The organism is Bifidobacterium tibiigranuli, from assembly GCF_009371885.1.
In the GTDB taxonomy this organism is placed as follows: domain Bacteria; phylum Actinomycetota; class Actinomycetes; order Actinomycetales; family Bifidobacteriaceae; genus Bifidobacterium; species Bifidobacterium tibiigranuli.
Genome location: NZ_QLZA01000014.1, coordinates 1 through 57,671, shown reverse-complemented (window position 1 = coordinate 57,671; position 57,671 = coordinate 1). Strand labels below are relative to the sequence as shown.

The window sequence follows — 57,671 nt, the reverse complement described above, 5'->3', positions numbered from 1 at the left end:
AGCGCCTGCTCGGCCTCGCGCAGTCTTGCGGATTTCGTCACGCCGCCGGGCGATTGCGTCTCCTCAAGTAGCTCGTCCAGCGACGGCTGCGTGACCACCATGTGAATGCTTTCCAATCCGCTGGCGCTGACCCCGGCGAGCCGTACCTCGCGGGGAAGCGGTACTTCATCGCCTGCGTCGACGGGCAGTCCGGTCATCGCGGCGAGCAGTTCGCAGGCCTGCGGATACAGGGCGCTCGCAGTGTCCATAGGTCGCTGCAACGTACGCGCCTTGGTCGCATAGCTCAGATCGGCGAAACGCAGCTTGACTGTTACCGTGCGCGCGGTGAGGCCGCGTCGGCGCAATGTACTGGCCACCTCGTCGCAGCTGCGGCGCAGCAGCGACCGCACACGGCTGATGTCGCGCGTGTCGTCCAGAAACGTGCTTTCAGAGCCGATGGACTTCTCAGGTGCCCGCATGGTCACAGTGCGTGCGTCCTGCCCGCGAGCCGCAAGAAACAAGGTATGCGCCACGGCTGCGGAGCCGCAGGCCTGTGCCAGCGTGTGCTCGTCCGGCTTGGCCAGGTCGGCCACATTGTTGATGCCCCAGCCGTTGAGCCGCTTCTCAAGCGATGGCCCGATGCCAGGAATGCCGCGCAGGGGCATCATCTGCACGAATTCGGCCTGCCGTGCGCGCGGAATGAGCAGCATGCCGTCCGGCTTCGCATTGGTCGAAGCCATCTTCGCCACGAGCTTGTTTGTCGCAATGCCGACCGAGCAGGTGATGTGGAAGCGCTCGGCGACCTGGCTGCGGATCCACGCGCCGATAGTGCTTGGAGCGTGCCAGCGGATGAGCGCCGCTGAAACGTCCATATAGGCCTCATCGACCGAGACCTGCTCGATGCGGTCGGTCACCGCGCCGAACACCTCGCTCACAATGCGGTGCGACATTGAGCGGTAGTAGTGCATGTCGACCGGCAGAAACATGCCGTCCGGGCATAGCTGGCGGGCGCGGGCCGAGGCCATCGCCGAATTGATGCCATAGCGGCGCGCCTCGTAGCTCGCCGCAGAGACCACCGAGCGCGGCCCGGTGCCGATGATGACAGGCTTGCCGCGCAGCGCGGGATTGCGTGCGATTTCCAGCGACGCATAGAAGGCGTCCATGTCGATATGCAGCACCGTGCAGCCAGACTCGTCATGCCCCCAGTCGCGTTTGGCGGCTTGAATCCTCGGTGCGGTGCTCATGATTCCAATGGTAGTCAAAGGCATGCGGTTTCATCGTTCGGCGCATGCCAGCTAGCGTCGCAGTCAGTATGCCAGCCAGCGTTGCTGCCAGTATTGCAGTATTGCAAGATGCAGTATAAAAGCCAGCCAACATCAATCGCGCAACGCCGGTGGCTCGAGTCCGCCGCAGATGCTAGAGTAGATTGCTGTTGCGCCACGCACGTGTCGCAATGCCGGAGTCGTGCCTGAGTGGCCGATAGGGGCACCCTGCTAAGGTGTTAGTCGCTTCAAGCGGCTCGAGGGTTCGAATCCCTCCGACTCCGCAAAGTGAGCCCGGAATCGTTGACATTCCGGGCTTTTCCATATCTCTCAATATCGAAGATAGTGTCGATAATAGCTTTCTTCGGGTCTTAGCCTTGTTTGACGAGCTGTGAAACCCGTCCGCGTGAAACCCCAAGCATGGAGGCGGTGTCGGCGAGACTGATGCCTTGCCCACGCAGACGACGAGCGGCATGCCGGGCCAGTTCGGTCGCCCGATGACGTGACTGCTCGGCTTCCTTGGCGGCATTGCGCGCCTCGGAGGCATCGCGCCAGCCTGCAACTTCCGGTGTGACGTTGATGATCATATTGTCGTGGCTGATGCCCTCTTCGATGGTGTCAAGATAATCTACGACCTGCTGACGTGCCCGTGCGAGCGTATTCACCTGCGTCCACACCTCATCGCCGTCCCAAAGCTCCCAGCCGCCGTCCCACGGCTTGGCAGTGATTTCAATGGTCTTCATCGCTTGCTCCTTTCAATCGCCTGCAGCACCTTGCGCGTTAGCCCCGGTGAAATCTCGCGTGACTGCGTGATGGTAATAGAGATTGAGCCGTTGCTCCATACCTCGTGATCGCCTTTGCCTTGCCGCGAAGAGAAACCGGCCCTTTCGAGCAGCCGGATCAGATCGCGGTATTTCATCGGTTTCGTCATGTTAGGATTTTAGCCCACTAGCCATCTTATAGCAAGTATGCTAACCATGTAAAGTGGCCATGCTGTCTTTAATGCAGTCCCTATGCCGTCTTTCCGCCGTGCCCTCCACCGCCACCATCAGCAAGCGGACCGCTATCCGCCCTCGCTCTTGATACTCCTTCGCGCAGGCGGTACTATGTCGGACTTGGTACCGGCATGACGGCACCGACAAGATAAAGAAGGTCAACGATGCAACTCTTCAGAACCAAGTCGGTCGAGCAGACGCTCGCCGAGACTGGCGACAGCAAACGCAAGCTGGTGCGCAACCTCAATGCGTGGGATCTTGCGGTCATGGGCGTGGCGGTCGCCGTGGGCGCGGGCATCTTCTCGGTCGGCGCGCAGGCCGCCGCCTACCATGCCGGGCCTGCGGTCATCCTCAGCTTCATCATCGCCGGCGTGGTGTGTGGTGCGGCCGTGATGTGCTACGCGGAATTCGCCTCGATGATCCCCGTCGCCGGCTCCGCCTACACCTTCACCTACACGACCATAGGCGAGTTCGTCGCCTGGATCATAGGCTGGGATCTCATCCTCGAAATGCTCATGGCCGGGGCCGTGATCGCCAAGTACTGGGGCGTCTATCTCAACGATCTGTTCCATCTGATGGGGATCAACTTCAACACCGTATTCCATTTCGGATTCTTCACCTTTGATATCGCGCCGCTGATCATCGTCACCTTCTTCACCGTGCTGCTCGTGCTCGGCACACGCCTGTCCGCCCGCGTGGATGGCGCGCTCACCGTGCTGAAGATCGCCATCGTCGCCTTCGTCGTCATCGTCGGATTCTTCTACGTCAAGGCGTCCAACTACACCCCGTTCGTCCCGCCGTCGCAGCCTGCGGGCAGCGTGCCGGGCGCTGCGGCGAGCGGCATCATGGGCCAGCCGCTGTGGCAGTGGGCCACCGGCCTGCAGCCGTCGATCTATGGCGTGGGCGGCATACTCTCCGGCGCGGCGCTCGTGTTCTTCGCCTTCATCGGCTTCGACGTGGTGGCTACCGCCTCCGAGGAGACGAAGGACCCGCACAAGAACGTGCCGCGCGGCATCGGCCTCGGCATGGTGCTGGTGACGGTGCTCTACATTCTGGTCGCCATCGTGACCACCGGCATGGTGTCGTACAAGGACCTCGCCAAGGCCGCAAGCCCCTCGCTGGCCACCGGCTTCGAACTGGTCGGCGCCACCTGGGCCGCCAAGATCATCTCCTTCGGCATCGTCATCGGCCTCACCACCGTGGTCATGGTGCTGCTGCTCGGGCTCACCCGCGTCGTCTTCGCGATGAGCCGCGACGGCCTGCTACCGCAGCAGCTCTCCAAAGTCGGCAAGCACGGCACTCCGGCCAGGCTGCAGATCGTGCTGGGCGTCATCGTCGCGCTGGTCGCCTCGTGCTTCGACGTCGGCGTGCTCTCCGACATGGTGAACATCGGCACGCTCTCGGCCTTCACCCTGGTGGCAATTTCCGTGCCGATCATGCGCAGGAAGCGCCCTGAGCTGCCACGCGCATTCCGGATGCCGGGCAACCCGTGGGTGCCTATCCTCATCGCGCTCGCCAACCTGTGGCTGATGCTTAATCTCTCCGTGCTGACCTGGATCCGCTTCGTCGTCTGGCTGCTCGTTGGCTTCGCCGTCTACTTCGGCTACTCGTACCGCCATTCGCGCCTCGGCAATGAGGAGCTCGCCGCGGATATCTCCGATGAAACGAAGGCAAGCATCGGCTGAGGCGCTGCGCACGGCGCACAATCTGTGCAATCCGTGCAGTCTGCCTAATTGACAGTCCTAATATATATATGCAACGGGCCGTCCGAACTCAACAGTTCGGACGGCCCGTTGCATATCTCATGCCGTAACGCCAACACCGGAAGCGGTGGATAAAAGCTTGATAGGGTTATTTTAGGACCATTTCTATAGGAGAAAGTGTCGCGGCGGGCGTTGGGTCAAGCGGCGCGAATCCTTGTGCTGCTTGCGATTCGACGAGTTGACACCATCATTTGCCGCTTGGGATTCGCCTTACTTCGAGCGGAAACCATATTTCCTTTCTGATAATTTGCAGGCGATGCCAGATTGTCCCGATTGAGGGAAATCTTGCTTGTCGATAAAGAAAGAAAGGAACGATGCACTTGAGAAACTCATTACTCGCGCACCCATATCGTTCGCCTTCCGCCAACAGTCCGAATTTCTTGAAGAAGTTCAGCGCTGTTGTCGCCGCAGGCGCGATGACGTTGGGACTTACGGGAATGGCTACGGCCGCTTCCGCCTCAGCAGATGACGCTACCCCTACTTCAGCAAGCAGCCAAGGCTGCTCTTTCGGGCAAGGCGGCGATAAGGCCGGTTCGTTGTGCTGGATTGATATGAGCCAATTTGGTGATGTGACCGCAGCGGATTTGTCAAACGGCCCTGTCACGAAGCCGTTGGATATCACTGTGGGGCACTATGAGATCACTGCGAATGCAACAGTTTCGGCTGGCGCAGATGGTGCCAACGGTGTTTCGGCCAGCTCATTGCCGACATGGGGAGGCTCAGTTCTGGGCAATACCATTGACGGCAATGAGTATTACGCAGGCACGCAAGGTGACCCTGCACTATATCAGATGGATAGTGATTCGACATTGCTGGATCATGGCAATGCCCAGCGTGACACGGTTAAACTCGATGGCATCAAGCTCGTTGACAAGAGCACTGGCTTGCAGATCAGCGATCACTTCTCAATCATCATGGCCGATGCGGAATCCACAGGAACTGGCGAAGGCTTCACCTTCTCATCCGATAAACCGTTGAATGAACTGATGAAAGTCGTGCCTCAGGGCTGGGATCAGCCTTGCACGCAGACCTATGATGGATTGGGAACGAATCAGGTTACCTGTGTTTCCAAGGCGAATCAGACTACGGGTGGACGCGGCATCGCCATGGTCGGCGCGAATGCACCGTCTACCGCCCAGGCTTCGTTCGTCAATGATAAACAAGGCAGTCACTCTCGTGAAGGTGTCGCCTTCGCGGTTCTGTTCACCAACATAGCCGTTCCTGGCACTCAGGTGAATCAGGCGCAGGATGCGAACGGCAATTCTGTTACGGATGCCACCTTCACCACAAAGGCCGTGCGCGGCACTCCGGGCGAAGGCGCTGAACTTGGCGAAAGCAGCTCCAACGGAGCCGTGAACACCTCGTCCAATCCCTTCATGATTGGGACGGATTACGTGACGTACAGCGTCGCAAAATCAAGTGGCAATACTCCTGAGGGCGCGTACAGCGTGAAATGGGACTGCTCGCTCAATGGCGACCCTGTGAGCAACGCTGACTTGCAGCCGAGCACTGACGGTCGCACTGTTAAGCTGATGACGCCTCAGCCCACTGAGGATTTCGGCACCACGACTTCCGCCTGCACGGCTACGTTGACTGCCGAGCCGCCCACTACGGGTCCGGGGGAGAAGACGGTCAACCCGACCGATCAGCCGATTGATCTGGGCGATCTGCAGACCGCCAAGGGCAATGCTCCCGAGGCCGCTCCGGTTACGCAGGCTGCATTTGTTGAGAACGGCACGGACACACTGAAGACTGATTTGGGCGTGTGGAAGCTGCAAGTCGTGGACGGTAAGGCTGTTGCGACTTTCACGCCCAAGGACGATACGGTTACTGGCGAAATTCCACCTGTGAAATATACGGTCACTGATGGCAATGGCCTGCAGAGCGCCCAGGCACAATTGAAGGTGACGATCAACCAGCCGCCGACGACAGACAATGCGTCTCAGACCATCAACCCGAATGACACCGCGACGCTGAATCCTGCGTCTACGAAGGGTACTGGGGACATTGCCGATGTGAAGCTCGTTGCTCCTGCTGATCCTTCCAAGGGCTCGCTGTCTCCCGATGGCAAGACGTTGACGGTTCCCGGCGAGGGCGTGTGGACGATTGCGTTGCAGGATGGCAAGGTCGTCTCGACGTTCACTCCTGTCAAGGACTACACCGGCAAGGTCGATTCGCAGCAGTATGTGGTGACGGACTCGAACAACCTGCCCTCGAACAAGGGCAAGCTGAACGTGACCATCAATGTGCCGCCGAAGACGGGCGATGATTCGCAGACCATTAACCCGAACCAGACGGCGACGTTGAATCCTGAGTCCACCAAGGGCACTGGCGATATCACGGATGTGAAGTTCGCTGATGGCTCGACCACCAAGACGGTCGATGGTCAGGGTACCTGGACGATTGGGCTGCAGGATGGCAAGGTCGTCTCGACGTTCACTCCTGTCAAGGCCTACACCGGCAAGGTCGATTCGCAGCAGTACGCGGTGACCGACTCGAACAACCTGCCCTCGAACAAGGGCACGCTGAACGTGACGATCAACCAGCCGCCGACGACCGGTGATGCTGCGAAGACCATCAATCCGAACGAGACTGCTACGCTGACCCCGAAGACCACCTCTGGCTCTTCGCCGATCAAGTCGGTCGTGTTCGATAATGGCAAGACCACGAAGGATGTTCCCGGTCAGGGCACATGGTCGGTCAAGCTGGTCAAGGGCCAGCCGGTCGCCATGTTCACCCCAATCAAGGACTACGACGGCAAGGTCGATTCGCAGCCGTACACGGTGACTGATGGGAACGGCCTGCCTGCCACTGGCAAGCTGGACGTGACCATCAACACGCCTCCTACGACGGGTGATGACTCCAAGGTCATCAACCCGAACGAGACGGCCAAGCTGGCTCCGGTGACCAAGCCCGGATCGGGCGACATCACTTCGGTGGCGTTCGATAACGGCAAGGACACCAAGACGGTCGACGGTCAGGGCACTTGGACGGTCAAGTTGGTTGATGGACAGCCCGCCGCCGAGTTCGCTCCTGCCAAGGATTACACGGGCAAGGTCGATTCACAGCAGTACACGGTGACCGATGCGAACAAGCTGACCGCTACCGGTACGCTCAATGTGACCATCAACACGACTCCTACGACTGGTGATAAGTCGGCGACGACCAACCCGGAGACTCCGGTGACATTGAACCCGGTGACCGCTCCTGGCTCGGCTCCGATCAAGTCGGTTGCCTTCGACAACGGCCAGCCTTCCAAGGATGTGCCGAATGAGGGCACTTGGACGGTCACGCTGGACGGCAAGGGTCAGCCGGTTGTTGTCTTCACTCCTGTGAAGGGCTTCACTGGCAAGACGACCGAGCAGCCGTACACGGTGACTGACGGCAACGGCCTGACCGCTACCGGCAAGCTGGACGTGACGGTGAACACGCCGCCTACGACCGGCGACGGCACGAAGACAGTTGAGCCTGGTGCTACGGCTACTTTCGCGCCTGCTGATCTGAGCACGAAGTCCGGTTCCAACAAGGACCTGTCCTATACGCTGCTCGATCCCGCTACTGGCAAGCCTGTCGCTTCCTACACGGATGCGCATGGTGGCGTGTGGACCCTCAACCCGACTACGGGCGAGGCCACGTATGCTGCCAGCAAGGACTATCGCGGACCGGTCGATTCGGTTGCCTACCGCGTGACCGACGGCAACGGTTTGACCGCTGATGGCAAGCTGAACATCATTGTTCCACCTGCTGCCTCCGATCAGACGCTGTCCGGCGATCGTGGTGAAGCGGTGACCTTCGATCCGAAGGCCAATCTGGTGACGACCGGAAGCAATCCTGATGTGACGATTTCGTTGAAGACCCCTGACGCGAACGATCCGAACGCCAAGACCATCTTCGGCAAGGGCAAGTGGACGCTGGATCCGAAGACCGGCAAGATTACCTTCACTCCTGAGGGCGATTACGCAGGTCCGGTTCCGTCAGTCGACTACGTTGCGACCGATACCGCGAACAAGCTCTCGGCCACTGGGCAGCTCAATGTGATCTACCCGCCTGCTGCGGGCGACGCGCAGAAGGTCATCCAGCCTGGCGACACCGCTGCCTTCGGCCCGTCCGATCTGGGCGTCAAGCCCGGCTCCGGCGACATCACGTCCTACACGTTGATTGATCCGAAGACCGATAAGCCTGTCGCTTCCTACACGGATGCTCATGGCGGCGTGTGGACGATCGATCCGAAGTCCGGTGCGACCACGTACAAGTCGAATCCTGACTACCGTGGGCCTGTTGATCCGATCAAGTATCAGACGACCGATGCCAATGGCAAGACCGCTGAAGGCACACTGTCCATCCTGATTCCACCGGCTGCCGGCGACCAGAGCAAGACCGTGAACCCAGGCCAGTCCGCCAGCTTCGATCCGAAGGCCGATCTGGTCACTCCGGGCACCAACCCGAGCACGACCATTTCATTCACCGACCCCGACTCCAAGAGCCCGAACACGAAGACGGTTCCTGGTGAAGGCAAGTGGACGCTGGATCCGAAGACCGGCAAGATCACCTTCACGCCGGAGCCTGGCTTCATCAAGGATCCGACGCCGATCAACTACCGTGTGACCGATGAGAAGAACAACCTCACCGACACCGGCACGCTGACTGTCCACGTGAATCAGCCGCCGACCGCGGGTGATAAGACCGTGACTGTGAACCCCGGCAATCCTGCGACGCTTGACCCGGTGATCACGCCTGGCACCAGCAAGGACATGAATGTGTCCTTCAAAGATCACGATTCGAACGACCCAGCCAAGAAGACCGTTCCTGGCGAAGGCGTGTGGACCATCGATCCGAAGACCGGCAAGTCCACCTTCACGCCGGAGCCTGGCTTCACCAAGGATCCGACGCCGGTGCACTATGTAGTCACGGACGGCAACAAGCTGACTGGCGACGGCACGCTCACGGTTCATGTGAACCAGCCGCCGACTGCCAAGCCGCAGACCAAGGAGACGAAGCCTGGCAAATCCGTCGAGTTCGACCCGATCAAGAATCTGGTCAAGCCCGGCACGAGCACCGACCTCAAGATCACGCTGCTCGATCCGAAGACCGGCAAGCCGGTTGACGGCAACACGGTTTTGGTTCCCGGCGTGGGCACGTGGACGGTGAATCCGAACACGGGCAAGGTCACCTTCGCCCCTGCGCCCGGCTACCACGGCACGATTCAGATTGGCTACCGAGTAACGGATGGCAACGGTCTGTCCGCCGATTCCACGCTGTCGGTCAAGGTTCCGGCAGCTCCGGTGACCCCGACGACTCCGGCCAAGCCGGCTCCGTCGGCTCCGGCTAAGCCTGCTCCGGCTAAGCAGCCGCAGTCCGTCTTGGCTACCACTGGTGCCAGCGTGGGTATCGCGCTGGTTGCCATGCTGGCCTTGGCTGCCGCTGGTCTGGGTCTGCGCAAGCTCTCCCGCCGCAACGGTTCGGACTGATCAGGCCTGGCCTGATGTGATCCGGTCCCTACTAGTCTGCCGGCTGCATGGCCGGCCGGCCCGCAGGGGCCGGTGACCGAATCCCATAGCACAGAGGTGCTGTCGAAACCACGTAATCGTGGCTCTGGCAGCACCTCTTTTGCGTGCGTGGGACATATTCATGGCACAAAACGGCCGCTGACCGCAAGTCAGTGGCGTATTCCTGCCAGTAGCCGCGTCCGGCCGGGTTGTATGCATGGCTGCCCAAATCAAGGGCGGCGCTGATCGAATCACCCTAGAAGGGCTATTTTAGGGTGATAAGTCGCCATATCGTCTCTGATTGTTCGATGAACGCATGCTGGGGAAATATACTATCCCCATAGTTACATGCGTGACGAGGGGGAGGGCAGCCTCGGACATGCATTCGCATAATACGTCAGATATTTGGGAGGCCGGGCATGGTTTCACGATCGTCGCTGCATGCGCAGAGGCCGGGATTCGCTGAGTGGATACCCGGGGAGTGGAAAAGCCTGTTCGGCGGCTCGGCGGCTATGGTGACCATACCGAGGCGTCGGCTGCTTCGGTCGGTTATCGCTGCGAGGCATAGCTGGGTGAATATCAGCGGCGCGCCGGGGGTGGGCAAGACGACGCTGCTGCGGCAGCTCGGCGATGAATTGGAGTACCTGTTTCGGCCGCACGCGATGGTGGGCGATGGCGCCAATGACAGTCGCAGCCTTTCGCGGATTCTTGGCACATCACATACGGACAGCGAAGGCGGTGGTCTGGCCAAGGACAGTGAGGGTCATCCTGCTGGCGTTCTTCTTATCGATGATTTTGATTACTGGCTTGATGACGGCCGTGCCGAGGAGCTGAGGGACGTGTTCCGCCAGTCTGCTTCGCTGACGGTCGTCACGGTGACGCTTAATCCTTTGAGGCCAGGCGCATGGGTTGACGAGGAATCGTGCTTCGTGCCGGTCAGAGGCAGCGAGCTGGCCTTCACCCTCGATGAAATCGGGACGCTGGCACGCGCGATTGTCGAGGTCGCGCCGGGCCTTCCCGCGTTGCATGAGGATGAGATCGAGTTGATGAAGGCGACGACTGGCGGCTATCCGCTGGCTGTCGGCCTGGCCTTTGATCGCTGGTATTCGCCGGAATGCAGCAGATTGGACGGGTTCAATGTCGAGCTGGTGCTGCAGGCCATACGCCGGGCGTGCGCCACGAGATACTCCGACTCGCAGGTGGAAGTCGGCGCTATCCGTGTGTCCATGCTGCTGTCGTTCATGCCAAGGTTCGGCGAGCGGCATATCAGGATGATATGCGAGTCGATTCCCAATGTGCAGCAGGATTATTCCATCTTTAATGATTCGATGGTGATTGGCTTGCAGGATGCGTCTGGCCCGCCCGCGACGGGCTATGCGTGGAAGGATTCGGCGTGGCGTGTGTTCCTGGAATGGAATGAGTCGCAGTGTGACGCGCGCCGGGACCTGATGCGCATGCTGCTGGACATAGGGGATTATGCGCGGGCGTTCGATCAGCTGGTGCTGCTGCAGGATATAACGGCGGCCGAGCAATTGCTGGCTCGGCATTTCATGGAGGTGTACGAGGGCTTCGCGCTCGAAGTGCAGGAAATATTGTTCGGACTTGCGCCGAAGCAGCTGGATCGCGCGCCGTATCTGCGCCTCGCGTTGGCGTTGCTGAGCCTGGAGCGCGGCGATGCGTCGTCGTCTCGGCGTCCGGGAATCCTGGCTGGTTCTGCGCAGATCGTATCGAAGGGCAGGCACGGCAAGCAGGCGGCCATTGCCTCTGCGGCGATCGCCCTGCGCCAGGGCAGGATGCGCGACGTGTACAGCAGGGCCGAGCGCGCTCTGGTCGGCGCGGCGGATTCGAATGACGTGTTTCAGGCCGTGCAGCTTATGCTGCGCTGCGGCGCGCTGCCCGAGACGCCATTCCCGAGCTTGTCTGAGGGGCGCATGATGAGCGTGAACGAGGCGTTGACCGAGGCTCTTGTCGCAAAATTGCGGGGGAGGGGGGTAATTGCTGCTCATAAGGAGAGCATGCGCTTCCGCGCGCTCATCTGCTCCGACGAATGGCTGGGGCGCGAGATCGCCAAATGGGATCTGCTTGACACGATGTTCGGCTCACAGGATGCCGACGTATCCACCATACAGGAGCGTTTCGGCGAGAGCCCGATGTATTTGGGCAAGCTGTTCGCCTGCGCCAGGCTCCTCGCAGGCGGCAACCTGCCGAAGGCCATCGAGACGGCCGATTCTGGATTCGCCGCTGGCCCGGAGCGCGGTATCGCGCAGGCAGTAGTCCAGCTCGCCTCTGGGCAGGGCAAGCGGCTGCGTGATACGCTGTCCGGCATCCAATCGGATGGCGGGCAGCGAGTCAACGCGATTCTCGATGCGCTGCGCGTGGCGTCGCTCGACCGCCAGGAGCCGAACACGGCGATTAGGTCGCTGCTTGATGATCTGCTGGCCATGCCGCTTCCGTTCATGGCCTTTGCGCTGAGCCTTCTTCCTCCTGCATGCCTCGCGTCGTTGCTGGATTCGGAGCCGGGTTTGGCTCCGGCGGCGGCGATTGCCGCGCAGCGCGGGATTGCGGGACTGGGGGCCGTGCTGCCCGCGAATCTCGATGTCGTGGAATTGTCCGATCGCGAGACGGAGATACTGCATCTGCTGCAGCAGGGCCTTTCCGACCGGCAGATTTCGGATATGTGCTACATCTCGCTGAACACCACCAAGACGCATGTGGCTGCGTTCCGGAGGAAGCTCGGGGTGAATAGGCGTTGTGACATCGTCGTTCTCGCCCAAACGCTGCACCTGCTGTGATTACTGGACAGATTGCCCAGTTTAGGGCTATTTTAGGACCATTTTTACGGGTATAAGTGGCTGGCGGAATAGCTGCCGAGTCCCTGAGTTCCTTGATTATTGCACTGATTTTTGCATGGGAGACGCCTGAAAGCATGCTTTGCGTCGGCGTGTGCTTCGGTGCAGCAAACGAAGTCTGCAAGTTACCATGGCAGCAACGAAAAGACATCAATGCTGGTCTCTGGGAATCCTTGCAGATATGGGGATTCCCGAACGAGAGATGCATGACATGGGGAAGGTACACGTCGTATGAATGCTAAGAGTAAACGTGCGCGACTGCTGTCAAGCGTCATCGCCGCCGCGTTGAGCACCGGCATCCTTTTCTCCTTTGCTGCTGGCGCGAGCGCGGACGATAAAGACAATGCTGCGCAGCCCAGCAGCTCCGTGAGTCCTGCGGCAGAGGACAAGACTGCGACAGACAAGAATGCGGCTGCGGAGAGTGGTGGGCAACAGTCCAGCGCTGGCTCAGTGGAAGCGGCAGAATCGAATGCCGCAGCAAATCCTTCGCCCAATGTTTCGGTGAAGTCGCTCGTGCCTATGCCTGCTACGGCTAGTGCACAGCCAGAGAGCGTATCCGAGGCTGAGGGGGATGCCCCTGTGACTACCTTTGCTTCCCCTACAGGTGTGGATGAACCTTTCACTGGCAGCACAGTCGGCGATCCCACGTGGCGTGCGCTTGGGGACGCCTGTTTGACAGCAGCGAAAACAGTAAATCCTGATCCCGGAACGGGCAATCGGACTATCGGAGGCTGCTATTACAACGGGAATGACCCCAATAGTCACACCACCGATACCACTAACCTCAGTGGTGAATCGAATGGCTATCTGCAGTTAACTGACAATTCAGGAGGCCGTACTGGTTATGTGTTGTATAACGCAGCACAGAATTCGGCAGATGGTCTCGATATCAGCTTCTACCAGTACCAGTATTTTGGTGACAATGGCGCAGGGTGGAATCCATGGGATCCGAATCCGGCAACAGGTGGAGATGGTATCGGCTTCTTCCTCGTAGATGGTAATTCAAACCTGCTCACCCCTGGCCCAACTGGAGGCAGTGTCGGCGGCGCATTCGGCTATTCGTCAATCACGAACAGAGATGTTACGCCTAATGTGAATGTCAACGGCATCCCCAGCGGTGTCCTCGGCCTGGGTTTGGACCCCTTCGGTAATTTCGCCAATCAGCCATATGTCGGCGTAGGCTGCCCTGACCACAGTAGCGGTAAGCCTTTCGGATTATGGCCTAACACGGTTACGCTGCGTGATGGCGGGAGTGGCACGTCGGGATATTGCATACTGAAATCGCAAGGTCTGGATCAGATGCCGAAAGCCAATATCATGACCGGTGCCGCGGTGCCCAATCTCGCAGTCGGAGCGCAGAATGATCCGGGATCGTTGGTCCGTATCATGATTTCTCCTACCAATGATGACAACCCCTATGCCACGGTGACGGTGTACATCAATGGCATCCAGGTGCTGCAGGACACGTTGACCGAGGCGTTCCCTCCTACCATTAAATTTGGTTTCAGTTCCTCTACTGGTGCGGCTCACGCAGTGCATTTGATTCGTGGCTTCTCGCTGAAAAAGCCGTCTCTGACGTTGGAGAAGTCGGTGAACCGTGACACGGCGAACGGCGGGACAGCTCAGAGCGCGTTCACGGTGGGCGACACGGTTCCGTACAACTTCAAGGTGACCAACAACGGCAATGTCGATCTCAACACGGTGACCGTCACAGATCCAAAGATCACTGCGATATCCTGTCCTAAGACGACTCTAGTTGCGGGCGTGTCGATGACATGCAGCGGGAAGTACGGCCCCTTAAGCCCTGCTGAGGTAGCGGCGGGGGAGTTCGATAATACGGCCACGGCCGCGGGGAAGACTCCCACTGGCGCTGATGTTCCCTCCAATCCCTCCACGGCGAAGGTGCCGACGTACACCAACGGCGCACTTTCAATCATCAAGAAGCTGCAGGGTTCAGGCGCTTCGACGATCGACCCGGGCCGGCAGTATACGATCGGCTATTCCTATGATGCGGGAGATTACCACTACTGCTCGGCGGACGGCACATCTACGACGACGACCGACCCTTACGGCTCCGGCGATACCTACCAGTACCCGGCAGGGTCCGGGACAATCCTTGTGAAGGCCGACGGCAAGTCATATCCCAGCGGCTCGATTCCTACGGGCGCCGCAGTGACGCTTAGCGAGACGAAACCTTCGGATTCCAATGGCGTGACATGGCAGGATCCGGTGTTCAATCCGGCTTCACCGGTGACGATTGGCTGCTCGGACAATGGGACGAGCGTCACGGTGACGAATACCGCAGATCAGGTACCCGGCTCCGCAATATGGACCAAGGTCGATGATGCCAAGACGCCGAACCGGCTGGCTGGTTCATCATGGACGTTAACCGGCCCCGGCGTTCCTGCGAATACCGTGGTCACGGACTGCACGTCTTCCCCTTGCCCGGCCGGTCCATTCACCGACCAGGATTCGCGTCCTGGCGCGTTCCAGTTGAACGGTCTTGCCTGGAACTATGTCGCGAATCCCAAGAACCCCGATACCGAGCAATACACGCTGGTCGAGAAGGCGGCCCCTGCCGGCTATCAGCTTGACACGATCCCGCATACATTCGTGATTTCCAAAGACACCGTGGCGACGGGTCAGCCGGTGAACGTGGGCCAGTTTGTGAACAAGCATGCCATTCCTCCGACGTTGCCGCTGACCGGTGGCATGAGCACGGATGCGTTCATCTTCGGCGGTTCGGCGCTGATAGTGCTGTCCGCTGGCGTGGCGATCGCGCTGCGGCGCAGGAGTCTGGCTCGGGTGCAGGGCTAGGCCTTTGATTCCTGGCGCCGTCGGGCAGCTTGGCGTCGCCGCTCGTAAATGAACAATTACAGATTTTGGCAGATCCTCTGTCAGAGCAGGTGTGGTGGCCTTCCGGCGGCTGGCACCGTAGAGAAAGGAAATAACCAATGGGTATTGCAAGGAAAGGGTCGCTGGCACGTCGTGTCGCGGCTGCTGCTGGAGCTGTGGCTCTGGGCCTTGCCGGCCTGGCGGGCGCCGCGCTGACGGCGAACGCGACTGAGACGGGCGTGGGCAATATCGAAGCGGGCAAGGCGACGAGCCTGACGATCAACAAGTACGCAGGCCCGCAGGACACTACTCATGTCCCTGACGGCACGGTGCAGACCCCCGATCCTTCGACGCATACTGCGCTCAAGGGCGTCGAGTTCACGATCACCCCGGTGAGCGCGAAAGGCGATCAGAGCCTTACCACGGATGCGATCAACACTGATTCCAAGGCATGGGATCTCATCTCGCAGGGCGGTAATAACGGCGGTCCGCTGGCGGCTGACGATGTCGCATCGGTGGATCCTACTACAAATGCAGTCACGCCGAAGAACAGCTTCGTGCTCGATGCGGCCAATGCCAAGACGGTGACGACCGATGCCCAGGGCGTCGGCAGGCTGGCCGATGGCACGGTGCCGACGCTGCCCCATGGCTTGTATCTGGTGACCGAGACGGGACATGGCGACAATGACATCGTATCCCAGACGGCTCCGTTCCTGGTGACCCTGCCGTTGCCGCAAACCAAGGGCAGCTGGCTCTACGATGTGAACGCGTACCCGAAGAATCAGATCCTCACCGGCCCGGTCAAGACGATCAACACGACTGAGAAGCAGACGGGCGTGAAGGTCGGCGATACCGTCCAGTACACCATCGAGCAGGAGGTTCCTGCGCTCAATACCGGCGAGACGTACAACGATGCGGTCATCTACGATAACCTCGATCCCGCCGAGCTGGCGTTCGATTCCGAAGTCTCGGTGCATAACAGCGGCACGGACTTCGTCTCTGGCGACTACACGCGAACCACTGACGCAGCCACTGGCGTCGTGAAATGGACCTTGAATGATTCGGGCCTGAAGAAGATCAACAAGGGCGACAAGATCACCATTGTTTTCAACGCCAAGGTCCTCAAGGTCACCGTGACCGGCGGGATCGCCAACGGCCCGGGCAATGGCGAGGTCGGCAAGCCGGGCTACGGCTCGACCTTCAATGGCAAGACGGTTCCCGGCACTACGACCCCGTACACGTTCTGGGGCAATCTTGAGGTCACCAAGGTCGACGAGAGCAATAACAAGCTCGCGAACGCCGACTTCTCGGTCTACGAGGGCGGCTGCCCGGCGGATAATTCACAGCCCGCTGGCACGGCTGTCGCGACTGGTACCTCGGATGCCAATGGCCTTGTGCAGTGGAGCGTGAATGACCCGGCGACGGGCGCGGCTAGCACCGACGGCTCGCTGGGCCTGTTCGTGGCCAACATCAACAGCGCCACTGAACCGGATCCTGCTAGCTTCTCGAAGGATTACTGCGTGTATGAGACCAAGGCTCCGGCCGGTTTCATCAAGGGTGATCCTCAGACGGTGACGATCAAGCCGGGCACCACGGCCACGTCGCCCGCCAACGCTATCGACGTCACGAACGTGCAGCAGAAGCATCCGAACCTGCCGCTGACTGGTGCCGCGGGCACCGTCGTGATGGCGCTGGGCGGCATCGCGCTGGTGGCTGCCGGCGGCGCCGCCTACGCGATCTCGCGCAAGCGCTCGGCTCGCTGAGCTGCCAACTAGCAGATACAGGACCAGGCTAGTCGGGGGACTGCCGCTTTCCCTCTCTTCGCGTATCTACTAGCGCAAAGTCCTCCCGGCTCATCTTCAACAGGGGTCAAACGAGACCGTGCGGCGGCGCCGGAAGCTCTCGTTCACGGCGCTGTTCACCGTGCTGCTCGTCATTGCGGGAATGTCAGCCGCTTCATACCCGACCATCGCGAACTGGTTCTCCGAATATGCCTCATCCAAGGTGCTCAAGAACTACGTGGGTGAAGAGAAGCATGTAGTCCCCTCGTACGTAGAGCAGCTGGCGCAGGCGCATGCCTACAATGATGCACTCGACGCCGGGGCTATCGTGCTGGAGGCCGGGGATCGCAAGCCGAGCTCGAGTGGCGGCGAAAGCGGATCCGGCCTCGACTACGACAAAATGCTGTCCGCCGACGACGAGGGCACCATGGGATGGCTGACGATACCGAAGATCCATGTGAATCTGCCCATCTATCATGGCACATCCGACGAAGTGCTGGAAAAGGGCGTGGGGCACTTGTAGGGAACCTCGCTGCCGGTCGGCGGCCCGAGCACTCGCGCCGTGCTGTCGGCGCACCGCGGACTGGCTAAGGCCACCCTGTTCACGCATCTCGACAAGGTCGGCGTCGGCGACCGGTTCGCGGTCAACGTACTTGGCGAAACAATGACGTACCAGGTGATTACCACCCAAGTGGTCGATCCCGACGACACCGAGGCGCTGCGAATAGAACGTGGAAAGGATCTGGTCACGCTGGTAACCTGCACGCCCTTGGGCATCAATACATCCAGAATCATCGTGACGGGTCAGCGCGTGTATCCCACGCCCAAAGCCGACATCGCCGCTGCGAAACAAGCTCCTAGAATCCCGCCATTCCCGTGGTGGGCCGTGTGGATGTCCGCAACTGTTGCTGCCTCAGCCGTCTACGTATGGCGCATGGGATACGCGCCTTCGCCGGGTTTAGCGAAGAAGCACGAAGCCACTGGTCGAAACTGAAGCTGATTCGCGGCCAAGCCTCCAGCTGGGCGTGTATGTAACCATAATGTGGCCGTGATCTCGCGAAGCGATGGATTACCATTGCGAGGAGGGAGACCTCAAGCAACTTGATGCCGCATTCAGGAGGCTAAGGCACTGACCAGCTTGACTCTCGCCTGTAGTGCTCAAGCTTGGCTGTGTCTGGTCTCGACAAGGGTGCCGATAAGGATCATATGGCATCCCCCTATTTCTTGTAGGTAGTAGTGCCGCCCCGGCCTTTGACGACCGGGACGGCTGTGGAGTCGCTAGCTGCGCTCCTTGCTGTGGGCTCGCATCGTGTAGCCGGCTATCGCCAGTATCGCGATGTCGGCTTTGCTGAGCCGTTAAGCGGACAGCCTGGTGGGCTGTCCGTAGGCGAAGTGAGCAGCCGCCAAGGCTGCGAAGGACGGTGCGAAGCACCGTCGTCCACTTTGGTCGACAGGACGATCACGAGGACCGCCATGAGCCACAGCATTGCCGTGCCGCTGTGCGGCTCCTCTTCTAAGTTGCGCATGATCTGCGCCCTTCTGTTATGGCCGCGCCACGAGTGACGCGGCAGTAGCATCCGACGGTTGTCGGATGGTCGGGGCTTGTCCTTTCCGCGGGATTTCGCTCGACGTGTTCGAAGAGTATCGGTTATGATGGAAACGCTGGACACGGCACTTCCGCACGTTCCCTACACTCTCGGCAGGCGCTAGGACTTTCAGGGGACGTTGCCGAATCCGGTGGGATGGCTTCTAACTCCATCCCCTATTATTGCCGCAGGGCCCTCGAACTGTTAAGATTTGGGGGCCTTACGCTACGGCATCGCATTCGGCCACATCATCAGATCGATGCGCACCATGGCGGTCCGGCTTTGCATAGTGCGCGCAAAACGCACATTTCGTGTTATATCGTCATGAAAGCTAATCGTTGAGATTCCAACGTTCCCGTACCAGAAAGCTACCATGCACGGTGTGCGCTTCTGTCGCACTACTCCAAAGGGAATCGAAGTAGTGCGAGCCGCACCTCAGTATTCTTTGGACCACCGGACTCGACGCCGCTTTCGTGCATCTCCGGTGCCATGCGGAAACCCATGCAGCTATAGACGAGGGGCCTGTGCGCAACGTGAATCATGAATCACGTTGCGCACAGGCCCCTCGTCTATGATCAGGAGCAATCAGGCAGAAGCCTAAATGCCCGTCTCAGTCCTTCTTGTCGAGGTAGACCGGCGCAAGCACATAGCGGTGCACGAGCGCGCCCAGAGCAGCGCCGACGAGCGGGGCCACGATGAAGAGCCAGACCTGCGAGAGTGCCTCGCCGCCGGTGAGGAGCGCCGGAGCGAAGGAGCGGGCCGGGTTCACGCCGACGCCGGTGAAGGGCAGACCGATAAGGATAAGCCCAGAAAGCGTCAGACCGATGACCACGCCGGCGACCGAGGAGAACTCGGGCTTCGCAGTGACGCCGAGCACGACGAGCATGAAGAAGAAGGTCAGCACGGTTTCGATGAGGAACGCTGCGCCCACGCCGGTATTCAGTGCTGAGAGATCGCCGTAGCCGTTGGCGCCGAGCGACTTGTTGGAGCCAGCGAAGGCGACGAGCAGACCGGATCCGGCCAGCGCGCCGAGCACCTGCGCCACGATGTAGCCGACGAAATCGGTGACGGTCAGGCGGCCGTCGATGAGCATGCCGAGGGTGAGCGCGGGGTTGAGCACAGCGCCGGAGACGTTGCCGATGGAGTAGGCGGCGATGATGATTGAGATGCCGAACGCCAGAGCGATGACCAGGGTGCTCAGTGCCAGCGGCGAGCCTTTGAGGCCGGTCGCGCCGGTGAGGGTGGTGGAGCCGGCGACCGCGCCGGTGCCGATGAGCACGAGAATCGCCGTACCGATGAATTCAGCTACGTATTTACGCAGATTCATATGAATATTCCTTCTTCTTGACATTGCTGCAAGTGCATCCACTCGCAATTCGATTCAAGCTTACTTCACCACTGCCGAAAATCCACGGGGCGAAGTGCTTCGCGGACTGAAAAACCGAGAATTGAGAGGCAATTCACATAAGGTCCGTGATGTAGAGTGAAAGCACGATACACGATACCTTTGAAGGAGGTACATCATGGCTAACTTTGATTTCGGTGACGGCTTGCGCAAGGTGTTTCTTGCCGGCGTAGGCGCTCTGGCTACTACGGTCGAGAAGAGCCAGGAGATCGTCGATGACCTGGTCAAGAAGGGCGAGATCACCGTCGAACAAGGCAAGGCTCTCAATACTGAGCTCAAGCGCAAGGCCAGCGAGGCCAGGGAAGAGGCTAAGTCCAAAAGCGCTTCCGAGGATACGGCCGAGTAGCGTTAGACGGATAGCGGTGGCACCGGCGCAGATAGCGTCGGTTGCTTCATGATGCGTGCGCGCATGTGTATGCCATGTGTGTTCATATGTGTTCATATGCGTGCCGCTTGAGCCGGTGCGCCGCGAAGGGTGGGTGAATCAGTGAGTCAGCAAGGCAAGGGGCCCGCCGTCGAGCGTTCCGTAGGCGATGATGAGGACGCACAGCAGACCGCGCCTGCGTCCTCGCATGGCCCGAAGGCGTCGTCCGTCGATGACGAGGACGATACCATCGGCTTGTTCGGGCGGCGTAAGGATTCCTTCGCCCAGCGCTACCATCTCACCCGCCGCGGCAAGGTGAAGCGGCTCGGGCAGATCGCCGCCATCGCGCGCCAATTCGATGTGATGCATGGCTTGACTCCGGTCAGGCTGCGGCTCATGCTGGAGGCGCTCGGCCCTACCTTCGTCAAAGTCGGGCAGATGCTCTCGATGCGCTCCGAGATTCTGCCACAGCCCTTCTGCGACGAGCTGGCGAAGCTGCGCGCCAACGCCGACCCGATGCCGTATCTCACCGTCTTGGAGACGCTGACACGCGAATACGGACGACCGGTCGAGGAGATATTCGATCATATCGACACCACGCCGCTCGGCTCGGCTTCATTGGCGCAGGTCCATCGCGCCACGCTGGTCAGCGGCGAGGACATAGCCGTGAAGGTGCAGCGTCCCGGCGTGCGCGAGACGATGGCGCAGGACGTGTCCATCATGCGTTCGATCGCCCGGCTGGCGACCAGAGTGGTGCCCAGCGCGCAGGTTGTCGACTTGCGCGGGGTCGTCGAAGAGCTGTGGGACACCTTCGAATCGGAGACCGATTTCCTGCTTGAGGCCAGGAATCTCAGTGAATTCAACCGATTCTGCGCTCCGTATCGCTATATGGACTGCCCGAAACCGTATATGGATCTGTGCAGCGAGCACGTTGTCGTCATGGATTACGTGGAGGGCATCGCGCTGTCCCATCCGGATCAGCTGGTCGAGGCGGGCTACGATCTCAAGGAGATCGGCACCAAGCTCGTCGACAATTTCGCCGCACAGATGCTCGACGAAGGCTTCTTCCATGCGGATCCGCACCCGGGCAATATCCTCGTCTCGCAAGGAAGCATCGTGCTTATCGACCTCGGGATGGTCGGTCGGCTCAACCAGAAGACCCGCGTGGTGCTGCGCGATATGATCTTCGCCGTTGGCTCCCAGGATTCGCCGGCGCTGGCCGATGGCCTGCTGCGCTTCGCCGGGACGCAGGCCGACCCGGAGGATTACGCGGCGCTGCTGTCCGACCTCGATGTGATTGTCAAGGAATTCGGCACGGTGGATCTTGCCGACCTCAACATCGCGGATTTTCTTGGCGCGCTCACCCAGATGGCCCAGCGCCACGACATCGAGCTGCCCAGCTCGATTACCACGGTGGGCCGCGCGCTGGTCACGCTCGAAGGCATGCTTGACGAGTTCATCCCGGATGTGAATATGATTCAGATCATCTCGAACCATATTGCCTCAAGCAAAACGGTGTCCGTCGTAGGCAAGGACGAACTCAAAACCTTGGGGCTGGAAGGCCATCAGGCCCTACACGGCGTGCTCGGCGCGCTGGCGGAGAGCAAGGTCGCGATGCATATGCTCACGCGCGGCCAGCTGCGCGTCAACATGCAGCTCGTCGGTTCGCAGGAGCCCTTCGCCATGCTTTCCGACATGGTCAACCGCCTGACGATGGCCCTGATCGTGGTCGGTCTGTTCGTCGGCTCTTCGATTGTCTACTTCGCCGGCATGAAGCCAATCGTCTTCGGCATCCCCGTGGTCGGGTTCATGGGCTACGTGGTCGCCTTTGTCCTGTCCGTGTGGATCGTCTTCGATATCTACTTCAAGGGCCGGCGCAAGAAGAAACGGTAGGAGGCATTGTTTTTTGCAGCATCAGGTTGACGTAACGACTGCACGTTGCTTGGCGGCGATAATTGATTCGATACCAACGGATTCAACAACAACGGATTCAAATAACGAACTCAGGCAACAGACTCAACACCAATCGATTTGACTAACCAATTCGACCAACGGATTCAACCAATGAAAGGGACGCTCATGGCATCCAAAGGATTTCTTTCACGCGTGATGGTAGGCGGTGCGCTCGCCGCCGGGGGAGCGCTCTGGGCTTTGTCTCCGCGCTTGGCGCATGAGCGCAAAGGCCGCGGAGTTCGGGAGGTGCCCGATGTGCTCTACGCCCACCGGGGCCTGCACGATGCCGGTTCGGGGCTGACCGAGGACTATGTGGCGAGTAGCGGCGAATACGTTGCCTTGGCGCGGCGCATGGCCCTGCAGGCGGGGTATGGCACGGCTGATTTCCTCGGCCCCATTGCCCCGGAGAATTCGATGGCGGCTTTTGCGGCGGCCTGCGAGGCGGGGTATGGCATCGAGCTGGATATTCAGCTCACAGCGGACGGACAGGTTGTGGTCGTGCATGATGCCGATTTGCTGCGTGTCGCCGGAGACCCGCGCCGCGTCGAGAATCTGAGCTATGAGGAGCTTTCGCGCATCGCGCTGTTTCCCGCGCCTGCGAAGCCGGGGGACTCGAAGGCTTACGCGGGTCCGGATGAGGATGGTGATTCCAGTGCTGGTGATTCCGTTGCTGCTGACGGCGTGGAAAGCGCGGAAGACGTGGAAAGCGCGGAAACAGTGGCTCCGCAAGGCTACTACCAGCACGTTCCGTTGTTCGCCGATGTGCTCAGGTTGGTCGATGGCCGAGTGCCGCTGATTGTGGAATACAAGTTTGACATGATGACTTGGGACGCGCGCTGCACCGAGCTGATGGAGCAGGGCGACGCGCTGCTGCGGGACTACGAGGGGCCGTATGTGGTCGAGTCCTTCATGCCGCAGGCGATGGGCTGGTACAAGAAGAACCACCCTGAGATATGCCGTGGCCAATTGGCCGTGGAAGCTCAGTTCGACAGCGCGCAGCCGCAGCAGTGGGCAGCGGGCAAGCTGCTCGGGGACTGGATTTCGCGACCCGATTTCATCGCCTACGACTGGAACGGCGGCGAAGGGCTTCACGTCCAGACCGCGCGTGCGCTGGGCGCGACGGCCGTCTCGTGGACGGTGCGCAGCCAGGAGGAGCTGGAACGCAGCGGCGAATGGTTCGACAGGCACATCTTCGAGGCCTTCGTGCCAAGGCAGTGAGGCGATTCGGCGGGTCCGTGCATCGCTGGGTTCGGCGCTGCCGAGCCTGCTGTTGCGGCCGCAAGAACGGAGTATATGACCATATCAGTTACGGCCATATCAATTACGAAAATATGTAGGGAACAGCATGTCTGAAAGTTCTTCAGCAAACGAGGGGCGTACAACGCCTGAAACCGTCGAGATTCTGCAGCAGCGCAGAACCATTCGCAAGTTCGCCGACAAGCCGATCGAACCTAATGTCGTCGATGCCATCGAGCAGGCGGCCAGGCAGACAGCGACCAGCGAATCGTTAAGCGCATGGTCGGTTGTGCGCATCAAAGACCCGGAGACACGAGCGGAGATCGCACGCATCTGCGGCCATGCGCGCATCGCCCGCGCCCCGTTGCTGTACGTGTTTCTTGTCGATCAGCATCGCAATCTGCGTATCGCGCAGGAGCTTGGCGTGGACCCTGACGGCGCGAGTCTGCGGTCGTCCAACATTTTCCTTCAGGGCTATGCCGACGCCGTGCTGGCGGTGCATGCCACCGAAACGGCTGCGGAGGCGTTCGGTCTGGGAGCGGTGATTCTCGGGTCGGTGCATAACGACGTCCCGCGCATTGTCGAGCTGCTGCACCTGCCGAGCAACGTGTTCCCCGTGCTGGGCTTGGGGCTCGGCTACCCGGCGAAGGTTCCCGAGCTCAAACCTCGGCCGCCGAAGGAGTACCAGTACTTTGATGACGTGTACCCCGATGACGCGCAGACGCCGAGTATGGTCAAGGCGCTTTCGCAGTACGACGAGGACGTGCACGACTACTACGAGCGCCGCAATCCCGACAATCCTCTGCAGGGCTTCACAAGCTATGTCGCCGCGCTGGCGCAGTCCAAACTCGTGGAGCAGGGCCATATCTTCCAGTCGATCGAGGATCAGGGATTCAGGATTGACTGATATGAGCTGTTAGCTGGAATCAGCAGCCGTTAAAGGCAGCTCTGTCTTGTTTATGACAGTTATCGCCGATAACTGTCATAAACAAGACAGAGCTGTAATTCGTTCTGGCTCTTACACCGAAAGCGTGCTAGTCGATCAGCCCGTACAGCCGGTCGCCGGCATCGCCCAGACCGGGCACGATGTAGGCCTGCTCGTTGAGCTTCTCGTCGACCGCGCAGACGACGACTTTGAAGTCAATGCTCGGGTCGATGGCCTCTTTGAGCTTCTTGAGGCCTTCGGGCGCGGCGATGATGTTGATGGCGGTGATGTCCTTCGCGCCGCGTTCGGCCAGATAATGCGTGGCGGCGACGAGCGTGCCGCCGGTGGCGAGCATCGGGTCGAGCAGGAAGCACTGGCGGCCGGTGAGGTCTTCAGGCAGCCGGTTCGCATAGGTGATGATATCAAGCGTGCTCTCGTCGCGCTTCATGCCGAGGAAGCCCACTTCGGCGGTCGGCAGGAGCCTGGTCATGCCGTCGAGCATGCCCAGCCCGGCGCGCAGCACCGGCACCACCATCGGGCGCGGGGAGGCGAGATGCTTGCCGACCATCGACGCGATTGGCGTCTCGATTTCGCGGTCGACGACATCAAGGTTGCGCGTGGCCTCGTAGGCTTCGAGGGTGACGAGTTCGGAGACGAGCTCGCGGAAGATGTTGGAGGGGGTGTTCTTGTCCCGCAGCACGGTCATCTTGTGATCGACGAGGGGATGATTTAAAACGTGAAGTTGCATACCTCTAGAGTAGCCCTTTGCGCTATGCGGCAGCGTCAAAGATTTCAGGGTCGTGTCGCAGGCGATTTCGGCGGTCGTTGTCGGAACTGTGCAGGCTGGCTATAGGCTATGCAGCGTGGTCGCTGACCATAAGAGGCCGGGCATGGGGCGCGTGCTCGGTGTCGGAAAAAGGGTAGAACGCTGAACCGCGAAAGCGCCTGTCGGCGCAAACGCCGCTCTCGGCGGCAACAAATGGAGCCCGGGGCTTAAGCACGGTTCAGCGCGAATTCCCAGTATAACCGCTCGCCGTATCCGACATGCTGAGCCGTTAAGCAGACAGCGCAGTGCGCTGTCTGTAGGCGAGGTGAGGCCCCGCCGAGGGGCCGAAGAACGGTGCCCTGTACGGCACCGTTACCGTTAAGCAGACAGCGCAGTGCGCTGTCTGTAGGCGAGGTGAGGCCCCACGAAGGGGCCGAAGAACGGTGCCCTACATGGCACCGTTGCTGTAAAGGAATCGATATACACAAGTTGGGGAATAGCAAAGTCGAGTGGCGGAATTTCAAGCTTCTGATTTGCTATCGACCGACTTGTGTATGGCATTCCGGGCGTGTTGCACACGAAATACGTGATCGATTGTCTTGTGCCTACTCCAGTTTGCCCTGTCGCCACAGCCTGGCTCCATGAAGGAAGTCGCTCGATGTGGCCGTGAGATTGCCCGCCATATGCATGAGGCGCGCAGCGGCTGTCTGCGGATCGCGAGCGGCCTTGCGGCTTGCGGCGTTGGACCGAGCGTCGCCCGAGTGCGAGATGGAACCCGCGTCCGGGCCTGATTCGGCTGTGGCCGAGCTGGACGTTGCAGCACCGTGGTGCGCCACACGCTTCGCCTCAACGCGCAAGCCCGCTGCGGTCATGTCGGTGAAGGCGGCCGCGCGTTCGAGCGCCACGGCGAAGTCGCCGGTGAACGCGCCCGAAAGAATCGAGTCGGCTGTGCGGGCGATGTCCTCGGCGCTGGGTGCCTGATCGATGCCGGCCACGGCTGAGGCCGACGTGGCCACGGGCTCGCCCATGCGCCATAGCTGCGAAACCGACTCCTGATTGCGATTCATCCAGGTGCGCAGCATGTAGAGCCGCCAGAGCATGCCCGGCAGAGAGTCAGGCTGCGAACGGCTCCACAGCTCGGCGATGATATCCACGCCCTCGGTGTCGACTATGGTGAGCACGCGCCGCACGATTTCAGGGTCTTCGCTGTGGTGCACGCGATCGAGCAGCGCGGCCGCCGAGACATGACTCATCTCGTCGATCTCCTGCGGGTCCGCGCCTCCGGAAAGGCCTTCGACAATGGCCGGGTCGACCTGCGCAGGTCGTGCGGGGCGAGACGACCCGGTGCCCGATGCGATGAATCCCTCGCGGCTCGAGCGAACCGAGCCGGAGCCGTACCGTGAAGCGCTAGTAGACAAGTGGTGCCAGCCTTTGGATGTCGATGATGCGCGGCCCTTCATCGCTCTGCACGATGAACAGCGCTACAGCGTTGCCGGTCGGCATGTACGGCGACGAGGCGATCAGCTGCTTGGACAATGATTTTGATACGCATATGCTACGTAGATGCTCGAAGATTCCGCCGATAACGGGACGATGCATGCACACGGCGGTTGTGGTATGGGCATTCATGGAGTGCGTGATCTCCTCTTCGAAGCGTTCCCATGAACCTTCCGGATTCTCGGCGAATGCATCCTCCGTCAGCTCGTCAGCCGGCACCATCGACAGGCCGGTCTGCCATGAGAACACTTCGATGGTCTCCAGACAGCGCACCCACGGCGAGGTGACGAGCCGGGAGGGGGCATAGCAGGCGAGTTCGCGGTTGAGCGCATACGCAGCGGCCGCCCCTTTCGGGGTGATTGGTCGGTTGGCGTCGCTGCCCTTCCACTGCTTGCGTGCCTCCGCCTTGCCGTGGCGCACGATAAGCAGGGTCTGGCTGTGCTCGGCGCCCTCTTCCACGTAGTCAACGAACAGATCGAGGATGTCGCGGTCCTGGGCATGCGACAGCAGCCGGCGGGCGCGGCGCACGCTCACCCAGACGACGTTGTCGATCTCATCGACGTCTGCCGGGGTCACCGGTCCGAGTGCCGGCGCGCGCATTGCGGCCTCATGCTCATCGATGGGCCGCGCCATCCAGAACACGACATGCTTGGTGACGCCGCCCTTGGCTTTCGGTCGTTTGCCCTTCTTGCCTTCCGAACCCAGCGGATACTCGATTTCGCCCAGCCGAGGACCGAGTGCCACATGCACCCCTGTTTCCTCGCCGATTTCGCGCACTGCCGCGTGACGATGCGATTCGTTGAGTTCCAGCTTGCCCTTGGGCCAGCTCCAATCGTCGTATTTGGGGCGGTGCACCACGCACAGTTCAAGGCCGTCAACCGCTGAAGGATGCGCCGGATCGGGGGCAGGGCCCTCGTCGTCCGCATCCTGCGCGATATCGTCATCGGACCGCCGCCGATACACGATGCCGCCTGCCGCCTCGACCATCATGCTGCTCATTATCTGCCCCTTCCGTAGCTGTGTTCGCATTCGCACCCAGTGTAGTGCCAAGGTATATTCCTGTGACACAGTATTTCCACGACACAGTGTTTTCATGGCACAGTGTTTTCATGGCACAACGTCTTCATGCCATATTCATGCCATAATACGACGCAAGAGCGCCGGTACGGGGTGCAGCGATATCACATCGCTGCACCCCGTACCGGCGCTCAAGCTGTGTCAGCTATGCAGACCAGTACCAGTGTGGCTCATAGCGCCTAGCGAACTGACCGGCTCAGTTCGCCCTGTGGTGATGATGCTGGTGCGTGCGAATCAGGTATTCCTGGCAATCGACCAAGGGCCTGTTCTCCTCGTCGCGCGAATGCCTGATATAGGCACCGTCCGGCTGCATATGCCACGAAACGGTGGAATCGGCCATCTGCAGGTCGACATAATGAATCAGTTCCTCCACCTGATCGGGCTCGCTGATGCGAATCAGCGCCTCGACGCGGCGGTCGAGATTGCGGTGCATCAGGTCGGCGGAGCCTATCCACACTTCGGGGCCGGCGACCGGGCCTTCGCCGATCTGCGGACCTTCGGCGTTCGCAAAGGCGTAGATGCGGCTGTGTTCGAGGAAGCGCCCGAGAATCGAGCGGACACGGATATTTTCGCTCAGGCCTGGCACGCCGGGCTTAAGCGCGCACATGCCGCGTTCGACGATGTCGATTTTCACGCCTGCCTGGCTCGCGCGGTATAGCGCGTCGATGGTCTTCTCATCCACCACCGAGTTGACTTTGATCCTGATCCATGCTTCCTTACCGGCGCGTGCGGCGTCTTCCTCGCGGCGGATGCGCTGAATCAGCCCAGTGCGCACGGTGCGCGGCGCGACGAGCAGCCGGTGGAAGCTCGACTTCGGCGCGTAGCCCGAAAGCTGGTTGAACAGGCGCGTGAGATCCTGCCCCACCACCGGATCGCAGGTCAGCAGGCCCAGATCCGTGTAGATTCTGGCGGTCTTGGGGTTGTAGTTGCCGGTTCCCACATGGCAGTAACGCTTGAGGCCATCGTTTTCCTGGCGCACCACGAGTGAGAGTTTGCAGTGGGTCTTGAGGCCAACGATGCCGTAGACCACGTGCACGCCGGCGCGTTCGAGTTTGCGCGCCCACGCGATGTTGGCGTCCTCGTCGAAGCGCGCCTTGATCTCCACTAGGGCCAGCACCTGCTTGCCGGCGTGGGCGGCGTCGACCAGCGCGTCGATGATCGGCGAGTTGCTTGACGTGCGGTACAGCGTCTGCTTGATGGCCAGCACCTTGGGGTCGGCGGCCGCCTGGGCGAGGAAGGCCTGCACCGAGGTCGAGAAGGAGTCGTAGGGGTGGTGCAGCAGGATGTCGTGGCTGCGGATGGCCGCGAAGATATCCTGCGCCCGGCTTGACTCGACTTCGGCGATCTGCCGGTTGGTAATCGGTATGAAAGTGCGGTATTTGAGATCTGGCCGGTCCAGGCGTTGCAGCTCGAAGAGCACGGTCATATCGAGCGGCGAAGGCAGGCGATAGACCTCATCATCGCCCACGCCGAGCTGACTGGCCAGCAACTGGGAGAGGAAGGGACTGGTCACATCCGAGATCTCGAGTCTGATAGGCGGCCCGAAGCGACGGCGCAGCAGTTCCTTCTCCATCGCGTTGAGCAGGTTCTCGGCGTCATCCTCTTCGACGTCGATGTCCTCATTGCGCGTGACGCGGAAGGAGCGTGCCTCCTTGATGATCATGCCGGGGAAAAGCGATTCGAGGTGCGCGATGATGAGATTCTCCATCGTGATGAAGCCGAAGCGCTCCTCGCGGCTCTCCTCGTCGGTCAGGTCGTCGACCTGCACGAGGCGGCTGAGATTGTCGGGGATCTTGACGCGGGCGAAATGCGATTTGCCCGAGGAAGGGTTCTCGACGAGGACCGCAAGGTTGAGCGAGCCGCCGGAAATATAGGGGAAGGGGTGGGCGGGGTCGACCGCCAGCGGCGTGAGCACGGGGAAGACCTGCTGACGGTAGTAGTGCGAAAGCCGCTCCTGCTCCGAGGTCTTGAGCCGGTCCCAGCTCAGCAGCACGATGTGCTCGCGCTCCAGCGCCGGCACGATGCTGTCGAGCACGGTGCGCGCATGCTCGTTTTGGAGCCGATGTGCCTCTTCGTTGATGGCACGCAGCTGCTGGCGTGGGCTCAGGCCTGAGGCTGCTGTGACTGCAATGCCCGAATCGATGCGGCGCTTGAGGCCTGCGACGCGGACCATGAAGAACTCGTCGAGATTCGAAGCGAATATAGCGGCGAAATTAGCCCGCTCAAGCGCCGGCTGGTCCTCGTCCTGTGCCAGTTCGAGCACGCGCTGGTTGAATTTGAGCCAGCTCAGCTCTCTGTCGAAGAACCGGTCCGTAGGCAACGGTGCCTCGCCGGTCTGTTGTTCGCGCTTGTCGGTTTTGTCCGTTTCAGCGATGTGCTCAGCGATCTGGCTGCGCAGTATCGCCTTGGAAGGTGCGTCAAAAATCTGTGCCATGCTCCTACTGTAGGCGGCGGCACGAATTTTGGAAGGCGGATGCGGCAGAATTCGTGGGGTGTTTACAAAAAATTGAACTTCGCGTGTCGGACTTGGTGTCTGGGAGGGTGTTCAGAGGGTGCGAACGTGTTGGATTTTTGAGCGCGGAGTGGTAGCCGATGTGGCCCTGATGGGGCGATATGGTGGGGCGGCACGGTGAGGCTGCACGTCGACACGCCGCAGCATGACGCAAGCGCACAAAAGCAAACATCACAAGGATTTTTCGGCACAGTTCAGCGCATGTAAAGTGCGTTCTCCGGCGAGAATGAACACTTTGGAAAATAAGCGCACAAAGTCATGTGCTGGCTTGCGTTCGAAGGTGAATAGGGCATAATAATAACCACAAGGAAAACTTAAGAGCAGAAGCCCACAAAAAGTGTATGGCCACGATGGCTGTTACGTTGGACGGGCAATGGAAAGACTTACCGTTACAACGATGATGTTGTGTTGCGATTCTGCTTAAGGTTTGACTTGGGGAGGAGACCCACTTCGGTGGGTCTCCTCTTTTCATGTTTCAGGGCTTTCATGCGCGGCGGTGGGGATGTTTGCCAGTAGCCCGTGTTCGGGGTCCTTGCGGATACTCGCGAAACGCCCGGAATGTGGATAACTCGAAGCGTTCGACCACAGTGGTCTGTTTGGGTTGCGATTGCATGCGTCGGAGTATTTCAATCGAGGTATGGATAGGACTCGCAGCGCGGCATCGCCGCCACAACGTTTTTACGCTCCCGCAGCGGAGCGTCACGCAATTGCTGGGCACGGACGGGACTCGCGTCCGCGACACGGCAGCGCGCCGCCGAATGCGCGCGCTGCGCCGCAGGGCTTCCCCAGTGCGTCTGACTCACACGGCTCACATGGCAGCGCTAGCACGGGCACTGATACGGGCGCTGACGCAGCAGATTTCGGCGGCAACGTCATTGTGCTGACTTCGCCCAGTGGCGGCATCGGGCTGAGCGTACTGGCGGCGATGCTGGCATGGGAGCTGCATTCGCGCGAACTGAGCGGGGCGTTGGTTGATGCGGATTTCCGTGCTGGCGGGCTTGACGTTTTGCTGGGTCTCGAAAGTGAGGAAGGTCTGCGGTTCGGCGGTCTTGATGCCCCGCTTGGTCGCATCGAAGGCGAGGCTTTGAGCCGTCGGCTGCCGCAATGGGAGGGCATAGGCGTGCTTGCCTTCGACCCGTGGGACGGCGATGCTCCCAATTGGTGGGAGATTCAGGCGGCCATTCGTGCGCTCGCCGAGGCGAATGACGTGGTCGTGGTGGACGCTGCCGATGGCGGTGCACTCGATACGGTTCCTGGGCTGTCTGATTCGAGGCAAATCGTCGCGATAGAGCTTTCCGTGCTGGGCGTGGCCCGAGCCAAGGCCCATATGGCTCGGTTTGCAGCACGTGATGGCGTTGCAGCGGGCGATGGCGTCAGCGCAGGCAAATCAGGCGGAACGAGCGAGTCGGGCAGCGCGCTTGCCGTAGTCGGGATTCGGCCGCGCGGCGTGCGAGGCAATGCTGGGTGCCTGAGCGTGCAGGAGGCGTCGGATTATCTCTCATACGAGGTCGTCGGTCCGCTTCGCTTCGACCGCAAACTGCAGCGCGATCTGCTGGAAGGCCTTGGCATCCGCAGAATCGGCGCAGGCAGTGCGTCATGCGTGCGCCAAGTGGCTGACCAGATCGAAGCCTGGATGAAGGAGGAGAGGTGACAACGACGAGTCTGGCGTTCGGCCCGCTGGAATATCTGGTGCACGATGCCGCGCTGACCGATGTGGCGGTGACCTGCGATGGGCGAGTGTGGGCCGATTATGGCAAGGGCATGGTGCAGGAGCACCCTCGCATACCGTTTCGCTCGCCGGAAGTGATACGGGAGTATGCGGTGCAATTGTGCGCGCAACTCGGTCGGCGTCTTGATGACGCCTGCCCGATAGCGGATGCTTCCAGCGTCGAAGGAGTGCGCATCCATGCGGTGATCGCTCCGGTCGTGCCTCAGGGCGCGGCCATCTCCATCCGTTTTCCAAGGCAGGAGCGGTTCGATTTGCGGCAGTTGCACGAACGCGGCTTGTTCCCAGCCTCCTGGATGAGCACGCTGCGCGGATTGGTGCGCGGCCGTGCCAACATGCTCATCACTGGCGGCACGGGAGCGGGCAAAACCACGTTGCTGAAGGCGCTGCTCGGCGAATGCGATTCCGGGGATCGCATCGTCAGCGTGGAGGAGGTACGAGAGCTGGGCGCGCTGGGGCGCGGCGACCATGTATCGCTGATGTCAAGGGAGGCGAATGTCGAAGGCGCTGGGGCGGTAGGGCTGACAGAGCTGGTCAAGGCCACGCTGCGCATGCGGCCGGATCGCATCATTCTCGGGGAATGCCGAGGAGCCGAAATTGCGGACCTGCTGCGCGCCCTGAATTCCGGGCATCGGGGCGGCATGGTGACGCTGCATGCGGATGGCGTTGGTCGAGTGCCGTCACGGCTGGTTTCTTTGGGGTTACTCGCCGGTCTTGAGCCGGCTGCGCTGTCGACGCTTGCACGGGACGCCTTCGATGCAGTGCTGCACCTTGAACGCTCGAAACATGGCCGGCATATCGCGCAGATCGGTGATCTCCACGTCGCGCAGGGAGCGCTTGCAGGCCGGACAATAGCACGCTGGAATGGCCGCGAGGCTCCGTCGCATACGCCTGAATGGGCGGCGTTCTCGGCGCAATGGACCGAGAACGCCGCAGCATAACGGACTTGCCTATACAGCGATGAACGCGCATGGCTTGGACGCCTGAAAGGAGCGCATATGATATGGACCGCATGGGCTGCCGCAGGGTGCATCATGGCGGCGGCATGGTTGCTCGCGCATGGGAACCACAGTGCACGGGAGAGGCTGAATGATCTGGATTGCCGTTGGAGCCATCCCAGCATCCGACAGGAGGATGCATTGCGTATCGGCCTTGCTGCGGCGCTCGCTTCGATGCATGCGCGCGTGCGGTCGGGAAGCTCGCTGCGTCAGTCGCTGCAGTTGTCAGAGGCACCGGGTGGGGCAACGTTAGCTAGGGCAGTGTCGGCTGAGGCAGTATCGTCTGAAAAGTGGATGAAAGGCATGGTTGGAGTGGTTTCCACTGGTTTGGATTACGAGGGGCTGCGGCGGATGCTGCGTGCGCGGGCCTTCGCAACGGAATCGGATTCGCGGGTGGGCAGCACCGCAGCCGAGCTGCAGCTGGCGTATCATCTCAGCGAACGGCTGGGATGCGAAGCTGCGCGCTCCATACAGGCGGTCGCGCAGTCGCATCGTCATGCGCGGATGGTGCAGGGCTTGCGCGACAACGCCTTCGCGATGCCCCAGGCCACGATCAAGCTGCTTTCTGCACTCCCTTTCGTCACCCTGATATTGGGCGAAGTGCTTGGAGCTGATCCCATCGGATTCCTGTTCGGTTCGGCGGGAGGCATGGCGTGCCTGCTGATCGGCATGCTGTCGTATATGGCCGGAATGCTGTGGGTACGCGCTATGCTGCGTTCCTTCGTCCGGCCTTCGGACGCCCATCCTGTGCGTGACCGCAAGGAGAAACGCTTATGATGCCGGCGATCCCCGCGCTGCTGTCCGCGCTGTGCGCTGCGGTATGCACCACATTGTGCGTCGCGCTCGGAAGCTATCGAGTCAGCCGCGCCCTGCCGGCTCCCCGGCGGCATAACGAAGCGGCCAGACCATTGCCATCCGATACCTTGCTGCTGTCGATGATCGCCGTGGCGATGCATCGGGGCGCGTCATTGCCGCGAGCGCTCGAAGCGGTGGGCGAAAGCGTTGGGCATGATTTCGGCGCGCTGTTCACCGGCACTGCCCGCTTGCTTAACGGGGGATACCCTTGGCAGGATGCGTGGAGCCGCGCGCTGTCCGACGGGGCGTATGGCGCGACGATGATGCTGGTACACGATGCGCTCGAAGATTCGTGGGTTCACGGGGCTTCTCCCACGGAGCGGCTTGAGGCGACCATCACGCAGGTGGATGAGGACGAGCGCTCGCGCATCGAGCAGGGCGCTTCGCAGCTCTCAATACGGCTGCTGGTGCCAACCGGACTGTGCTTTCTTCCCGCCTTCCTGTTCATCGGCGTGATTCCGGCGATAGCGTCCTTTGCTTCGTGACGCTTCGTGGTTCCTTGCGGTGCATCAGGACGCGTTGCGACGCTTTCTGCTGTCGCTTGTGCCGTCTGGCTGCCCGTTATCTGCGGCCTAATGCGGAGGAATGCGATGCAAATAGACGATGGCGCAAACAAGCGATGTGGACAACTCTTCCGCGACACGCCGACGATGTGGATAAGTCCGAGCGTTCGACCACATGACCCGGAACCGCGAGACTTTCCCCGAGCGGATAGGCACACTGGAATTACCGGCGCAACCAGCCGGATTCTTGAAAGACACACGAGAAAGGAACGATCATGGATACGCAAATCCCTGTCAATGCTGATGGTCAGGCGGGCATCTTCCAATATGCCAGAGGCCAGGCGAGCAGATTGATGGACACGATGAAGCGGGAGGCGTGCCTGCTTGATGCCAAAGTGCGGACTATGGGCAGCGAGGCGGATGAAGGAGCGGCCACTGCTGAATATGCAGTCGTGCTGGTGGCCGCAACCGGGTTCGCTGCGCTGCTGGTGGCATTGCTCAAATCGGATGTCACCAGGACACTGCTGAGCAATATCGTGAAAAAGTCGCTGAGCGTGTGATGAATGCGATGAGCCGGGCATCGCTGCGCAGGCATGGGGTCCGTGCCTGGCCGCGTATCGGCAGACGTATCGCAGGGCCATGTGATCAAGGAGCCGTCACCGCAGAGTTCGCGGTGATGCTTCCTGCGGTCATCGTCATGGCGGTTGTGCTCATGTCGCTTGCCCGGGCTGTGACCGTGTCGATGGATTGCCAAGATACAGCGGCTTCGATCGCCAGAGAGCTTGTCGTCACCGACGGCGAGGCCGATGCGTCAGCGCTTGTGCAGGCAATGGGCGCTAGCGCTTCGGTGTCGGTGGCGCGCGGCGGAGGAACCTATGCGGTAAGCGTGCAGTGCCCGGTTCTGCCCGACCCATTTGGCGTCTTGCCGACTCGCATTCGTGCGACTTCGACAGGAATAGTCCAATGAGCGCCGCAGAGAATGATGGCATCACAGCGAATAACATCACAGTGAAGGGCATCACCGCGAACAGTGCGACAGTGAATGGCGCTGCTGTGAACGATGTGGCAGCGAACGTCGTGAGCCGGACAAAGGACTATGTTCGTCGCTGTCCGCACGGCAGCGACCCGGGCGTGGGAACGATGGCAGGGGTGGCTTTGGTCATGGCTGCGGCTGTGCTGCTGTCCGTTCTGGCGATGGTAGGCAACGTGTTCATCTGGCGGGCGCGGGCCGTGGCAGCTGCGGATCTTGCCGCAGTCTCCGCCGCCACGGTGCTGTGGGAGAGCAGCGCAGACCCCTGCGGAACCGCGCAAACGGTTGCTCGCTCGCACAAGGGAAACCTGGAATCATGCAAGGTCGATGGGGACATCGTGGCAGTCGGCGTCTCGGTTCGCACTGCGGTGCCGTTGATTCCCCGGGTGACGAGTTCGGCGCGTGCCGGGCCGATTGAATGCTCGTAGGCGATGTTGTGCAGCAGCTGTCACGTTGTCATTGGTCAGTTGCGCATGTGCTTTAACCGGCTACGCATGGGCCAGACGTGGCCTGAACGCAAAGGAGGGTTGTGAGACTGGACTGTGAAATACGCCGCAAAGCCTCGTGAAACGTTGGTGCGTGCAGGGGATTTTCGTTATCGTTGCCCCTGTGAGTATTGCGAGAGCGGTTGTGGCGATGGTGGGCAATCCCGCCGCGAACAATGGGAACGGCGCCAGAGCCAACGAACTGGTGCTTGGACTCCTGAAACAGGAAGGAGAATGGTATGGCTTTGATGTCGTGGATCTGACTGGCTCCGACTACGAGGACTCGGTGACGAGAATACAAGACCGGCTCAGCGGCATCGATGGCGGTTTTGATGACCTCGTCGTGGTCGGCGGTGACGGCATGGTCGCCCTCGGGGTGAACGCGCTCGCAGGGACGACAATGCCGCTGGGAATCGTCGCTATGGGATCCGGCAATGACTTCGCGCGTGGTCTGGGTCTGCCAGTGAATCGGGCGCAGGCTGCGGTTCATGGGATTGCCGGCGCAATCGTCAACGGCACGCATCGGGACATAGATATGGGTGTGATTTCGTCGACTGCTGCAACACCTGACCGACTGTTCGCCGGGATGCTGTCCTGCGGGCTCGATGCGAGCATCAATGACCGTGCGAACCAATCGTCGCTGCCCTATGGGAAGCTGCGCTATTTCGCTGCAGTGCTCAACGAGGTCAGGAATATACGGAGCTATGGCTACCACGTGCGGGTGGTTTCGGAAGACGGGAGCGTGGACGAGTGTGATATCGCCAGTCCGCTGCTGACCATCGCCAACTCGCGTCATGTTGGCGGCGGCATCGAACTGTCACCGAACTCGTTGTTCGACGACGGCCTGCTCGACCTGATCTGGCTGAACCAGGTTCCGACCTTCACGCAGATCGTGCATGCGATATCGAAGGCCTATACCGGAGGGCTGCTCGGCACCGGGCTGTTCGACTGGCAGCGGGTGCGCAGCGTCGACATCGGCGAGTCGCCTGAGGGTGAGACACCGCCGGTGCTGATGGCAGACGGCGAATGCGTCGGAAGGCTGCCGGTGTCGGTCAGGGTCAGTGCTCGTTCGATGCGGCTGCTGGTGCCGCCTGCGGTGCTCGGTCGAAGCTGACCGTTGCCTTTCGTGCCATGAACGCTGCGCGTGCTGCATAAGGTGCGTAGTGCTTAGCACGCGGTGCATGGTGCATGGTGCGCAGCGCACGATGCGTGTCAGCATAAGGTGCATGGAGCATGATGCATGGTGACGCAGGGTATATGTGCATGATGTGTGACGCCGCATAGTACGTGGCGCGTGATGCGACACCTGGCGTATAGCGACACGTAATACGTACTGACACGTGGTACGTGTCGAAACGTGGCGCATACCGAAGCGCGAACTACCGTGGCAGATCGTGGCATATTGCAGCCGTTATGGCACCAAGATAGTCGGGTGCAGGTAGGTTAGGAGGCGCGAGCAGACGCTGCGGATGCGAAGACCGTGGCGGCAAAACAGACGATGCTGGCAATGCGACGATATGGCATCAGCTAGGCGCGAAGGACGAGCAGACCCGGCGGCGGATTGTAATCTGTAAGTCGGATGAGATACGGGCATAAGCGTGCGTAAGGGGGCAGATATGGCGTTGGCGTTATACCGCAGGTACAGGCCGGACACCTTTGACGGGGTGATCGGCCAGACACAGGTCACGGTGCCGTTGTCGCGTGCGCTTGACGAGGGCAAGCTGACCCATGCCTATCTGTTCTCGGGGCCGCGTGGATGCGGCAAGACGAGTTCGGCCCGCATCCTCGCACGCTGCATCAACTGCGAACAGGGCCCGACTTCGCATCCGTGCGGCGAGTGCGCAAGCTGCAGGGATTTGGCGACCGGCGGCCCGGGATCCATCGACGTGGTGGAGATCGATGCGGCCAGCCACAACGGCGTTGACGACGCGCGCGAGCTGCGTGAGCGCGCCGCATTCGCCCCCGCGCGGGATCGCTACAAGATTTTCATCCTCGACGAGGCCCATATGGTGACGCAGCAGGGGTTCAACGCCCTGCTCAAAATCGTGGAGGAGCCTCCGGAGCATGTGATGTTCATCTTCGCGACCACCGAGCCGGAGAAGGTGATCGGTACGATTCGCTCGCGCACCCACCACTATCCCTTCCGCCTCGTCCCCACGGAGATCATGGGACCATATTTGCAGCAGATCTGCGAAAAGGAGCAGATCAAGGCCGAGCCCGGCGTGCTCAAGCTTGCTATGCGGGCTGGCGGCGGTTCGGTGCGTGATACGCTCTCTGTGCTCGACCAGCTGATGGTCGGTTCGGTGGGCGGCGTCATCGCGCAGGATTCGGCTGTCGCGCTGCTGGGCTTCACGCCTGACGCGCTGATCGGCGAGGCGATTGACGCCGTTATCGAGCGCGATGGCGAAAAGCTGTATGGCGTCGTGCAGAAGGTCGTGGTCGGCGGCTTCGACCCTCGTCGCTTCGTCGAGGATCTGCTGTCGCGCGTGCGTGATCTTCTGGTGTTGACCTTGGGCGGCGAACGTGCGGAAAGCGTTCTTGGCGACGATTCTGCAGCCGAGGATATGGACCATCTGCATCGTCAGGCTGAGGCGCTTGGTCTTGGCACGCTCAGTGGCATGGCTGAAACCATCAACTCTGCGCTCAGCGCCATGACCGGTGCCGTGTCGCCACGCATGCGCCTGGAACTGCTGGCGGCGCGTCTGCTAGCAGGTCGCGACCCCGAAACGGCGACAGCCATGCCTGCGCAGCAGAGTTCCACTGCGGATATGGCGGGTATCGTCCAGCGCCAGCCTTCGGGCCGTGCGGCGACTCCGGCGAGCCGTGGCGGTTTCGCAGGGGCGAATCGGCGGACGGCGCAGCAGCCATCCGGTGGTGCCGCGACGTCGTCTGCTCCTGCGTCGGTTGGGCAGACACATAATGATGCAGCGGCGAACGTGGGCACGAACGCAGGGATGGCGCGCTCTGCTGCAAGGGCGCAATCTGTAGGAGCATCGTCTGCAGAGGTATCGAACGACGCGACGCCTGCTGCGACACCGAATGGCACGGTGTCGAACAGTGCGCTGTCGAATGACGCAACACCGTCTGTGATGTCGAATGCAGCAGCGCAGCATGCGTCGGCGGGAGTCCGAGCCGCATCGAATGGACGTGGAGCCGGCGCTATGGATGGCGACTCGGCCCAACACGCATCATATGCGGCAACACCGGCCGCCGAGCCTGTTGCAGCGCCAATGGCATCGTCTTCCGGCTCGTCTCCCGTTGCACCGAATGCGTCGGTGCAACATGCGGCGCAGGGAGCTGCCGCTGCTGACTCAGCGGTTGACTCAGTGGTTGACGGTTCAGCGGCACCGGCGCAGGAGGACCGTCGCAGCGTCGATGAGCGTTGGGATGCTGCCGTTGCCGCACTGCCGTCCGATGTCCGCGAATATGTCACCCGTGACAAGGTCGTGCGTGTTGCGCTGGCCTCGAATGCCGCTGGCAAACAGCGGGTATCGATGACCTTCGACTGCCCGCTCAGCCAGCACGCCTTCGCCTTGGCTGTTTCCTCCGATGAGGCGCATCGCGGGCATAAGGCGTCGAAGGTCGTGCTTGCGGCTGTGCGCAAGGTGTTCGGTGCGAACACGATGATTGCGCCGGCACCAGTCGCTGCCAATGGCGACAAGGTCGAGCCGACTTCGCGCATGAGCGGCGAGCAGCTCGCCCAGGTGAAGCAGCAGATTGCGCTGGCCAAGGCCGGTCTTGCTGCCGCTGGTCTCGCCGTCCACATCGGCGCGCATGCGCCGGCGCAGTCCAAGGAGCCTCGGACCGGTGCCGCAGATGGACAGCAAGACGCCGACGACCCGGTTCATCGAGTCAGCGGGGCGCTCCTAGGCGAAACGGGCAATAGCGCAGATTCTGGCAATCAGGAAGCGCCGTCTTACCTAGGGGTCAACGGCCAGGAAAAGCTTGACGCATCGGATGGCCTTAATAATCGCGGCGAACTGAGCAACTCGAGAAATTCCTTCAGCCCAGCGAGTCCCGATGCTGCACGGACACCCGATGACTCGGAACGATCAATGAGCTTGGGGAAACTCGGCAATCGCAGTGATTCGACTGGCAGCCTGAGCGGCGAGGACCATAAAAACGGAATGGCCCACGATGCTGGCCGCGATGACGACAACGCTGACCCGTGGGCGCAGCCGGCGCAAGAGCCGAGCGCGACGGCATCCGCTGCGGCCTTCGTTGCTGCGGCAGGTGCAGATGCTGCGGATACCGGGGAATCGGAAGGAGCCCGGCATCACAAGCAGGTTTCGGTTCCCGATACAAGCGATGGCATCGACCCGTGGGCCGTGTCGTCCCTTCCGAACGCTGCGGCCAGCGGCACGACCGACAGCGCAGCCGTTCATACGCTCGCCAAGGTAACCAGCAACGTGACCAGCAGCGCGGCCGACAATGCCCATGACAATGCATACGAGCCGGCTGTGCATGCAGGCGAGACCTCGTCAGCAGCTTCGAGGGGTAACCCATCAGCGAATCCAGCCATGCAGGATCAATCCGACCCTTGGCAAATCGAAGTGCATAGCGTCGCGGACGGAAGCAGCGACAGCAACGCGGCGAACGGCGAACAGGGGTCAAGGATTGGGCGGGGTGCCGTGCAGTCAGCGCACCAGCCACAATCAATACGCCAGTCACAGTCAGCACGGCAACAGGTGATGCGGCAGTCGCAGCAGCCGCAGCAAGAACGCTCGGCGCAACCAGTGTCGGCCGGAGCGCCGGAGCACGCGCAGGTCGCGCCGGAGGATGACGAATACTCGCTGAACGACGAATCGCTCGGCGCCGCGAGCGCGATGAGCATGGATGAGCTCGCGCAGCTGTTCGAGGTGAAGCGCGTCGAAGATTTTGCCGTCGACGACCCGCACAATCCGAAGAACATCCAACCGCCCAGCAAATCCAGCAAGCACCAGGAAGGCTGACGAAAACCTATGGCATTGGCTTATGACGGCGCGATACAGCGCCTGATCGATGCATTCGCGCATCTTCCCGGCATCGGGCCCAAGGGCGCGCAGCGCATCGCCTTCTACCTGCTGTCGGCGAGCGAGGAGGAGAGCCGCGACCTCGCCGAGGCAATCAGCGAAGTCAAAGAGAAGGTGCGGTTCTGCGACATCTGCGGCAATGTGTGCGAGACGAGCCCGTGCCCGATATGCGCCGATCCGCGGCGCGACCATAGCCTCATCTGCGTGGTAGAGGAGCCCAAGGACGTCATGAGCATCGAGCGTACGCGGGAGTATCGCGGTACCTACCATGTGCTGGGCGGGGCCATCAACCCTATGGCCAACGTCGGGCCGAACGACCTGAACATCCCCAAGCTGCTCGACCGGCTCAAAACCGACGAAGTCAAGGAGATCATCCTCGCCCTTGACCCCAACATCGAAGGCGAAGCCACCACGACCTACCTCAGCAGACTGCTGTCCCCGCTGGGCATCCTGGTGACCCGGCTCGCCAGCGGCTTGCCCGTCGGCAGCGACCTGGAATATGCCGACGAGATCACGCTCGGACGTGCACTCGCCGGTCGTCGCGAGGCGTAGCTGCAAAGTCATAGAGCTGCAAAGTCGCAGAACCACAGAGCCGCAGAACTACAAGGCAAATAGCGCACATATGCATAATGCGGCGCACTGCAACATCGCTACAACGTCAACGCAAAAAACACCAACAATGGCGCAAAACGGCCCGCATAGCGGCCACCGCGATGCGCAACTGCTTCGCCTGCGGGTATAATCGCCCTGTTTGCGTAGAATAAACGCAGCGAATCGACGAAACAAGGATTGGACAGTCGTGGCTCTTATCGTGCAGAAATACGGCGGCTCATCGGTCGCCGACACCGATTCGATCAAGCGTGTCGCCAAACGCATCGTCGAAACGAAGCGGGCGGGCAATGATGTGGCGGTTGTGGTCTCGGCGATGGGGGATACCACCGACGACCTCATCGACCAGGCGATGAGCATTGATTCGAACCCTCCGGCGCGCGAGATGGACATGCTCATGACAGCAGGCGAGCGCATTTCGATGAGTCTGCTGGCGATGGCCATTCACGCCGAAGGCTCGAAGGCGCGTTCCTTCACCGGCTCGCAGGCGGGCTTCATGACCGACGCGAAGTTCGGCACCGCGCATATCAAGGCCGTGCGCCCCGCGCGCTTGCGCAAGGCGATGGAAGAGGGCTGCGTGGCGATTGCCGCAGGCTTCCAAGGCGTGAGCGAGATAGGCGATGCGACGACACTGGGCCGCGGCGGCTCCGACACGTCGGCGGTGGCGCTCGCGGTGGCGCTGGGCGCGGACGTATGCGAGATATACACAGACGTTGATGGCGTCTTCACTGCGGATCCACGCATCGTGCCCACAGCGCGGCGCATTCCGTCAATCGATTACGAATCGATTCTGGAAATGACCTCCTGCGGATCGAAGGTGCTGGCATTGCGTTGCGTCGAATACGCGCAGCGCTTCGGCATGCCCCTGCATGTGCGCAGCTCCTTCTCGCACCGCAGCGGCACCGTGATCGTGCCGGACGGCGTCGACCCGCGCAGTCTGCCGAATCTGAGCTGAATGCGGCCGGGTCTATCGCCAGGGCATCATGGTCCGGGCGCGGCACAGCGGCACAGATAGTTCCTATGACAATGATTTTCAAGACAATCCAGCAGTTACCCCAACACGGCATGCTTCGAACCGAGAAGGCAGGATTATGACCAACAACATGAACGTCTCGATGGGCGATCTCTTTCCCGACCTCGACCCTGAGGCCCCGGTGATCTCCGGCGTGGCGCACGACCGCAGCGAGTCCCTGGTGACCGTGCGTGCCATGCCTGACGAACCGGGCATGGCGGCACGCGTCTTCAGCACGCTCGCCGAGGCCGGCGTGAACATCGACATGATCGTGCAGGCCAGCGCTTCGACCGGCACGGCGGATATCTCCTTCACCGTGCCCGGCTCTGCCGCCAAGCGCGTGCAGGAGGTGCTGGAAGACAAGCACGAGGAGCTGGGCTACCAGTCCTTCGATGTGAACTCCTCCGTCGGCAAGGTGGCGGTCGTGGGCGTGGGCATGAAAACGCATTCCGGCCTCGCCGCGAAGTTCTTCAACGCGCTCAGTGAGCATGGCATCAACGTGATGATGATCTCGACCTCCGAGATCCGCATTGCCGCCCTGGTGCCTCTCGATGATCTGGACGAGGCGGTCAAGGCGCTGCATACTGCCTATGGCCTGGACGCTGAGCGGATTGAAGCCGTGGTGTACGGCGGCACTGGCCGCTGAATAGCGCCAAAGCGCAATAATGTACACTGTAGCGCTGTAGCGCTGTAGCGGCGCAATGACATAGCGTCCAATGACGCATCGTCCAATGACACAGCGTCATAGTGGCATGGTGTAGTAGTGACACAGTGCAGCAGCGACACAACGCAGTCGCCGAACCGCCGGACAGCAGCTTGCCGCGCGTGTTGTTGTCGGCGCGATGTGGGCAATATAGAGGCATACGCAAAATGTTTCGCCGAAAATCCGAGGCAGACCGGCGAGACCGGCGAACGTCTGCATATGCAGGTGCATGCGAATCGTGGTCGTGCGAGTCGCAAGCACCTGCGGATTGCAGCGCTTGCGTAGTATAGGGCGGAAAGCAAGAAGGAGTCGATCTCAAATGGTGCAGATACACGAACGTGGCGTGAACGTGGCAGTGCTGGGGGCGACCGGCCAGGTGGGCATGGTCATGCGCCGTGTGCTCGACGAACGTGACTTCCCGGTGCGCGACCTGCGTTTCCTCGCATCAGCGCACTCCGCCGGTACGACGCTCACATGGCGCGGCGTCGACATCCCGGTTGAGGACGTCGAGAAGGCTGATCTTTCGGGCATCGACATCGCCATATTCTCTGCGGGCGGCGGCACTTCGAAGATCTGGGCGCCGCGCTTCGCTGAAGCGGGTGCGTACGTGGTCGACAACTCCTCGCAATGGCGCATGCATGATGACGTGCCGCTGGTCGTGGCTGAGGCCAATCCCGACGATCTGGACGATATCCCGAGCCGCATCGTGGCCAACCCCAACTGCACGACGATGGCCTGCATCCCGGTCCTGAAAGCGCTTGACACGCATTTCGGCCTGAAGCGGCTTATCGTAAGCTCGTATCAGGCGGTTTCCGGTGCAGGTCGCGCCGGAGTCGAGCAGCTGATGAACGAGGCCGCCGCCGCAATCGAGCAGGGCGCCGACAAGCTCGCGTTCGACGGCTCGGCCATTGACTTCCCCGAGCCGACCAAGGTCGTGCGCACCATCGCGTTCAACGCCGTGCCTTTCATCGGTGCCATCGTCGATGACGGCTCCGAGGAGACCGACGAGGAGCAGAAGCTGCGCAACGAAAGCCGCAAGATCCTGCATCTGCCGAACCTCGCCGCATCCTGCACCTGCGTGCGCGTCGGCATCTTCACCGCCCACGGCATGAGCGTCAACGCCGAATTCGAGCGCGACGTAACCCCCGATATGGCCCGTGAGGTGCTCGCTACCGCTCCGGCCGTCGAGCTGGATGACATCCCCACCCCACAGCTGGCCGCAGGCAAGGACCCCAGCTATGTAGGACGCATCCGTCAGGATCAGGCGGTGGACGGCAAGAAGGGCCTCGCCTTCTTCATCGCCAACGACAATCTGCGCAAGGGCGCTGCCCTGAACGCCGTCGAGCTGGCCGAGATCATCGCCCACAAGCATTTCGCCGAGCAGCTATAAGGCTTGCAGCGCAAGCGCACTGGCAGGGCATGACTCCCGGCGATTGGCGTGCCATACTAGAGCTATGTCGAAGGCATCTGAAGAAGCGCAAAAACAGCTCGACCGCATCGTGGCTCTGGGCTACCCGGACGTGGCCGATATGAGCTCGGCGGCGTTCCGGGCCCTCGCCCGCCCGCTGATCACCGCGCTCGAACGCAGCGATTTGGGCACGAACATCCTGCTGGTGCCTACGCATGAGCTGGTTTCTCCCGAATCGCTGATCGCACGTACCAGCATCAACCGTATGGCCGGCTTCACGACCATGCCGCCGCGCGACATCGCCAGTTTCCTGCCGCAGGATGGCTTCGAACCGCCCGAAGGGCCCTTCTACCTCGTTGTGGATCCGCACACTGGCACGGCTTATATCAATCGCGAGCCCGATGTGGCGCGCAAGCTCATCGACACCGACGAGCGCCTGCCGCTGACTATCGGCGAAGGGCTGGCGATAGCCACCCAGCATCCTGACTGGCTGGTGAAGAAGAACGGCTTCAACCTGCTCGGCTCGCGCAGCACCGATGGCCGCGTGCCCAGCATATGGATGAGCCAGAACGCGCCTCGGCTCGGTGCCGTCTGGCCCAATTCGCGCCACACCTGGCTTGGCAACGCCTACTGTGCCGCACGTCGTGGCGTCTCGCTATTTTTGTAAGGCTGCGAAGGGCAGCGAGCAAAGGGCAGCGAACGGTGCTCTCGGCTCCACTGCCAAGCACTGTCAATACGTACTGTCAATAAGCACCGTCAATACGCACCGCCAACAGCCTGCCAGTACCCAGCTACTGCCGCCTATCCGCAATCGCTTGCGCATAGACCGCTTCGACTTCGTCGGCCACAGTCCGCACATCGTAGCGTGCGAGTAATTCCGCCTGCCGCTCATGCATGCTCGCAGCCCACGGGGCGTCAGTCAACGCTCGCGCGATGCTGCGTGCCAGCTCGCCCGCCCGACGCTGCGGGTCGATGGTGAACAGCGCATCGTCGTCATCGCGCAGCGTGGACCGGTAGCCGGGATTGTCGCCAGCGAGCACTACGCGTGCTCCGGCGGCTATCGCCTCCACGAGCACGATGCCGAATGATTCGCCTCCCGTCGAAGGGAAGACCGCCGCATCCGCGCTCGCCAGCAGCGCCGGCTTGTCGCGCTCATTGACGAATCCGGGGAATGCAACCGGTGTGCGCAGTCGTGCGGCTGTGGCCCGGCATTCCTCCAACAGCGGCCCGGCCCCGGCGAGCGTCACATGCATGCCCGGCGGGAAGATGCCCTGACGTTCGCCCCAGTCCAATGCCTCAAGCAGAATGCCGGCTCCCTTGCGGCTGACGAAGCGCCCGACGAACACCACATGCGGCCCCTCGCCGTGGAATTGTGCGATGCATGCCGCACCCGCCTGAGCGCGCGCCGCCACATAAGCCTGCACATCGACCGGATTCGCGATGACGCGGCTTTCGACATGCGCGGTATGCCGTGCGTAGGAGGCCGCCACGGGAGACACTGCCACCACCTCGTCGATGCGCCGGTGCGTGCGCTGGTTAATCATACCCAAAGCCTTGCCGCCGTAATACGCGGCCATCGATGTGGGCGCGATATGATACGTGGCGACCACGCCCGCCGTCTGCGGCGCCAGCGCAAGAACGCGCCCGGCGAGCAACGGGCTGTATGGCGCCTGCACATGCAGAATGTCGTAGTTCCCTTCGTGCAGCGTCCTACGAATCTGCGCGCGGCTGGATGCGACAGGCACGCGCATGCGGTTGCCGTTGAACGACACCATCACGTTCTTGGACAGCGAGTGCGTGTCCGGCATCGGCGAATGCTCGCTTTCCCCTACCAAGTACTCGACATGATGCCCGCGCCGCGCCAGCTCGCGCCCGAGCGTGACGATATGCTGCTGGACACCGTCGTGGACGTCGAGCGTGTCGTCGAAGACAAAAGCTATGCGCACCTGTTCCAACCTGCCTTGATTCCGCCCGCCGCCAGCGGGTCATATACATTCGTGATGCGGACGGCGATCCGCATCACGCCAGTCTACTCGCGTCCAACATGCAGCCCAAAGCACTGGGGTAGGTCGTGGGTACACTGAGGCAGGTGCGTGCATGTTACGGGCACGTTAACGATTCGCATCGGACTTCGGCGCGGATTCTACAGGCAGTACATGCTTCCATGCGGAAGTCGTGATACAGAAGAAAGAAGGAGGAGTGATGGGTCAGGATCAATCATCAGTATTTGATCTCGCGGCACAAGCCGCAAAGTCCAATGGGGGGAACAACGACCTGCTGCTGCCTCCTCGCAGATTCATCGGAGCGCCGCAGAAGCCGAGCGCCATGCCCTACACCAAGTACGTGGCTTATAACAAGCAGATTCCCTTCGACTATCCTGAGCGCACCTGGCCGGGCAAGACCCTGCAGCGTGCGCCGCGCTGGGCTTCGGTCGACCTGCGCGATGGCAATCAGGCGCTGGTCAACCCGATGGATCCGGAGCGCAAACTGCGCTTCTGGAACATGCTCGTCTCGATGGGCTTCAAGGAGATCGAGGTCGGTTTCCCGAGTGCTTCGGAGACGGATTACGATTTCATCCGCATGCTTATCGAGCGCGAGCTCATCCCCGAGGACGTGACCATCATCGTGCTCACTCAGGCGCGCGAGCACCTGATTCGCAAGACTTACGAGTGCCTGCGGGGTGCGCGCCGCGCCGTCGTGCATTTCTACAATTCGGTTTCCGTGCTGCAGCGCGAGGTCGTGTTCCGCAAGGACAAGGCGGGCATCAAGAGGCTCGCCACCGATGCGGCCACCTTGTGCAAGGAGCTTGAGGCCGAGGTGGGCGACACCGAGCTGTATTACGAGTATTCGCCGGAGTCGTTCACCGGCACCGAGCCCGAATACGCGGCTGAGGTGTGCAATGCGGTGACCGACGTCATCAAGCCCACGCCCGAGCACAAGATCATCTTCAACCTGCCAGCCACGGTGGAGATGACCACGCCGAACGTCTTCGCCGATGAGATGGAATACATGTCCAACCATCTGCAGGATCGCGACTGCGTCGTGCTTTCCGTGCATCCGCACAACGACGAGGGCATGGCCGTGGCCGCCACTGAGCTGGCGCTGCTCGCCGGCGTCGACCGCGTCGAGGGCTGCCTGCTGGGCAACGGCGAGCGCACCGGCAACGTCGACCTGGTGACTTTGGGCCTCAACCTGCTCACGCAGGGCATTGACCCGCAGATCGACTACTCGAATGTGCCCGAGATCCGCAAAACGGTCGAATACTGCAACCAGATCAAGATTTCGGAGCGCCATCCCTACGCCGGCAACTTCGTGTTCACGGCATTTTCTGGGTCGCATCAGGATGCGATCAAAAAGGGCTTGGATGCGCGTGAAATGGCCGCGCAGCGCGCTGGAGCGGAGCTTGACAGCTTCGTGTGGCTCGTGCCGTATCTGCCAATCGACCCCAAGGACATCGGCGGCACCTACGAGGCCATCATCCGCGTCAACTCGCAGTCCGGCAAGGGCGGCATGGCCTACCTGCTCAAGACCAACCACAACTTCGACCTGCCCAAGCGGCTGCAGGTGGAGTTCGACAAGGTCGTGCAGGCCTACGCGGATCGCACCAAGAAGGAAGTCAAGGACGCCGATATCTGGCATCTCTTCAAGGACGAGTACCTGCCGGTCGAGGACGGCGGCGTGACCGCTGCGGCGGAGGTCATGGGCGACGGCGGCGATGCGACCCTCAAGCAGTGGGGCCGCCTCAAGCTGCTCAAGGTCACTTCGTCCTCGGGCGAGGATGGTTCGGACACCGTCATCAAGGTGCGCATCCTCGATCGTGGCGCCACGCCTGACGCGACGCCGGTTGAGCGCGAGATATCCGGCCTGGGTAACGGCCCGCTCGCGGCCTTCCTCAACGCGATTCGCACGCTGGGCATTACCGTCTCGATCATGGACTACGCCGAGCACGCCATGACCGCCGGCTCCGAAGCCCTGGCCGCCTCCTATGTGGAGTGCCAGATCGGCGAGGAGGCTGACACCAAGATCATCTGGGGCGTTGGCGTGGATTCCTCCATCACCACCAGCTCCCTGAAGGCGATCATCTCCGCCATCAATCGCTCGCAGCGCTGAGCCAAGGCGGCAGCGGTTAAGAGGCTGATCAGTTGAGAGGCTAAGCGGCATACGAACGATTACGCCAGTAGGGCAGGAAAGCCATGGTGCGCTTTCCTGCCCTATTTGTATTTGGTTCCAGACAGCCAAGACGTCATTGCGATTCGCCGAACATGTGTATAGTGCCGTCCTGCAGGTTAATCCGGGCATAGAACTGTAATGTCAGGTCTCCTTCCGAGCGCGTTTTCGGGCGGCTACGACATCGTCGATATTCGCATAATACGGTTGGGAGAAAAGGGCGTCGAAGTCGTTCTCGCATCCTAGGGCGAAGGCTATGCCGATCAGTCCGGTCAGCGAGATTTCGTGGCGCTGCTCGAAACGCCTGAGCGACCCGAGGCTTACTCCGGATTTCTGTGCAAGTTCGGTCTGGGAGAGTTTGTGTTCCTTGCGTCGTGCCACCATGCGATCGGCAATCGCAGCAGCAATATCACCGGGCATTATCTCATCCAATAATGAAAACATACTCATATATTAGTATTTATATGAAAATAAGGCAATAATTACTCATATATTAATATAAAATGATAAGACCGTCGGACCGATGCGGCGAAGTGCGGGCAATGGGTGGAAAGAGATGAGTGGAGGGCAACGAATAGAAGACGATGAGTGATTGGGCAGGGGACCCATTATTTGGTTCTCAAGAAATCATGCATATGCGCTGTGCAATCAGCAGCTGCGCATGCCACCACGTGCACCCATTCCTTATAACCGCTGATAACTAAAGGCTATAGCCGCGCCGCTGCGGCGAATTCGATCGATGCATATATTGAGTGTCTGGCGATACCATAATCGCGAAAAGAAACAGTTCCGCAAGGGTCCAGCACGAGCAGCACATCAGGCACGGGTATCAAGCACAGGCTTGAGAGTGTGAGCAGGCGTATATGAAGCCCTTTGCATAGACATGCGTCTTTCGCGAACCCGTCGTCGAAATTCAACCGAAGCGAGGCAAGGCAATGAAATATGCGGTGATCGGCGCGGGTGGCATGGGCGTGCAATACGGCGTGCTGCTGCAGGAATTCGCCGGCAAGCAGGTGGACTTCATCGATGCCTGGGAGCCCAATGTGACCGCGATTCGCAAACAGGGCGGCGTCTACGTCTCCCAGGATGACGAAAACCGCCATCTGGTGCCGATCAAGGTCTTCTATCCGGAAGAGTACGACGGCGACCCGGACGTTTGGATCATCTTCCTCAAGCAGCATCAGCTCGAAGGCATGCTCAAGCGCTGCGCGCATCTGTTCCGCCCCGGCCAAGTCGTGTTCTCGGCGATGAATGGATACGGGCATTTCGAGAAGATCGCACAGTATTTCCCGGACGACCATATCTACGGCGGCACGGCGCTGATCGGCGCGTTCGTGTACGGCCCAGGCGATGTGAACTTCACTGGCGGAGCGCATTCCAAGGCGATGAGCATGTGCGCCTACGACGGCCATGTGAGCGACGTAGAACATGAGCTGCATGACGATTTCGCGGCGGCCACGCTGAACCCGACCATCGCCGACGACTTCATGGGCATGTGCATGGCCAAGATCGTGTTCAACTCGGTGCTTAACACCCTGTGCACGATGTATCAGATTCGCTTCGGCCAATTCGAATCGCATCCTGCCGCGCGCTGGATGACCGAGCAGCTGGTGAACGAGGCCTACACCGCCGCCGAACATGCGGGGCTCACGCTGCTGGGCACGCGCGAGTCGGAGGTCGAGACCATACTGCACACAGCCGGCGTGGCGCACCCGTTGCACTACCCGTCGATGTACCAGGATCTGACGCGATGCCGCCCCACGGAAGTCGATTACATCAACGGCTACATCGCCAAAATCGGCCGCGAGCACGGCTACGTCTGCACTCTGCACGAATTCCTGACCCAGGAGCTGCATCTGGCCGAGCACGCCTACGCTATCCATCATCCCGAGCTGGCCGGCGAGGCCGCCTGATTTCGAGCGGAATGCAGCGGGTTGGCCGCGAATCGGTCGGCTGGCGCAGGACAGATACAACCAAACGGTTTCAGTCAGTAGCTCGGAAATATTCCAACCATCAACCAGCGTCAGCCGGCCAGCAGCCGTCACGACGCCAACCATCAACGTAAGGATCACATCATGTCCATCTTCACCACGAATAACCGGAATCGCGACGCACGCCGCCACTCCTCCCGAGTCGTCGTCAACGCCAAGCGCATCGCCGCTGCAGCGCTCGCCATGATCACGCTGGCGTCCGCAGCAGCCTGCGGCAGCGCCTCCAGCGATAATCTCAGCAGCGCTCCGAAGAAGAGCCAGACCACTAAGATCGTCGTCGGCGTATGCCCCGGTCCTTACGGCGATATGGTCAACAAGGTCATCGCGCCGCTGCTCAAGGACGACGGCTACGAGCTGAGCACGAAGCTGTTCAACGACTATGTCCAGCCCAACAAGGCGCTGGCATCGGGCAGCCTGCAGGCCAACCTGTTCCAGCACAGCAACTATCTCAATAAATTCAAGGCCGACAACAACCTCGCCCTGACCCCGCTGGGCCAAGTGCCGACGCTGGGCCTGGGCATCTATTCGCACAAGTACAAGTCGGTCAGCGAGATCAAGGACGGCTCCACCGTCTCGATCGCCAGCGACGGCAGCAACCTCGCGCGCTCGCTCGGCGTGCTTGAGCAGCAGAAGCTCGTGACGCTCAAGGGCAACGTGGACCCGACCAAGGCCACCGTCAACGACATCGCCACGAACCCGAAGAACCTGGTCATCAAGCCGCTGGACGCCGCCCAGCTCGCGCGCTCGCTGAGCACCGTCGACGTGAGCCTGGTTCCCGGCAACTTCGCCTGGGCCGCAGGGCTCAAGCCCAAGGAGGCGCTGGCGATGGAGAAGCAGTCCGAAGGCGTGATCAACATATTCGTGGTCAACACCAAGGATGCCAACAGCGATTTCGGCAAGAAGACCAAGGCGCTGCTGGTGAGCGACAAGTTCAAGAAGGCGATCGCCAACAGCGAGTTCGCCGACTTCGGCAAGCCGACGACTTGGTGATTGCACTGTGATGACCGCATAGCCTTGACCGTCGCTCCGGATGCAGCATTGCGCCGGGGCGGCGGTTTCGGTTTCGGCGGTTTTCGGCGGTTTCGGTTTACAGGGATACGGGACAATACATAGCGGCACGATAGGCGGCATAACAGCTGCGAACAATGCGAGGCAGGGCATAAGGCATGGCAATCATCGAACTGAAGGATGTGTCCGTCACCTTTCATGAGGGCGACCGCACCATCGAAGCGGTCAGACAGGTCGATCTCAGCGTCAGCAAGGGCGAGATTTTCGGCATTGTGGGATTCTCCGGCGCGGGCAAAAGCACGCTGGTGCGGACCATCAACCTGTTGGAGCGGCCCACCTCAGGGCAGGTGCTGCTTGACGGGCATGACATCACGCAGGCGAAGGGTAGTGCGCTGCGCGATGTGCGCAAACGCATCGGTTTCATCTTCCAGTCGTTCAATCTGATTGGCAATGTGAGCGTAGGCAGGAATATCGAATTCGCGCTCAAGGCGGGCAATTGCCCGAAGCGCGAATGGAGCGCCCGCGTCGCGCAGCTGCTCGCTCTTGTCGGGCTGGAAAGCAAGGCCGACAGCTACCCGTCCAGTCTGTCTGGCGGCCAGCAGCAGCGCGTCTCCATCGCCCGCGCCCTGGCCAACAACCCGGAGATACTGCTGTGCGACGAGGCTACCAGCGCCCTGGATTTGGAGACGACCGGCGAAATCCTCGGCCTGCTGCAGCGCATCAATCGCGAGCTGGGCATCACCATTGTGTTCATCACCCATCAGCTCGACGTGGCCAAGCAGATATTCGACCATGTCGCGGTGATGGAGGAGGGCCACATCGTCGAGCAGGGCGAGACCTTCGATATCTTCGGCGCGCCGCAGCATCCCACCACCCGCGCGCTGGTCGAGCGGTATCTGGGCGTCGCGGTGCCGCCGCAGCTCGTGCCTTCGCTGCCTGACGGCACGATCGTCGAGCTGCGCTACAAGGGCGAGGATGCGCTTGAGCCGCTGATCAGCGCGGTGGCCCGACGCTACGATGTGGCAATCAACGTGCTGCATGCGAATGTGGAATACTTCGGCGCGCAGGCCATCGGCGTGCTGCTGGTGCTGGTTTCCGGACCGGACGACGCGCTGCGCGCTGCGCTTGAGACGCTGCGCTCGCGGGTGTTCGGATTCCGCGAGCTTGACCGGGAATCCATAGGGCAAGTCGATGCCGGCGATTCCGCATCGCTGAGTGCCAGCGAAAACGATAAAGAAGGGAAGTCCCGAGCATGAACGATACCATTGATATCCTGCGCACCAATCTTGGCAAGGCGCTGACCGACACCGCCTACATGGTCGCGGTCTCCACGGTTATCGGCGTGGTTCTGGGAACGCTGGTGGCGCTGCTGCTGTACGTGACCAGAAACCGGCTGTTCCTGCCGAATCGCACGCTGAACGCGGTCGTCGGCGTCATCGTCAACGCCATCCGTTCGCTGCCGTTCCTGATTCTCATGGTCGTGCTCATCCCGGTGGTCCAGCTGCTCATCGGCGACCCTTACACGCCCACCGGCGGTGCCATATCGCTCTCCATCGCCGCCGTGCCCTTCTTCGCCCGCGTCGCGGAAAGCGCGTTCAGCGAGGTCGACTCGGGATTGCTGGAAGCCGCCGTCTCCACCGGTGCGACTATGCGGCAGATCATCGTAGGCGCGGTGTTTCCGCAGGCGCTGCCGTCATTCATCCGCGGCGTAGTACTCACGATTATCTCGCTGATCGGCTATTCGGCCATGGTCGGCACGATCGGCGCGGGCGGCATCGGCGACATGGCCATACAATACGGCTACAATCGCTATGAGACCGGCGTTCTGGTGGCGATTGTCGTCATCCTGATCGTGCTGGTGCAGCTCATCCAATGGGCGGGTGACGCCCTCACCCGGCGCGTCACGCACTGATTACGGCCAGCGTTGATTGCAGCCGGCACTGATTACGGCTGGCATAGAGGCATAGAAAGGATTGCTCATATGGTTTCATCTGTGGTTTCGTCCGGGGCGCCAACATCGCAGGTCTGCCCGGTTCCCTTTGCTCCGATAGCAGAATCCATACCGCCCAACGTGTTCGCGGTTATGGATGGCAAAGTCGCCAAGGCGGTCGCGCAGGGGGCGGACGTAATCGACCTAGCGAAAGGCAATCCGGACGCCTACCCGGCGCAGTTCATCCGGGACGAGGCCAAGCGGGCCGTGGACGATCCGCTCAACGCCCGGTACACGTCCTTCGACGGCAAGCCGGCGTTCCTCGAGGCGGCGGCCAAGTGGTACCAGCGCGAACACGGCGTGTCGCTCGACTGGCCGACGCAATTATTCGCTGTCGAAGGAGCCGTCGACGCGCTCGCGGGATTGTATGCGATTCTCATCGAACCGGGCGATGCGGTGGCCTTCGCAGACCCGTACTACCCTTCGTATCATTGCATGGCGCGCATGTGCCGCGCCGAAGAGGTGCTGCTGCCGGCACGCGAGAATCTTGGCTTCCTGCCCGATTTGGATGCCGTACCCGATGAGACCTGGGACCGCGTCAAACTGCTGGTATTGAACTATCCGAATAATCCCACCGGTGCGCAGGCCCCGCTTGAGTTCCTGCAGCACGCGGTCGAGCTGGCCAGGCAGCACCGTTTCGTCATCGTGCACGACTACGCCTACTGTGGGCTTGGCGTGGGCGGCTCCGGCCCCGACGCCCAGCAGCACAGCATTCTCGAGGTTCCGGGAGCGTGCGATGTGGCGATCGAGGTGTGCTCGCTGTCGAAGATGTACGCCATGGCCGGCTGGCGCGCCGGATTCGTCGCCGGCAACACGGCCATCGTCGACCGCCTGAAGCATTACCACTATCAGATGGGCTCCATGATAACCGGCAGCGTGCAGGACGCCGGCACGGTCGCGCTAGACAGCGACCAGAGCTGCGTGGCCGAGCTGGCCGATCTCTATGCCCGCAGGCGCAGCATCGTGGCCGAAGGACTCGAGCAGGCAGGACTGCGCGTCTTCGATTCGCCCGGCGGCATCTACGTATGGGCGAAGGTTCCGGGCGATTGGAGCGGCGACCGTATGGCCGACTACCTGCTGGACAAGGCGCAGGTCGCGGTCCTCCCCGGCTCCTGCTTTGGCACCGTCGGCCTCGACTACGTCCGTCTCAGCCTCCTCAAGCCCCAAGAGCAGCTGCAGCAAGCCGTCGAGCGGATTGGCAAGGTGCTGGGATAGCGCTAGGGTTACTGCCCGTTCTGCCCTTGTCCCGAGCCAGCAGCATCCCGCTGCGAGTCGCCTGATGCGTCGTTCCGTTTGTTGCCAGTTGCTGGCGACGAGCTTGGCGTCGTCGGCACCGGCACGGTCTGCGAAGGTTTAGGCGTCTGCGTCGGCTGAGGGTTGGCTGGCGTCTGGGTCTGCGTGCCCTGACTGGTGCCAGTGTTTGGTGATGTGCTCGGCTGCGTCTGCCCGGAGTCGGATTTGGGCGTGGTCCCGTATCCGTACTTGTACTGCGAAATTCCGCCCCCGGTGCCCCAAGTGCCGTTCGGACCGCCGATCTTGCCGGTGTCAGTAGCGACGGGGAATGCCTGATTGGGCGTATCTGCCAAGGCCTGCTCCATGTACTTCGTGAACATGTGCACGGGGTAGTCGCTGCCGCCGCTGTAGATGCCGAAGGGCGAAATCGGCTGCGGATTGCCCTTCTGGTCGGGGTACCATATGGCGAATACGCTGACCGTGTTCGGCGTGAACCCGACGAAGCTGCCGGCCGTCGCGTCGTTCGCGGTGCCGGATTTGCCGGCCATCGTCTTGCCCACGGCCAGTGCCTCGGTGGCGGTGCCGTACTGCACGGTGCCGGTCATGGCTTTGGTGACCAGCGCGGCGTTGTTCGCTGTGAAGGCCCGCTGCGTCGCGGTGGGGGCCTGATACATGCTCTTGCCGTTCGCGTCGGTCACCTTGGACACGATGTGCAGGGTGGGCTTGTTGCCCTGGTTGGCGATTGTGGCGTAGGCCTGCGCGATGTCCTGCACATGCACGGCGTCATTGCCCAGCACGGTGAAGGGGTTGTCTCCCTTGACGAGACTAGAGCTGATGCCTGCGGCGTTCGCTGTCTGCGCCACCTTCTTGACGCCGACATCCTGCTGCAGATCCATGTACACCGTGTTCACCGAATTCGCCGTGGCGCTGTACATGTTGACGTATCCGAAGCTCTGGTTGCCGAAGTTCTGTACCGGGCTGGCGATGCCGGGGAAGCTGCGCGGCGAATTGCCGTTGAAGCTCGTGTTCAGGCTCATGCCTTCCTGCACGGCCGCCAGCAGCGCGAACGGCTTCATCGTGGAGCCGGGTTCGTAGGTCGCCTGCGTGGCGTTGTTCAGCTGCTTGGCCAGATAGTCGTCGCCGGCGTACAGCGAGATGATGGACCCGTCCTTGGGATTGACCGACATGGCACCGGTCTGCAGACCCTGCGGCACGATGCCATTGCCGTCCTGCGACGGGCTCGCCACCTGGAACATGAGGTCCTGCTTGGGCTTGTCGATGGTGGTGACAATCTTGTAGCCGCCGGTGTCCAGCTCCTCTTTGGTGAAGGTCTTGTTTTTGGTGAGCTCCGCGCGCACCATTTCCAGCAGATAGCCCTTCGGCCCGCCGTAGGTGTTCTGCTGGGTGGTCTGCGCGGTCTGCGGGAACTGCGCGGCCGCCGCGTCCTGGCTGCTGATATGGCCATCTTCCTTCATGATGGCGATCACGCGCTCGAAGCGGGTCTGCGCCTGCTTCGGGTTCTCGGCCGGATCCCAGTTGCTAGGGGAGGGGATGATGCCGGCCAGCATGGCGGCCTCGGAGAGAGTCAGGTCCTTCGCGTCCTTATTGAAGTAGGCCTCGGCCGCGGCTTGGATGCCGTAGGCGCCGCGCCCCAGATAGATCGTGTTCATGTAGTTGCACAGCACTTCGTCTTTGCTTTGCGTCTGCGTGATCTTGACCGCCAGTATGGCCTGACGCAGCTTGGCGGCATAGCTTGAGGTCACGGTTTCGCCCATGTAGTACTGCTTGACGTACTGCTGGGTGATGGTGGACCCGCCCTGACGTGAGCTGGTGGTGATGTTGCTCAGGAAGGCACGTCCGATGCCTTTGAAATCGATGCCTTTGTCGGTATAGAAGGAGCGGTTCTCCGACGAGACGATGGCCTGGCCCACGTATTTGGGCAGCGCATCGCAGCTGATGATCTCGCGGTTCTGCTGCGCGAAGGAGCCGAGCTCGGTGGTGCCGTCCGCATAGTAGACCGTGGTTTTGGACGATATCGCGACCTTATCGGCCTGCGGTATGTCGGTGGTTATGTAGAGGTAGGCGAATACGGCGATGCCGGCCAGCAGCAGCGCACCCGCTATGATGAGCAGCCACTTCAGCACACGGCGGACAGGATGTCGTGGCTTGCTCTTGCGCGGCTTACGCCCTTGGGCATGGTGCGACCCGTTGGAGTTGCGATGCGATCCCGGATTCGGTGATGCGCCGCCGTGCGACCCTGTCGATCCCCGTGCCGGGGTGCCGTTGGTCCGCGATGAAACGCTGCGAGTCTGAGAAGCCATGCCCACCACCGTAACGGCATCCCCTGAAAAATACATGCCTGTCAGCGGAATTCTCGCAAATCTTCGCAAATGACGCTGCCGGCATGACACGCTTAGGAATTTCACGGTATATAGGGGGCTGTAGGTGGCGACTCAGCACTTAAATAGCGAATCCAGCAATGCTTCTCCAAGTTGGGCGCTATGCTTAAATGTTGGAATGCGCAACGCGCTACATATATAAAGAGGAGTTAATATGAGCATTCGCGTAGCAATCGCCGGCGTAGGCAACTGCGCCTCGTCGCTGGTGCAGGGCGTCGAATATTACAAGGATACTGCCGATGATGACAAGATCCCCGGACTGATGCACAAC

42 protein-coding genes, 1 tRNA gene and 2 pseudogenes (1 of these 45 running past the window's edge) are annotated in these 57,671 nt (G+C 61.1%); 33 read left to right on the top strand and 12 right to left on the bottom strand.

Annotated features, from left to right (window positions below; genetic code table 11):
* A protein-coding gene (dinB, locus tag DDF78_RS11215) for a DNA polymerase IV (RefSeq protein ID WP_152581788.1) crosses the window boundary here: on the bottom strand, nt 1–1,223 show its 5' portion. 52 nt of this gene lie to the left of the window's left edge; the window shows 1,223 of its 1,275 coding nt (coding positions 1–1,223); it begins with the start codon at nt 1,221–1,223; its stop codon lies off the left edge, out of view.
* A gap of 214 nt (nt 1,224–1,437) precedes the next feature.
* Here dinB and DDF78_RS11210 point away from each other — a divergent pair.
* Nucleotides 1,438–1,525, top strand: a tRNA-Ser gene (locus tag DDF78_RS11210).
* An 87-nt stretch (nt 1,526–1,612) separates the two neighbouring features.
* On the opposite strand, the gene DDF78_RS11205 is transcribed toward DDF78_RS11210, so the two are convergent.
* Together DDF78_RS11205 and DDF78_RS11200 are read right to left on the bottom strand one after the other, a co-directional pair.
* Nucleotides 1,613–1,984, bottom strand: coding sequence for a sigma factor-like helix-turn-helix DNA-binding protein (locus tag DDF78_RS11205; RefSeq protein ID WP_152581789.1), 372 nt, complete (start codon nt 1,982–1,984; stop codon nt 1,613–1,615).
* Complete coding sequence (locus DDF78_RS11200; RefSeq protein ID WP_152581790.1) at nt 1,981–2,172, bottom strand: type II toxin-antitoxin system HicA family toxin; 192 nt, start codon at nt 2,170–2,172, stop codon at nt 1,981–1,983. The genes DDF78_RS11205 and DDF78_RS11200 overlap by 4 nt, the downstream gene beginning before the upstream one ends.
* Before the next feature lie 228 nt (nt 2,173–2,400).
* Here DDF78_RS11200 and DDF78_RS11195 point away from each other — a divergent pair, with 228 nt between their 5' ends.
* The 7 genes from DDF78_RS11195 to DDF78_RS12020 all read left to right on the top strand — a co-directional run bounded on the left by DDF78_RS11195 (nt 2,401) and on the right by DDF78_RS12020 (nt 17,944).
* On the top strand, nt 2,401–3,921 hold the full coding sequence (locus tag DDF78_RS11195; protein WP_152581791.1) for an amino acid permease: 1,521 nt from the start codon (nt 2,401–2,403) through the stop codon (nt 3,919–3,921).
* 458 nt (nt 3,922–4,379) lie between these two features.
* Complete coding sequence (locus DDF78_RS11190) at nt 4,380–9,467, top strand: Ig-like domain-containing protein (protein ID WP_162000825.1); 5,088 nt, start codon at nt 4,380–4,382, stop codon at nt 9,465–9,467.
* Nucleotides 9,468–9,904: 437 nt separating this feature from the next.
* The gene (locus tag DDF78_RS11185; protein ID WP_152581793.1) at nt 9,905–12,277 is read left to right on the top strand and encodes a LuxR C-terminal-related transcriptional regulator; all 2,373 of its coding nucleotides are present in this window, start codon (nt 9,905–9,907) and stop codon (nt 12,275–12,277) included.
* A 288-nt stretch (nt 12,278–12,565) separates the two neighbouring features.
* On the top strand, nt 12,566–15,151 hold the full coding sequence (locus DDF78_RS11180; protein ID WP_152581794.1) for a CLIPPER-2 domain-containing protein: 2,586 nt from the start codon (nt 12,566–12,568) through the stop codon (nt 15,149–15,151).
* A 137-nt stretch (nt 15,152–15,288) separates the two neighbouring features.
* A complete protein-coding gene (locus tag DDF78_RS11175; protein ID WP_152581795.1) occupies nt 15,289–16,932 on the top strand; it encodes a SpaH/EbpB family LPXTG-anchored major pilin in 1,644 nt (547 codons plus the stop codon).
* A gap of 118 nt (nt 16,933–17,050) precedes the next feature.
* Nucleotides 17,051–17,473 (top strand): sortase family protein, encoded by a 423-nt coding sequence (locus tag DDF78_RS12025; protein WP_202613281.1) that lies wholly within the window; start codon nt 17,051–17,053, stop codon nt 17,471–17,473.
* Nucleotides 17,474–17,482: 9 nt separating this feature from the next.
* A complete protein-coding gene (locus tag DDF78_RS12020) occupies nt 17,483–17,944 on the top strand; it encodes a sortase (RefSeq protein WP_272869828.1) in 462 nt (153 codons plus the stop codon).
* A gap of 325 nt (nt 17,945–18,269) precedes the next feature.
* Here the strand turns inward: DDF78_RS12020 and DDF78_RS11165 are convergent, their stop codons facing one another.
* Nucleotides 18,270–18,476, bottom strand: a complete 207-nt coding sequence (locus tag DDF78_RS11165; RefSeq protein WP_152580215.1) for a hypothetical protein — start codon at nt 18,474–18,476, stop codon at nt 18,270–18,272.
* A gap of 670 nt (nt 18,477–19,146) precedes the next feature.
* Complete coding sequence (locus DDF78_RS11160) at nt 19,147–19,863, bottom strand: MIP/aquaporin family protein (protein ID WP_202613279.1); 717 nt, start codon at nt 19,861–19,863, stop codon at nt 19,147–19,149.
* Nucleotides 19,864–20,059: 196 nt separating this feature from the next.
* Between DDF78_RS11160 and DDF78_RS11155 the strand changes: the two are divergent.
* The 4 genes and pseudogenes from DDF78_RS11155 to DDF78_RS11140 all read left to right on the top strand — a co-directional run.
* Nucleotides 20,060–20,266 (top strand): annotated as a pseudogene (locus tag DDF78_RS11155) (phasin family protein); the annotation flags it as partial.
* A 288-nt stretch (nt 20,267–20,554) separates the two neighbouring features.
* A complete protein-coding gene (locus DDF78_RS11150; RefSeq protein ID WP_237564666.1) occupies nt 20,555–22,198 on the top strand; it encodes an ABC1 kinase family protein in 1,644 nt (547 codons plus the stop codon).
* 186 nt (nt 22,199–22,384) lie between these two features.
* Nucleotides 22,385–23,476: a glycerophosphodiester phosphodiesterase family protein gene (locus DDF78_RS11145; RefSeq protein WP_152581798.1), complete on the top strand. Its 1,092-nt coding sequence runs from the start codon at nt 22,385–22,387 to the stop codon at nt 23,474–23,476.
* A 127-nt stretch (nt 23,477–23,603) separates the two neighbouring features.
* The gene (locus DDF78_RS11140) at nt 23,604–24,401 is read left to right on the top strand and encodes a nitroreductase family protein (RefSeq protein WP_152581799.1); all 798 of its coding nucleotides are present in this window, start codon (nt 23,604–23,606) and stop codon (nt 24,399–24,401) included.
* Between the two features lie 127 nt (nt 24,402–24,528).
* Here DDF78_RS11140 and upp read toward each other — a convergent pair whose 3' ends face one another.
* The 4 genes from upp to DDF78_RS11120 form a co-directional block, all read right to left on the bottom strand.
* Nucleotides 24,529–25,167: a uracil phosphoribosyltransferase gene (upp, locus tag DDF78_RS11135; protein ID WP_152581800.1), complete on the bottom strand. Its 639-nt coding sequence runs from the start codon at nt 25,165–25,167 to the stop codon at nt 24,529–24,531.
* A 623-nt stretch (nt 25,168–25,790) separates the two neighbouring features.
* Entirely contained in the window at nt 25,791–26,645 is an 855-nt protein-coding gene (locus tag DDF78_RS11130; RefSeq protein ID WP_419465480.1) for a hypothetical protein, read from the bottom strand.
* Entirely contained in the window at nt 26,593–27,681 is a 1,089-nt protein-coding gene (locus DDF78_RS11125) for an NUDIX hydrolase (RefSeq protein ID WP_152581802.1), read from the bottom strand. Before DDF78_RS11125 ends, DDF78_RS11130 begins: the two co-directional genes overlap by 53 nt.
* 274 nt (nt 27,682–27,955) lie before the next feature.
* The gene (locus DDF78_RS11120; protein ID WP_152581803.1) at nt 27,956–30,193 is read right to left on the bottom strand and encodes an RNA degradosome polyphosphate kinase; all 2,238 of its coding nucleotides are present in this window, start codon (nt 30,191–30,193) and stop codon (nt 27,956–27,958) included.
* Between the two features lie 715 nt (nt 30,194–30,908).
* On the opposite strand from DDF78_RS11120, the gene DDF78_RS11115 reads away from it, so the two are divergent.
* The 14 genes from DDF78_RS11115 to DDF78_RS11050 all read left to right on the top strand — a co-directional run bounded on the left by DDF78_RS11115 (nt 30,909) and on the right by DDF78_RS11050 (nt 45,279).
* Nucleotides 30,909–31,922: a CpaE-like family protein gene (locus DDF78_RS11115; protein WP_237564664.1), complete on the top strand. Its 1,014-nt coding sequence runs from the start codon at nt 30,909–30,911 to the stop codon at nt 31,920–31,922.
* Nucleotides 31,923–31,933: 11 nt separating this feature from the next.
* Nucleotides 31,934–32,938 (top strand): TadA family conjugal transfer-associated ATPase, encoded by a 1,005-nt coding sequence (locus DDF78_RS11110; protein WP_152581826.1) that lies wholly within the window; start codon nt 31,934–31,936, stop codon nt 32,936–32,938.
* A gap of 57 nt (nt 32,939–32,995) precedes the next feature.
* Nucleotides 32,996–33,772: a type II secretion system F family protein gene (locus DDF78_RS11105; protein ID WP_152581804.1), complete on the top strand. Its 777-nt coding sequence runs from the start codon at nt 32,996–32,998 to the stop codon at nt 33,770–33,772.
* Complete coding sequence (locus DDF78_RS11100) at nt 33,769–34,335, top strand: type II secretion system F family protein (protein WP_237564662.1); 567 nt, start codon at nt 33,769–33,771, stop codon at nt 34,333–34,335. Before DDF78_RS11105 ends, DDF78_RS11100 begins: the two co-directional genes overlap by 4 nt.
* A gap of 293 nt (nt 34,336–34,628) precedes the next feature.
* The gene (locus DDF78_RS11095) at nt 34,629–34,913 is read left to right on the top strand and encodes a DUF4244 domain-containing protein (protein ID WP_152581805.1); all 285 of its coding nucleotides are present in this window, start codon (nt 34,629–34,631) and stop codon (nt 34,911–34,913) included.
* A gap of 8 nt (nt 34,914–34,921) precedes the next feature.
* Nucleotides 34,922–35,320, top strand: coding sequence for a TadE/TadG family type IV pilus assembly protein (locus tag DDF78_RS11090; RefSeq protein ID WP_152581806.1), 399 nt, complete (start codon nt 34,922–34,924; stop codon nt 35,318–35,320).
* Entirely contained in the window at nt 35,317–35,811 is a 495-nt protein-coding gene (locus DDF78_RS11085; RefSeq protein WP_152581807.1) for an Rv3654c family TadE-like protein, read from the top strand. The genes DDF78_RS11090 and DDF78_RS11085 overlap by 4 nt, the downstream gene beginning before the upstream one ends.
* Nucleotides 35,812–35,992: 181 nt before the next feature.
* The gene (locus tag DDF78_RS11080; RefSeq protein ID WP_152581808.1) at nt 35,993–36,982 is read left to right on the top strand and encodes a diacylglycerol/lipid kinase family protein; all 990 of its coding nucleotides are present in this window, start codon (nt 35,993–35,995) and stop codon (nt 36,980–36,982) included.
* Between the two features lie 502 nt (nt 36,983–37,484).
* Entirely contained in the window at nt 37,485–40,820 is a 3,336-nt protein-coding gene (locus tag DDF78_RS11075) for a DNA polymerase III subunit gamma and tau (RefSeq protein ID WP_152581809.1), read from the top strand.
* Nucleotides 40,821–40,829: 9 nt separating this feature from the next.
* On the top strand, nt 40,830–41,432 hold the full coding sequence (gene recR / locus DDF78_RS11070; RefSeq protein ID WP_152581810.1) for a recombination mediator RecR: 603 nt from the start codon (nt 40,830–40,832) through the stop codon (nt 41,430–41,432).
* A 247-nt stretch (nt 41,433–41,679) separates the two neighbouring features.
* Nucleotides 41,680–42,444, top strand: a complete 765-nt coding sequence (locus DDF78_RS11065) for an aspartate kinase (protein WP_152581811.1) — start codon at nt 41,680–41,682, stop codon at nt 42,442–42,444.
* Between the two features lie 136 nt (nt 42,445–42,580).
* Entirely contained in the window at nt 42,581–43,147 is a 567-nt protein-coding gene (locus DDF78_RS11060; RefSeq protein ID WP_152581812.1) for an ACT domain-containing protein, read from the top strand.
* A 376-nt stretch (nt 43,148–43,523) separates the two neighbouring features.
* Nucleotides 43,524–44,594, top strand: a complete 1,071-nt coding sequence (locus DDF78_RS11055; protein WP_152581813.1) for an aspartate-semialdehyde dehydrogenase — start codon at nt 43,524–43,526, stop codon at nt 44,592–44,594.
* Nucleotides 44,595–44,658: 64 nt separating this feature from the next.
* A complete protein-coding gene (locus DDF78_RS11050; protein ID WP_152581814.1) occupies nt 44,659–45,279 on the top strand; it encodes a DUF5701 family protein in 621 nt (206 codons plus the stop codon).
* Nucleotides 45,280–45,403: 124 nt separating this feature from the next.
* On the opposite strand, the gene DDF78_RS11045 is transcribed toward DDF78_RS11050, so the two are convergent.
* Nucleotides 45,404–46,558, bottom strand: coding sequence for a glycosyltransferase family 4 protein (locus DDF78_RS11045; RefSeq protein WP_152581815.1), 1,155 nt, complete (start codon nt 46,556–46,558; stop codon nt 45,404–45,406).
* 256 nt (nt 46,559–46,814) lie between these two features.
* On the opposite strand from DDF78_RS11045, the gene leuA reads away from it, so the two are divergent.
* Nucleotides 46,815–48,722: a 2-isopropylmalate synthase gene (gene leuA, locus DDF78_RS11040; protein WP_152581816.1), complete on the top strand. Its 1,908-nt coding sequence runs from the start codon at nt 46,815–46,817 to the stop codon at nt 48,720–48,722.
* Nucleotides 48,723–48,923: 201 nt separating this feature from the next.
* Here the strand turns inward: leuA and DDF78_RS11035 are convergent, their stop codons facing one another.
* On the bottom strand, nt 48,924–49,199 hold the full coding sequence (locus tag DDF78_RS11035; protein ID WP_152581817.1) for a helix-turn-helix domain-containing protein: 276 nt from the start codon (nt 49,197–49,199) through the stop codon (nt 48,924–48,926).
* Between the two features lie 515 nt (nt 49,200–49,714).
* Between DDF78_RS11035 and DDF78_RS11030 the strand changes: the two genes are divergently transcribed.
* The 5 genes from DDF78_RS11030 to DDF78_RS11010 all read left to right on the top strand — a co-directional run bounded on the left by DDF78_RS11030 (nt 49,715) and on the right by DDF78_RS11010 (nt 54,983).
* Complete coding sequence (locus DDF78_RS11030) at nt 49,715–50,692, top strand: ketopantoate reductase family protein (RefSeq protein ID WP_152581818.1); 978 nt, start codon at nt 49,715–49,717, stop codon at nt 50,690–50,692.
* Between the two features lie 261 nt (nt 50,693–50,953).
* Entirely contained in the window at nt 50,954–51,760 is an 807-nt protein-coding gene (locus tag DDF78_RS11025) for a MetQ/NlpA family ABC transporter substrate-binding protein (protein WP_237564665.1), read from the top strand.
* Nucleotides 51,761–51,936: 176 nt separating this feature from the next.
* Nucleotides 51,937–53,034: a methionine ABC transporter ATP-binding protein gene (locus DDF78_RS11020; protein ID WP_152581820.1), complete on the top strand. Its 1,098-nt coding sequence runs from the start codon at nt 51,937–51,939 to the stop codon at nt 53,032–53,034.
* Entirely contained in the window at nt 53,031–53,690 is a 660-nt protein-coding gene (locus DDF78_RS11015; RefSeq protein ID WP_152581821.1) for a methionine ABC transporter permease, read from the top strand. The genes DDF78_RS11020 and DDF78_RS11015 overlap by 4 nt, the downstream gene beginning before the upstream one ends.
* A 69-nt stretch (nt 53,691–53,759) precedes the next feature.
* Nucleotides 53,760–54,983, top strand: a complete 1,224-nt coding sequence (locus DDF78_RS11010) for a pyridoxal phosphate-dependent aminotransferase (RefSeq protein ID WP_152581822.1) — start codon at nt 53,760–53,762, stop codon at nt 54,981–54,983.
* Nucleotides 54,984–54,991: 8 nt separating this feature from the next.
* Here the strand turns inward: DDF78_RS11010 and DDF78_RS11005 are convergent, their stop codons facing one another.
* The gene (locus DDF78_RS11005; protein WP_152581823.1) at nt 54,992–57,322 is read right to left on the bottom strand and encodes a transglycosylase domain-containing protein; all 2,331 of its coding nucleotides are present in this window, start codon (nt 57,320–57,322) and stop codon (nt 54,992–54,994) included.
* 232 nt (nt 57,323–57,554) lie between these two features.
* Between DDF78_RS11005 and DDF78_RS11000 the strand changes: the two are divergent.
* Nucleotides 57,555–57,671 (top strand): annotated as a pseudogene (locus DDF78_RS11000) (inositol-3-phosphate synthase); the annotation flags it as partial.

Coding starts and splice junctions, on each gene's coding strand:
- DDF78_RS11205 (WP_152581789.1), bottom strand. CDS start 1,984: ATGAAGACCATTGAAATCACTGCCAAGCCGTGGGACGGCGGCTGGGAG.
- DDF78_RS11200 (WP_152581790.1), bottom strand. CDS start 2,172: ATGACGAAACCGATGAAATACCGCGATCTGATCCGGCTGCTCGAAAGG.
- DDF78_RS11195 (WP_152581791.1), top strand. CDS start 2,401: ATGCAACTCTTCAGAACCAAGTCGGTCGAGCAGACGCTCGCCGAGACT.
- DDF78_RS11185 (WP_152581793.1), top strand. CDS start 9,905: ATGGTTTCACGATCGTCGCTGCATGCGCAGAGGCCGGGATTCGCTGAG.
- DDF78_RS11180 (WP_152581794.1), top strand. CDS start 12,566: ATGAATGCTAAGAGTAAACGTGCGCGACTGCTGTCAAGCGTCATCGCC.
- DDF78_RS11175 (WP_152581795.1), top strand. CDS start 15,289: ATGGGTATTGCAAGGAAAGGGTCGCTGGCACGTCGTGTCGCGGCTGCT.
- DDF78_RS11165 (WP_152580215.1), bottom strand. CDS start 18,476: ATGCGCAACTTAGAAGAGGAGCCGCACAGCGGCACGGCAATGCTGTGG.
- DDF78_RS11160 (WP_202613279.1), bottom strand. CDS start 19,863: ATGAATCTGCGTAAATACGTAGCTGAATTCATCGGTACGGCGATTCTC.
- DDF78_RS11145 (WP_152581798.1), top strand. CDS start 22,385: ATGGCATCCAAAGGATTTCTTTCACGCGTGATGGTAGGCGGTGCGCTC.
- DDF78_RS11140 (WP_152581799.1), top strand. CDS start 23,604: ATGTCTGAAAGTTCTTCAGCAAACGAGGGGCGTACAACGCCTGAAACC.
- upp (WP_152581800.1), bottom strand. CDS start 25,167: ATGCAACTTCACGTTTTAAATCATCCCCTCGTCGATCACAAGATGACC.
- DDF78_RS11130 (WP_419465480.1), bottom strand. CDS start 26,645: ATGAAGGGCCGCGCATCATCGACATCCAAAGGCTGGCACCACTTGTCT.
- DDF78_RS11125 (WP_152581802.1), bottom strand. CDS start 27,681: ATGAGCAGCATGATGGTCGAGGCGGCAGGCGGCATCGTGTATCGGCGG.
- DDF78_RS11120 (WP_152581803.1), bottom strand. CDS start 30,193: ATGGCACAGATTTTTGACGCACCTTCCAAGGCGATACTGCGCAGCCAG.
- DDF78_RS11115 (WP_237564664.1), top strand. CDS start 30,909: ATGGATAGGACTCGCAGCGCGGCATCGCCGCCACAACGTTTTTACGCT.
- DDF78_RS11105 (WP_152581804.1), top strand. CDS start 32,996: ATGATATGGACCGCATGGGCTGCCGCAGGGTGCATCATGGCGGCGGCA.
- DDF78_RS11100 (WP_237564662.1), top strand. CDS start 33,769: ATGATGCCGGCGATCCCCGCGCTGCTGTCCGCGCTGTGCGCTGCGGTA.
- DDF78_RS11095 (WP_152581805.1), top strand. CDS start 34,629: ATGGATACGCAAATCCCTGTCAATGCTGATGGTCAGGCGGGCATCTTC.
- DDF78_RS11090 (WP_152581806.1), top strand. CDS start 34,922: ATGAGCCGGGCATCGCTGCGCAGGCATGGGGTCCGTGCCTGGCCGCGT.
- DDF78_RS11085 (WP_152581807.1), top strand. CDS start 35,317: ATGAGCGCCGCAGAGAATGATGGCATCACAGCGAATAACATCACAGTG.
- DDF78_RS11075 (WP_152581809.1), top strand. CDS start 37,485: ATGGCGTTGGCGTTATACCGCAGGTACAGGCCGGACACCTTTGACGGG.
- recR (WP_152581810.1), top strand. CDS start 40,830: ATGGCATTGGCTTATGACGGCGCGATACAGCGCCTGATCGATGCATTC.
- DDF78_RS11060 (WP_152581812.1), top strand. CDS start 42,581: ATGACCAACAACATGAACGTCTCGATGGGCGATCTCTTTCCCGACCTC.
- DDF78_RS11055 (WP_152581813.1), top strand. CDS start 43,524: ATGGTGCAGATACACGAACGTGGCGTGAACGTGGCAGTGCTGGGGGCG.
- DDF78_RS11050 (WP_152581814.1), top strand. CDS start 44,659: ATGTCGAAGGCATCTGAAGAAGCGCAAAAACAGCTCGACCGCATCGTG.
- leuA (WP_152581816.1), top strand. CDS start 46,815: ATGGGTCAGGATCAATCATCAGTATTTGATCTCGCGGCACAAGCCGCA.
- DDF78_RS11035 (WP_152581817.1), bottom strand. CDS start 49,199: ATGCCCGGTGATATTGCTGCTGCGATTGCCGATCGCATGGTGGCACGA.
- DDF78_RS11030 (WP_152581818.1), top strand. CDS start 49,715: ATGAAATATGCGGTGATCGGCGCGGGTGGCATGGGCGTGCAATACGGC.
- DDF78_RS11025 (WP_237564665.1), top strand. CDS start 50,954: ATGATCACGCTGGCGTCCGCAGCAGCCTGCGGCAGCGCCTCCAGCGAT.
- DDF78_RS11020 (WP_152581820.1), top strand. CDS start 51,937: ATGGCAATCATCGAACTGAAGGATGTGTCCGTCACCTTTCATGAGGGC.
- DDF78_RS11015 (WP_152581821.1), top strand. CDS start 53,031: ATGAACGATACCATTGATATCCTGCGCACCAATCTTGGCAAGGCGCTG.
- DDF78_RS11010 (WP_152581822.1), top strand. CDS start 53,760: ATGGTTTCATCTGTGGTTTCGTCCGGGGCGCCAACATCGCAGGTCTGC.
- DDF78_RS11005 (WP_152581823.1), bottom strand. CDS start 57,322: ATGGCTTCTCAGACTCGCAGCGTTTCATCGCGGACCAACGGCACCCCG.